A 55,504-nucleotide genomic window follows, 5' to 3' on the forward strand; every position below is an offset into this window, starting at 1 on the left:
CCAAGCCAAAGCCGCACCCCGGGACTACAAGATCAACACCTGGTTCAACCCCTCACTGAACCGGACCTTTTCACATGAGGCAACGACTCACCGTTCCCGGACCTATTGACATGAGGCAACAGGGGGAAGTCAGCGCCTGCTGCCCCAGCGAAGGGGGCTCCACACACGCAACGCGGATACTGGGAAACCGTCCGTAAGCCGGCCCTTCACCGGCTAAAGTGCCACTCTAAATTTCCAGATCACGATCTCCGCGTTTCCGCGGTCGGTCGCGGCGGTGACGGGAAGACGATGGCTCCGGCGGGCTAACGGCCGCAATCCTCGATCGATCGAAAGAATAATCAGCAGTCATGATGTAAGCGGCCCTGGCCACCATGAAGTGGTGAACGCGAAAACCCAACGGAAGGACGAACCAGGATGAACTTCCAGCGGAGTCCCCACAGGGCGGGACGCGGTCCGCCGTAGTCAGCCATTCCTCGCAACCGAATAGGTCTATCAGGGACCCCAGACACCCGGACCATGCCCGAGGTAGGGCTCGAACTGCATTCCCGCAAATACTGGGCACCCCAGTAAAAATCCGGAATCCGGCCCGATCCGAACGACCGCCGCACTCCCCACAGAGGCAAACTCTTGGTGCGGTTTGTTGACGGCAGCGAGCCACATGATTGCGGAGCCTGCTGCAACCAAATGCCATCCTGGTCCGATAGGAGTAGGTAGGGTCAGCGAGAAGGTCATCACCGGAGGCGTCACTAGTGGTCGCGCCACGATACTTCCGGGACGAGATCCGACATCAGCAGCATGCGTCGCTCCCCGAGTTCATCTTCGCGGATCCACACGACACCGATCTCCGGTGCTGCCTGCTCCACTTCCCCGCGAACCGGAGACCCGCCTTCTTTTGTACTAGCGACAAAGTCGCCTTTTTGGACCTTGTAGGCCCATCCTTTGGCTGTCATGCGTCTCCTACATCTCCGATGAGATGCTGGGCCGTGGTGAATGATGGGCGGTGATCTGGTCGAACGTTCAATCCTTGGGACGGCGGTCACCTGGGCCGGAGGCTTCCCTTGCAGTGGTTCAATGAAAGCCTCCGTCCGGCAGGACTAGAATTCCACGACGCTCACGGACTTTCCGGTGGCGGCAGACTCGGCCGCCGCGTTCGCCAGGACCAGGGCGGACACTCCGTCGGCGAAGCTGGGCGAACACGGCGTTCCCGTGCGGATGGAGTCGGCGAAGGCCCCCAGTTCCGCGTAGTAGGCCTGGGGGTAGCGCTGGAGGAAGAACGGGAGGTAGGGCTCTGACTCTTCCGTCCCGGAGGCACCGGACATCCGCACGGTTGTCGGTGCTACGTTGCCGGCAGAAAGCATGCCCTTAGCGCCGAAGGCTTCCAATCGCTGGTCGTAACCGAAGGCGCAGTGACGGGAGTTGGTGATGGTGACAAGTTCCCCACCGCTGCCGCGTAGTGTCACCACGGCGGAATCGAAGTCGTTCAGCTCAGCAATATCTTCGCTGAACACGTTCGATGCCACGGCGGTGACCTCGACGATGTTCGGGATGAAGGAACGTGCCATATCCAAATCGTGGATTGTCATGTCCCTGAAGATGCCGCCGGAGCCGGCGATGTAGTCGCGTGGGGCGGGTTCCGGGTCGCGGCTTGTGATGGTGAGCTGTTCGAGTTTGCCGATTTCGCCTGCCTCGACCCGGTTCCGTACGGCGGCGAAGGAAGGATCGAAGCGTCTGTTGAATCCGAGCATGATTGGAACATTGGAGTCTTTGATCTGTTCGCGGCATGCCAGGACGGTCTCGATATCAAGGTCGATGGGCTTTTCGCAGAGGACGGCGAGGCCGTGGGCGACCGAGCGTGAAATGAGGTCGACGTGAGTGCTGGTGGGCGAGCCGATGATGACACCGTCGAGTCCGGTTTCGGCGAAGACTTCCTCGGGGTCCTGCACGGCCCGCGCGCCGGTGTCCTCTGCCAGCCGGCGGGCCCCGTCGATGAAGGGATCGGCGATGAGGACGAGGTCGATGTCCGGGTGGGCCGCGATGTTGCGGGCGTGTACCTGCCCAATGCGCCCGGAGCCGAACAGGGCCAGGCGCAAGCGTCGGTCTTTAGACATGGTGTGTGAACCTTTCAATATGTGGTGAGGCGTGCCGGGTTGTCAGCGCTGGTGCTGCGCGCCGGGAAAGCAGCCGATTGCGGTTTCGTAGGCCCGCTTGAGGCCTTCAGTGAGAGGGAGGCTGCGGTGTTCTGCCGAGATGATCTCAACGCCCCAGGGCCCCTTGTATCCTGCGTCGAGGGTGCGCTGGATGAACGTGCGGGTGTCGAAGTCACCTTCGCCGCAGTAGGCGCGGTTGTTGATTGTGTCCTCGAAGAGGGTGCCGACGACGTCCTTGTAGCCGTCGTCGATCTCAACAGCGGCAACCCGTTCCATGGGTACGACGTCCCACAGGTCGTTGTGCGACAGCCCGCCCCTGTAGGTGTGCCAGATGTCGATCATGAGTCCAGCAGCGGGGCTGTCGGACTGGGTAACTACTTTGACCGCTTCCTGTGTGGTGCGCAGGTGGGAGAAAGGCGTCGCCTCCAGTGCCAGGCGGATGCCGGATTCGGCGGCCTCATCTGCGAGATCGGAGAAGGCGCTGGCAATGGTCGAGAGCGGAAGCGGGTCATCCGCCATGCCGGCGCCCACCTTGATGTGCCGGGCGCCCAGGGCGCTGGCGGCCTCGAAAAGCTCAGCACGGTGGATGTCGGATTCGGCGCGTTCAGCTCCATTGGCCCACCAGCCGTTGAGGAACTCGACCTCCACGATGTCGATGCCTGCCTCCCGGATCAACCGCGAGAGTTCGGCGTACCCGATGGTGTCGCGGGCCTGGACCAGGTCTGCATGAACGAGTCCGATGCCGGACCATCCGGTCTGCGCGATCGAAGCGATGCGCTCGGCGATCGGTAGGGGGCTGCGTTCGTCGGGGCGCCCGGGCGCAGCATCGCCGGCGCTGATCCAGCAGGATGCAATCAGCTGCGGTGTCATCGTGTTCTCCTTGGTCATGCTGATTCCACCTCGATGGAGGCTCCCAGCTCTTTTTCCGAGCGGTAGCAGGCGTCGACAATCTGGGCGACGGCCAGTGCATCCGCGACAGGTGCCACAACCGGAGAACCGGTGCGGATACTGTCGACCCACCCGCGCATTTCGGGGTGGAAGTTGCTGATGTTCTCCAGCTCGGGCAGCTCGGAGAACTTATTCGACTCGGTCCGGGCAAACGGGGGCGTGAAGTAGCTTTCGGTCCATTCAGTCCAGCCGGCCTTCCATCCTGCCCGGTCCTGGTCGACATAGACGCGAAGTTTCTGGGGGAGGATGCCGATCTCGATCATGCCGGCGGTGCCGTACACGGAAATACGTGAGCTCTCGAACCACTCAAGACGATCGTGACCGTCGAAACTGAACGCCACGGACATGTCCGGGTAGTTCAGCAGGACAGCTGCGGAGTCCTCGCGGCTGGTTTCGTCAGAGAGGCGGGCTGACTTGTGCACGCGGGCGTTGACGGAGTCAGGGACGCCGAACATGTGCACTAGGGAGTCGAGCATGTGGCAACCGATGATCCAGAGCGCCCCGCCCATGTCTGCCGGCTGGTTGAGGTGGGCGGTGAGATGTTCGCCTACGAGCGCGGCGCCTCGGGCAGAAACACTGACCACATCCCCGATCACGCCAGCCTCGATCAGCTCCTTCGCTTGGCCGATGGACCGGGCCAGCCGGACGTTGTAGCCCACTTGTACGACCAGACCGGGCCCTGCCTGCGCTTCGGCCTGGGCCAGCTGCAGAAGGTCTTCGACGGTACCGCCACCGGGCTTTTCCACGACTACTGATTTCCCGGCCGCCAGCGCCCGGAGTGCATGCGGGACCATGTCTTTGCTTTTGGAGTGAACCATGACCGCGTCGATGCGGTCGTCCTGGAGCACTTCGTCGATGGTCCGGGCCTCCACGCCGTATTTCTCGGTGAAGTATGTCAGGCGCGGGTCGTCGTCGGCAGCGGCGACTACTTCGACTCCTTCAATCTCTCGCAGGGCGCGAACCCTAGCGGAGGCGTGCGGGTGAGTTATTCCCAGAAGTCCTACGACAATCGGTTTCAAGGCATTGTCTCCTGTCGATTGAGCCTGCGGCTCGGTCGGGATGTTGTGTGGTTGTGCTTGTTGGCCAGCGCTGTCTCTGCTCCGGTGGAAGGGAAATACAGGGCGCCAAGTTGGTGTCATCTAATGGACAAGCTGTCCAGATCATGTCATGCCGGGGATGCGTGGTCAACTATGGCGCGAAACACATCGGCGTCATTCGCGGCCGGGAAGGGCGGGGCGCCCAGATAGTCTGACAGCGCCCGCGCTCCCCGGACAACGAGTTCAGCTATAGGATCCCCGTCGGGGGGCGCGAGGAGCCCTTCGCGCATTCCGCTAACCGACAGCGAGGCGGCCACTTCACCGCGGTGGTTGAAGATCGGCGCGCCGACGGCGGCTATGCCCGGGGTCACCTGGTTATCGCTGAGCACGAAGCCCTGCTCCTTGATCTCTTCGAGCTCCGCGTAGAACTCAGACCGGGACCGCCCCCGCAGCCATGGTTCGCCGGTATTGGCTGCGATCGCGGCGTATTCCTCCCATGACTCACGCCCCTCAAATGCAAGGAGCGCCCGGGGCGCAGCACCGACGTGCAGCGGAAGTGACTCCCCTAGCTGCAGGACACGGCTGTTAACCCGAATCCCATCGAGACGGTCGATGCAAACGGCCCGCGTGCCGCGCCGGATGCACAAGAAGGTTGTCTCGCCGGTTGCTTCATGGATTGCCCGGAGAATCGGGGCTGCAGCCCGCCGGATATCTGCCCTGCGGGAGAACTCGCCCGAGAGCGCGACCAGCTTGCTGCCAACGCGGTAGGCCCCACGGTGACCGATCTGTTCCACCCAGCCCGCTTCCGCCAAAGTGGCCAGCATTCGGTAGACCGAACTTACAGGCTCTTCGAGGAGTTCGGTCAACCGGGCCGAGGTGGCGATCCGCTCTTCAGCCAGCGCCGCCATCAGAGCACTGGCCTTGGCGATGACGGCGGGAGTCCGGGGAACTTCCCGCTCGGACCCCTGTGGCTCTTCCGATCCGGCGGTATCCCTGGCGTCATTGGCGCCATCCTCGGCCGTAAACGCTGTGATGGCCTGCGCGGCGGCATCCAGCGTTTGCCTGGCGATCGCCTCGTGGCCCAGAACACTTCCCCGAAGTCCGGCAACGGCTATGGCGCCCAGCAGGCTGCCGTCGCGTCGGAAGACCGGGACACCAACCGAGGCGACACCTTCTGTTACTTCGCTGTCCTCGACGCTCCACCCGCGCACGGCCGCCTGCTCGATCTTTTTTCTCAGCGCCTCGGCAGTGAGGGGCGTCTGTGATGCGATGCGCCCGTAGGGGCCACTCTGCAACACGGCTGCCTGAAATTCCGCGGAGGCCGAAGCAAGAAGGGCCTGGGACGCTGCCCCCGCATGAAGCGGAATGGTGCGCCCCGGGGCCAGGTCAAGCAAGGTGACGTCGGAACCTTCAACTTGGTCGAGGCACACCGCTCCGTTCTCGCGCAGGACACAGAAGTACGCACTCATGCCCAACTGCCCGCGGACCCAGCGCAGCTGGGAATGCAGCTCGGCCCGATCAACGAGGGCGTCGGCCGCCGCGTCGCCAAGCTTGAGGATGGCTGTACCGAGTTCAAGCCTGCCGTCGCCCGCCGAACGGACCAGTTTGGCCTGCTCCAACGCAGCAACGATGCGGTAGACGGTTGGCCGCGGCTCCGAGATGACCTTCGCCAATTCCGCCGGCGTCGATTGCCCGATGCGGGCAAGTTCGTCCACCATCTGGCTGGCCTTCTTCAACAACTGAATGGTGCTCATTGACCGACTCTTCCATTGCCCTGAAGGGCGCTAGCGCTTGTACTTCCCGGCCACGCGGCCGCGCCGGTCCGTGGTCCAAATCCCTGTTCCATACGGTCGCACCACTTTGCATCACCCTGGCCGCGGCTGACGCTGCCCGAATGTAATGCAGAACACCACTAGCTTTCTTAGGTGGTACTGTGCGAACATGTTGTCCATTGTACGGCACTAAGTGCTGGCCATCACAGACAAAACTTAAGCGCGGCAACTACGACGTGCGGAAGTGGCCCCAAGGGCCACTCGGGCTCCAAAGGAGGAGAACGGTGCAAAAGAAAATTTTCCTGATCGCTGCAACTACTGCGGCTTCACTGGTACTGGCGGGGTGTGCCGGCGGCGGCGCGGGCGGCGGCAACGGATCCAACGGATCTCCCGCAGCGCCCAAAGACACCCGGATCGGCGTTTCCCTGCCGAGCCAGGACGAGGAACGGTGGATCACCGATGGTTCTGCCATCAAGGAGGGCCTCGAAAAGATCGGCTACCAGGTGGATCTGCAGTACGCCAACAACGACATCCCCACCCAGCAGCAACAGGTTGACCAGATGATCACCCAGGGCGCGGACCTTCTGCTCCTGGCGCCTTTGGACGGGACGGCGCTCACCCCTCAGCTCCAGGCAGCTGCCGGCGCAAACATCCCGATCGTCTCCTACGACAGGTTCGTGCGGAACAGCGCTGACGTCGACGTTTACGTCACCTTCGACAACTTCAAAGTCGGCGCCCAGCAGGCAACATCGCTCCTCATTGGCCTGGGCGTACTCAACAAGGATGGTTCGGAGGGCAGCGCGAAGGGCCCGTTCAACATCGAACTGTTCGGCGGCTCGCTGGACGACAACAACGCGACGTTCGTCTTCAACGGAGGCATGTCCGTCCTGCAGAAGTACATCGATAACGGCACGCTCGTCATCACGTCAGGGCAGAACAAGCTCGCCCAGGTCGCCACGGAAAACTGGTCCCAGCAGAAGGCCCAGGAGCGCATGGATAACCTGCTGACCGCCAGCTACACAGGCGGGCCCGCGCTCCACGGAGTCCTTACGCCTAACGACAGCGTCGCCCGCGGCGTCATCACCTCGTTGCGCAACGCCGGCTACGGCCCCACCCTTGGCTCCGGGCAGAAGCCCATGCCGGTAACCACCGGCCAGGACGCCGAGGTCGCCTCGGTGAAGCTGATCAACGACGACGTCCAGTTCTCCACGGTCTTCAAGGACACCCGCACCCTTGCCGCGCAGGCGGTAAGCGCTGCTGAGGATCTCTTGGCGGGCAAGGACCCGGAGGTCAACGACACCAAGTCCTACGACAACGGATCCAAGATCGTCCCCTCGTTCCTCGTGCCCATTCAGCCGATCTACAAGGACAACATCAAGACCACCCTGATCGACAGCGGCTACTACACCGCTGCGGAGGTCGAGGCCGGCCGCCTCCAGTAGCACCCCGGGAGGGGTGTCGAGCCTTCGCCGGCGCCCCTCCCCCAAACCCTTTCCCTTCAAGACCCCTGAACAGGACGGCGTGCCATGGTCGAACACATCCTGGAAATGCAATCCATTACCAAGTCCTTCCCCGGCGTCAAGGCGCTGTCCGGCGTGTCCCTCGCCGTGGAGCGCGCCGAGGTCCATGCGATCTGCGGCGAGAACGGCGCCGGCAAGTCCACTCTGATGAAGGTGCTCTCCGGCGTCTACCCGGCCGGGAGCTACGGCGGCGAAATCCTCTTCAAGGGGCAAACCTGTTCCTTCTCCGGTATCCGGGATTCCGAACACGCCGGCATCGTGATCATCCACCAGGAACTGGCCCTCGTGCCCCACCTGTCCATCGCCGAAAACATCTTCCTGGGCAACGAGCGCCGCGGCAAGTCCGGACTCATCGATTGGCACAGGACGAACGCCGAGGCCGGCGTGCTGCTGGACTCGGTGGGCCTCCGCGAGGAACCCACTACGCCGGTCGGGCAACTTGGTGTCGGTAAACAGCAGCTTGTCGAGATCGCCAAAGCCCTGTCCAAAGAGGTGCAGCTGCTCATCCTCGACGAACCCACCGCAGCTCTGAATGACAACGACTCCGCCCACTTGCTCGGCCTTGTCCGCGATCTGCGAACCCGCGGCATCACGTCGATCATCATCTCCCACAAGCTCAACGAGATCGAAGCGATCGCGGACCACACCACCGTCATCCGCGACGGAAAGACCGTGGAAACACTCGACATGGCCGACCCCGACGTCAACGTCGACCGGATCATCCGAGGAATGGTTGGCCGCGACCTCGAAGCGTTCTACCCCTCCCGAGACTCGAAGCCCGGAGAAGTTGTGCTCCGGGTAGAGGACTGGACAGTGAAACACCCCACGCAGGACCGCCTGGTCGTAGACCATGCGACCTTCGAGGTCAGGGCCGGAGAGGTTATCGGGATCGCCGGGCTCATGGGGGCAGGGCGCACCGAACTGATGATGAGCATCTTTGGCCGGTCCTATGGCCGCTACATCTCGGGCCGGGTGTTCATGCACGGCAAGGAAACCAGGACCCGCACCGTGGCGGAAGCCATCGAAGCGCGGATTGCCTACGCGACCGAAGACCGCAAGGCCTTCGGCCTCAACCTCATCGACGACATCGCACGCAACATCTCCGGCGCCGCGCTGGGCAAGCTGTCGAGCTGGGGCTTCGTCAATCATCACGAGGAGGCCGCCGCGGCCGAGTTCGCGATGAAATCGATGAACATCAAAGCCCCGAACGTAAGATCCATCGTCGGGAAACTCTCGGGCGGCAACCAGCAGAAGGTCGTGCTGTCCAAGTGGCTGCTCACCGACCCCGAGGTACTCATACTCGACGAACCGACCCGCGGCATCGATGTCGGCGCCAAGTTCGAGATCTACACGCTGATCAACAGTTTCGTGGACGCCGGGAAAGCAGTGGTGGTCATCTCCTCCGACCTGCTCGAACTCCTCGGCACCTGCGACCGCATCTACGCCCTTTCGACAGGCCGGATCACCGGGGACCTGCCGGCGGCCGATGCCTCCGAGGAACGCCTCATGACACTCATGACCAAAGACAAGGAACTCATCGCATGACCATGACAGCCCCCAAGGGATCCCAAAAGGGGAAAGCCTCGCCTCCCGCATCAGTCGTCACCGCAGGCACCAGCGAAATCCGCGAACTGTTCACACGCAACATGCGCACCAGCGGCATCTACGTCGCACTCGTAGCGCTCGTCGCGCTGTTCGGCGTCCTCACCGGCGGAGCCTCGCTCGGACCGGGAAACATCACCAACATCGTCCTCCAGTACTCGTACATCCTGATCCTGGCGATCGGCATGGTCATCGTGATCATCGCCGGCCACATCGACCTCTCGGTCGGTTCCGTGGTCGCCCTCACCGGTGCTGTCTCGGCGGTGGTCGTCATCCAATACGGCCAGCCATGGTGGGTGGGCGTCATCGCCGCCCTCGTAACAGGTCTGCTCATCGGGGCCTGGCACGGCTACTGGGTGGCCTACGTCGGGATCCCGGCCTTCATCGTCACCCTCGCAGGCATGCTCCTGTTCCGCGGCCTGACCCTGGTGGTGCTGGACAACGTCTCGCTCTCCCCGTTCCCTGCCGAGTACGGCCAGATCGCCTCGGGCTTCCTCAACGGGCTCCTGGGCGGCGCCGGCTACGACGTCTTCACCCTGGTTATCTTCGCCATCGCGGTGGCCGGTTACGCATTCAGCCAGTACCGCACCCGCAAGGCGCTCATCAGCTACAACCAGCTGGTCCCCTCCTTCCCGCTGTTCATCGCGAAAATCGTCGTCGTCGCCATCGCGGTCATGACCTTCGCCTGGCAGCTGGCCACGGCCCGCGGCATGCCGATCGTCCTGATCATGCTGGCCATCCTGATCCTGGCCTACAGCGTCGTGATGCAGCGAAGCGTCTTCGGTCGCCAGGTGTACGCCATCGGCGGCAACGTGGTCGCGGCCGCCCTCTCAGGCGTCAAGGTCCGCACCGTCAACTTCTGGATTTTCGTGAACATGGGACTCCTCTCGGCCCTGGCCGGCATCGTGTTCTCCTCGCGCTCCAACGGTGCCCAGCCCGGTGCCGGCAACATGTTCGAACTTGATGCGATCGCCGCAGCCTTCATCGGCGGCGCCGCCGTCACCGGCGGCGTCGGCAAAGTGGCCGGGGCCATGGCGGGCGGCCTCATCATGGCCGTCATGAGCAACGGCATGCAGCTGATGGGCATCGACCAGTCCGTGCAGTCCGTGATCAAGGGCCTGGTGCTGCTGCTGGCCGTCGCATTCGACATCTACAACAAGCGCCGCGCCGGCTCACGCTGACCGCCCGCCCCCCTTTCAGGGACACCCCGCCTGCGCACAATGTTCACCGAAATGAATTTACAAAGGAGCTCACCCCTATGACTCGCCAGTTTGTTTACGAAGCCCTTCCCATGCGGGTACGGTTCGGCGCCAACTCACTCTCGACCCTCCCCGAGGAACTTGACCAGATCGGGCTCAAGCGGGTCCTGGTCCTCTGCTCCCCCGAACAGGAGGAGACCGGCCAGCGGGTGGCCGAGGCACTGGGTGACCGCTGCGTGGGTGTGCTGCCCGAAGCCGTCATGCATGTCCCCAACGAGGTCGCCCAACGCGCCAGCGACGAGGCTGCAAGGGTCGGCGCCGACGGCTGCGTCGCTGTCGGCGGTGGATCAGCCATCGGACTCGGCAAGGCAATCGCGCTCAAGCACGGCCTTCCGATCGTCGCCGTGCCCACCACCTACGCCGGCTCCGAAATGACCCCCGTGTGGGGCCTCACCACCGACGGGCGCAAGGAAACCGGCCGCGACCCCCGGGTACTGCCCCGCAGTGTCGTCTACGACCCCGAACTGACGGCAACACTGCCAGCCTCCATGTCGGTGACCAGCGGCATCAACGCAATCGCACACGCCGTCGAGGCCCTTTATGCCCCGGACGCCACGCCGATCATCTCGCTGATGGCCGAGGAAGGCGTCAAAGCCCTCGCCGCCGCTCTCCCCGCGATAGTCGCCGATCCCTCCGACCCAGAGGCCAGAAGCAACGCCCTCTACGGATCCTGGCTGTGCGGCGCGTGCCTGGGCGCCACCACGATGTCACTGCACCACAAGCTGTGCCACGCGCTGGGCGGAACCCTCAACCTTCCGCACGCCCAAACCCACACCGTTGTGCTCCCCCACGCCCTCAGCTTCAACCAGCCCGCAGCACCAGAGGCCACCGCAGCCCTTTCACGGGCGCTGGGCGGCGCAGCCGATCCGGCCGAACGGCTGTGGGAGATCGCCGGCGAACTTAACGCGCCACGGTCCCTCGCTGAACTTGGCATGCGGGAAGAGGACATCCCCCGAATCGCCGAAGAGGTAACCAGCCGCTCCTACGGCAACCCGCGCCCAATCACGTACGACGACGTCGTGGGAATCCTGAACGCCGCTTGGGCCGGAAAGCCGCCAAGCTCCAACCCCTCCGCCTGAACATCGAACATCCGGAATTTCGTTCCGCAGAACTACCTAGGAGATCGACCTTGCCCACCATGCGGACCATCGCCCCAGGAATCGAAGTATCTCCTCTGGCGCTTGGCACCAACGTTTTCGGCTGGACCGCCGACACCGCGACCTCGCACTCGATCCTCGACGCCTATCTCGATGGTGGCGGGAATTTCCTGGACACCGCCGATTCCTATTCCTTCTGGGGAGAGGGAAATTCCGGCGGCGAGTCCGAAGCCATCATCGGCAAGTGGCTGGCCGGCCGTTCGGACCGGGATGACCTCGTGCTGGCAACAAAGGTCAGTCACCACCCCGACCTCCAGGGGATGGCCCCCCACACAATCCGTGCCGCCGTTGATGCCTCTCTCACCCGCCTCGGTGTCGACACCATCGACATCTACTACGCGCACTTCGATGACCCGGGGACACCCCTGGCCGACAGCATCGCTGCGATGTCCTCGCTCGTGGACGAAGGAAAGGTGCGGTCCATCGGGATCTCCAACTACTCAGCAGAGCGGATCGAGGAATGGCTGAGGATCTCCGAGCGGGAAGGATTCCATACGCCTGTCGCGCTGGAGCCCCAATACAGCCTCATGGAGCGGGGCATCGAAGCAGACATCCTGCCGCTGGCGAGCAAGCACCGCCTGGCGGTCATGCCCTACTACTCCCTGGCACACGGCTTCCTGACGGGAAAATATGCCGGCACGGCAACGATCGAGGGTCCTCGAGCCGCCGACGCCTCGAAGTACCTCACGCCTCAAGGACTCAGGGTTCTGGACGTTCTGCGTTCCGTGGCATCGACCCATAATGTCCAGCCCGCCTCCATCGCCCTCGCCTGGTTGGCTGCACAACCCGGGGTCGTCGCCCCCATCGCCAGTGCGCGGACTACCGGGCAGGTACCCCCGCTGCTGGAGGCCATGCACATCAGACTCACAGACGCCGAACTTCAGGACCTCGACGACGCATCCCAGTCCCTTGTCCGCGCGTAGAGAACCGACCCATCGCCACCCCTCCCAACAGGCACCACCACCGACGCCCACCACCTACAGCTAGGAAACCATCGTGACCAACCAGACCCGAGTCATTGAAACCGGCTCTCATTCAGGCCTGCACGCCGTCTCCGAGGCCCAACAAAGGGTCGAGGAAAAATTGGTCCAGAATGTTTTGGACTCCTTCGAGAGCTGCCAGGACCCGAGACTCAAGCAACTCATGCAGTCATTGACCCGGCATATCCACTCCTTTATCCGTGAAGTGCGCCTGACAGAAGCCGAATGGAACGCCGCAATCAGCTTCCTAACGGCGGCCGGCCACATCACTGACGACAAACGGCAGGAATTCATCCTGCTCTCCGACGTGTTCGGAGCATCGATGCAGACGATCGCCGTCAACAACGAAACCATCGACAACGCGACCGAGGCCACAGTTTTTGGCCCCTTCTTCGTCGAGGACGCACCGGAAATCGAGAACGGTGGGGACATCGCCGGCGCCGCTCCCGGCCAGCCATGCTGGGTCGAAGGCAGTGTCAAGGATACCGCCGGCAACCCCATCCCAAATGCGAGAATCGAAGTATGGGAAGCCGACGAGGACGGCTTCTACGACGTGCAGTACTCTGACCAGCGAGTGAGCGGCCGCGCCCATCTCTTCAGCGACGCAGATGGTAACTACCGGTTCTGGGGGCTGACCCCCACCCCATACCCGATCCCCCATGACGGACCGGTGGGGGAAATGCTGGCGGCCGTCGGACGGTCACCCATGCGAGCCTCGCACCTTCACTTCATGGTCACCGCACCGGGACTGCGGACATTGGTAACGCATATCTTCGTCCGCGGCGACGAACTATTGAAGCATGACAGCGTATTTGGGGTCAAGGAATCCCTCATGAGGAACTTCGAAGAACAGGCACCCGGTACGGCTGCGCCCGACGGACGCGACCTCGGGGGCCGGTCCTGGGCCAGAACCCGGTTCGACATCGTCCTCGCCCCGACCGGGAGCTAGACCCGCTGCTCCTGCCACGGGTAAGACCGTGGGTGCGGTGCACCCACGGTCCGGGCAGCCCCCAACTGCCCGTGGTTCACGAGCTGACCGTATTCATCAAGGGAATGACAGTACTTCCTGACTCCCCTTCTCACATACCCGCCGGGCATTACCTCATGCCCGACCCTGGATAAGGAAAGCCACATGAGCTCCGATGACAATGGCAGCCCGAGGGTTTCGCTCTTCTGCGCCGCCGCACTGAAGTCGGCCGTAGAAAGCCTCGGTCTGGAATCCCTCAGCACCGAAATCGGTGCCACCGTGGACATCACCTATGCCTCAACCAACGTGTTGGTGCAGAGGATCGACGGCGGCGCACGACCGGACGTGATGATCGGCATGTCGGGCTCCCTCCAAGCTCTGGCAACCTTGGGCGTTCTGGTGCCCGGCACAATCGTCCCTTTAGCGAAATCCGGAATAGGCATCGCGGCATCCCCCGACAGGGAACAGCCGGACATCTCCACTGTCAGGACGCTGGCGGGAACCCTGACCGCCGCCGGCTCCGTAGCCTATTCACGCAACAGCCCCAGCGGGCTGTACTTCCAGACCCTGATCACGAAGCTGGGCATTGCCGACGAGGTAAATTCGCGAGCCACGCTCATCGACCACGGACCCACCGCGGCAGCGGTCATCGACGGACGCGCAGACCTCGCCGTCCAGCAGATAAGCGAACTCCTGCACGTACCCGGCGCACGGGTCATTGGCCCGCTGCCGGACTCCGTCCAGCACTACACAGACTTTTCAGTTGCTCTCACTACGCCGGCGGCGGGGAAATCGGCAGCTGAAGCACTAACCCGCTTCCTCACCGGGCCGCAGGCCAAGACCGCCTATGCCGATGCCGGCCTGGACGTTTCGTAGCTTCCACCAACAAACCCCTGGGCGCTCCAATGTGGCGTTAAGGGATCGCGGCAAGATGGGCGTAGCGCGGTCGCCCTCGACTGCAAGTCGCATATACTGGACAGGTTGTTCATGAAAGGCGACATCCTGCCCGGTCCCTCGATTCATGTCGCTTGAGGCGCGAGGCAGTTCGATTCGAGGGGTGCAACCATGCCGCAGACAGCCAAGCTCATTCAGCTGGTGCTCAAGGCTACACAAGTGGTTGATGAAGCGTCCGCCCTCGGCCCCTCGACTCCGGCGGACCTGGCGAAAGCTGTCGACGAACCGCGGCCGTCCGTCTACCGGATCATTAGCGCGCTGGAACACTCAGGGATTCTCCGCCGCTCCCCGGGCGGCCTCGTTGAATTGGGCATTGGGATCTTGCGGTTGGCGGAGGCGGCAACCGACGCCCTCCTCGACCATGAGGCCCTCAATACCGTGCTCGAGGGCATCCAGTCCGAGCTTGGTCTAACAGCGGCATTCTGGATACCGCGCAACGGCACCGCCGTCTGCTTGGAACAGGTCGACTCCACGGAAGTCGATCTCCACGAGCTTTCATCCGGGCGGATCCTTCCACTCCACGCCGGCGCCGCATCCCATGTGCTGCTGGCATGGCAATCCCCCGAAGTACTCGACGAACTCCTTGCCCAAGCCCCCTATACGCAATGGGCGTCAAGGACACCGGTTGACGCCGAGACACTCCGCCAACTTGTCGCCGACACCAAACGCGAGGGCTGGAGAATGGAATCCAACGAGGTTGTCGACGGGATCGCGGCCCTGGGATTTCCCGTATTCAACGCGGACGGCAGCATCTTCGGTGCGCTGACAGCAGCGGGTCTGGTCGACCAAGTCGTCAACCAGCAGGAAGAAGCAAAAACCGTTCTCGCGGCTGCCGCGCAGACCCTGACCGATCTCATGGCGGAATTCAAGCCGGCCCCGACCGCCCATGAGTTCAATGCCCCCGCATCGAACGATTCGGTATTGGCCAAGGCCAGCTCCCTCATGGAAGCGCTGGCTGTCGAACGCGTCTCAACCTCCGCGAGACTCGCCGACCTCATAGGCGAACCCATCAGCTCCGTCTACCGCATGTTGGGAACCCTTGTTGAGACCGGTTGGGTAGAACAGCTTGGCCACCGCGGTTCCTATCGAATCGGCAGTAAGATGATCTCCCTCGCGGGGAATCTGTTGAACCAGCTGGATTTGCGGCGGGCTGCGCTCCCCGTGCTTCGCGAAATCCACGATGCAACCGGGGAAACGGTATTTCTTTGCATCAGGAGCGGTACCCGTGCTGTATGCATCGAGCGGATAGACGGCAAGCGAGTGAACAGTCGCCGCCTGGCCCTCGGAAGCTCGTTGCCCCTGCATCTCGGCGCCGCACCCCGCGCTCTATTGGCTTTCGACACCCCCAAGTCCTGGGAGGACTACGCTGCCGTCGTGGGCCAGAGCTCGGACTTTAGTCTCGGCGCGCGGTCCCGAGCAGAATTCTATGGAAAGCTCAAAGAAATCCGCGATGCCGGCTTCGCCGTGAGCGACGACGAAGTAACCATGGGAATGGCCGCCGTCGCTGCCCCAATTTTTGATCACCGCGGCCATGTGATGGCGTCCCTATCGGTCAGCGGCCTACGAGACGGCATCCTCCACCAGCCGGATTCCTCACCTAGCATCATCGACTTGGCCTGCGATGGGGCACGACGGCTTTCAACCTATTTCGGCGCCCCAGAATCATGCATTTAGCGGTCCGCCTCGCCCTACGCCCTGGAAAAAGCGAAACTGCCCCGGCATTTGAGTGATATTCGCCGAGGTCCTAAGCTGACCACCGCGATAGTCCAGGAGGAGCTTTTCAAACAAGTTCGCACCAAAGTCGACTTCATCATGTCGTACCCGTAACCCCGAACCATGAATAAGTGCTGGCCGTCCACGACCAACCAGGCAGAACCGGAACGGGGAACCAGACAGCCCCAGATCCCAGCAGGCGGAGGGCCACTCGTCAGACCCGCGTCCCACACGCCCGAACAGGCCACCGCGGCGCTAGGCACGGACCGCTGCCAGTGTCAGAGGGACCCGCGGAGGGTCAATGTCCACACATTAAAGCAAAAACCCCTCTTACGAGGGTTTATGCGTGCCCGAGGTGGGGACTCGAACTGTTCCAGCCCGTGCAAACAGTGGGAACTCCCGAAAACGTTGGGAATCCGGGCCAGTCCGGCCCATATCCAACCCGATACGGAGAAATCACGCCCTGCACGCCGTGCGGCCTCGTGTTGTCTGCAGTTCCAGCACGTGGTCCGACACGGCCGGCGCGACGGCGGCAGCTACTAACAGCACTTCGAAAACGAGACACGAGATGATCAAACGACCAGTCGATGCCTCCAGAACTCCTGCGACTGCAAGCACGCCAATGACCGCCCCTGAACCCATCGCCACAAACATGGAACTGGCGACCTGGGCATCACCGTTGAAGGCATCACGCGCGAGGAGGGGGACGGGGTCGCCTACGCCACCCGGCTCATGGGCCGGTACGCGGGTGCGGCTTTGCCAGGTTCCGCTCATATAATCTGAGCATGCCAATCACGCGCCTCACCCAGGACCTTCACGCCCAGCAGCCTGCCCTCGACCAGCGTGGGAGCGAGCTGTGAGCGGCGGTCTTGTCGCCCTGCTGGACGACATCGCAGCCCTGGCCCGCATAGCTGCCGCCTCGGTGGACGACGTCGCTGCCGGTGCCGCCAAAGCCGGGGCAAAGGCCGCAGGAGTGGTGATCGACGACGCCGCCGTCACCCCGCAGTACGTGTCCGGTGCAGACCCCTCACGCGAACTGCCGATGATCAAGCGTATCTTCTGGGGCTCGCTCAAAAACAAGCTACTAATCATCCTGCCGGCGCTGCTGCTCATCAGCGCCTTCATCCCGGGGGCCATTCCCTTCATCCTCATGGCAGGCGGCACCTACCTCTGCTACGAGGGCGCCGAGAAGGTCTGGCACAAGCTCCGCGGGCATCACTCCGCGGACGAAGATACACCGGCGGTCGAACGGGGACCCGAGGCGGAGGCCAAGGTCGTCAAGGGCGCCATCACCACCGACTTCATCCTGTCCTGCGAGATCATGGTCATCTCGATGAACGAGGTGGCCGCTGAATCCCTGTGGGTCCGGGCCCTCATCCTGGTCGTCGTGGCTCTCGTGATAACAGTGCTCGTGTACGGCGCCGTCGCACTCATCGTCAAAATGGACGACGTCGGACTGCACCTGGCCGCTAAGGAGTCCAAGGGCTCCCAGCGCGTCGGCGAGATGCTCGTCAAGGGGATGCCCTCCGTGCTGGCCGCTATTACCCTCGTCGGGACGATCGCCATGCTCTGGGTTGGCGGGCACATCATGCTGCAGGGAGCCTACGACCTCGGCTGGCACGCCCCATACGACCTCGTCCATGTCCTTGAGGAGCCTGCCGCCGGGATCGCGGTGGTTGGCGGCTTCCTGGGCTGGCTCGTAAACACGCTGTGCTCGGCCGTCCTCGGACTCGCCTGGGGCCTCATTGTCATGGCCATTGTGGGCCCGCTGCTGAAAGTGCTGCCGTTCGGCAAAAAGAAAAACGGGCATGATGAGAGCGACGCAGCCGCCGTGCATGAGCCGGCGAACCGTAACTCCGATTCGGCTTCGTAGCTTGCGGCCGACGGGGTAGCGCCACGAGCTCCGGGGTCATGAACTCCAGGACGTTGCCGGACACCGCGAATGCCTCCGAGACCGAGCGCCAGCCACCCTTCGCGAAATGGGCGAACGTCTCATATTCATCCGGCAGCAGACTCTCCTCCAGCGACCCGGCGGGGAGCTGGTCTGGGCTCGGTGCCACCTCGGCCCGCTCAATCTCGAACCCGGGATTGAGCTGCCTACTTAGGGGATTCCTCACTTAACGGTCAGGGAAGGTTGACGGTTGATGCCGCATCGGGCCAGAACTCGTTGATGGCCGGAAGTGCCCTGTTGTTGTAATCGAAGACTGCCTGGTCTTCCCAGGCGTTGCCGAAGGACGGGTCCTCGGGGTCCCAGCCTTTGCCCGGGACTGAGGTCCAGGCTGGCTCCCAGTAAACAGCGCCGAGTCGCGGCCGCCTGGGGCGGAAGCCACGACGTCGTGAACGGCGCGGAAGTTGGCTGCCTACCCGGCCGGGGTGGCCGGGTAGTTCTTCACCAACTGTGTGGTGCTGGTGATGACGTTCACCCAGGGGGCGTTGGGGTTGTCGGCGAGGGTGAACGGGTAGGACGTTTCGACGACAATGACGTCTTTGTTGAAGCGGGAGGACAGCGTCGTCACGGTGCCTTGGAGGTTGGCCAGTGTCCCGTGCCAGTAGCCGTAGTAGGACAATCCGATGATGTCGAAGGGCACCGCGCGGGCCGGTACTTCGTCGAACCACCAGCTCAGGCTGCTGACGCCTTTATCGAGGTTGGTCAGGTGGAGGACTTTTTTGGTGGTGGGGCTGATCTCGGTGACTGCGCGTGCTCCGGCTTTGAGGAAGGAGGCGAGGTTGTCCCCCTGCCGTCCCACCACGTTGTCGACTATTCCCACGCCGCGATTGAATACGCCTTCGCTCTCAAAGCCGAGCACTTCTAGGAGTCCACCGTGGCCCCGGTGAAGTGGACAGATGCGTCGTCCGACTGGAAATTCACCTTGAAGGGCAAACCCGGTAAAGAGCTCCACCTTTCCTGTGGCGGGATCGGCCGGCCCGATCTCCCCTCACGAGCAATGGGCGCCGGGGATGACGGCGGCGCTGGAAGAACTTCAGCGGGATCTGGCCAAGGACGGCTGGGGACAGACGACCCGGGGCCGGGACCCGTGGTCACTAACCTATGAGCGGGTGGCAACCGGCCTGCCATGATTGGGCAGTCGCGGACCGGCGCCACCCCGTCAGTTGCCAGTGGGACCTTTCCATACCCCGTGTCGGGACTTATGGCACGTTCCAGCTGCCGCGCGTTCCATCAGAATGGAAAGTGGAAGTAGGAGGCTCCGCCATGGCTGTTCTGGTTGTCTATGCAAGTGCGCTGGGATCCACCCGGGAGATAGCTCAACATGTAGCCTCCCGGATGGCGGTTGCACTGGGCAAGGTTGAGTGCCGGCCCGTGGAGGAAGTTCAGTCTGTCGCAGGCTTCGAAGCTGTCGTGGTCGGCAGCGCCATCCACAATCAGGCGTGGCTGGCCCCGGCCGCGCTGTTCTTCACCCAGCATGCGCCCGAGCTGGCCAAACGACCTGTCTGGGCCTTCAGCGTGGGGATGTCCGATGCCCTGCCAAAGCCGTTTCGCAAACGCGGTGCAGCACTGCAAGAAAAACGTCTGCGACGAGTTCAGTTCAGGGACTTTCCGCTTCGCGGACACAACGTCTTCTCTGGTGTCTACGAGGCCGGCCAGATGCCCATGCTCCTCAGGGTTTTGTTCCGGCTCACCGGCGGCCGCTTCGGAGATCTGCGGAACTGGGCAGCTATAGACGCCTGGACGGACCAAATCACGGCCGAACTCGCTACACAGGGTTCGTCCACGCCCTCAGACAGCGTCACGGCAAATTTTCAACAGGATTGAGTTCCTGCTTTCCGCGGTGAAGCAGGACTTAGCCCCCTTGCCCAGCCGGGCCGGGCCTGGACACCGACCAGGGCGGCACGTTTTAGGCATGTGTCGGGGTCGCCCTAGCGGCATCAAACCATGAAGGCAGTGCGAAAGGACGGTCTGGAGGGCGGACAAACGAGAAACGACCGGGTCTCATCACCGACTACCGGCGATGGCAGGACGAACAAGCGCCGGCAATTGCCGGGCTCAGTTGCCCACGATCGCCTGCAAAAATCCATAGAAAACCGCGGGCCGGTCCAAATGGTCTGAGCCCGCTTAGCGAGTGGATTGTTGACATCCGCTGATCTTTGAGGGTCCCGCGGATCAGCCAAACGAGCACGTGGACAGGGATCCGGATGAGCCGGCCGTACCGCATCGACACTCACCAGCACATCGTTCCGCCGAGCTATGCGGGCTGGATGCACGAAAAGGGCATCCGCCCCGGCGGCGTGAGCCTACCGTCGTGGTCCGAGCGCTCCGCGTTGAAGTTCATGGACAGGCACGACGTGCAGACCGGCATCCTGTCCCTGTCCACGCCCGGAGTGTACTTCGGCGACGCGGTGGAGGCGCGGCGGCGGGCGCGGGAGGTCAACGAGTACAGTGCGGAGGTGGTGGCCGCTCGGCCAGAGCGGTTCGGGTTCTTCGCCACACTCCCGCTGCCGGACGTGGAGGATGCCCTGGCTGAGGCCGACTACGCCCTGGACACCCTGATCGCGGACGGGATCGTGCTGCTGGCTAACTACGACGGCCGCTACCTGGGCGACCCGGGCTTTGAGCCTCTGTTGGAGTTCCTAAACCGCCGCCGGGCCGTCGTCTTCGTCCACCCCGGTGAGCTGCCCGCGCCAGCAGTGCCGGGCGTACCCGCCTTCGCCGCAGATTTCTTGCTCGACACCACCCGCGCTGCTCTCAGTCTGGTCCTGTCCGGTGCGATGGAGAAGTACTCGGGAATCAAGTTCATCCTGGCCCACGGAGGCGGCTTCGTGCCGTACATCGCGTTCAGGATCCTGCTGACGATGCTCAACGAAAGGGACCTGGCCCTCAGCGCGCTGGCGGCGCTGACAGATAAGAAGCAATCCGTCCTGCGGCGGTTTTACTACGACGTCGCCCTGTCCGCCAGCCCGGCGGCGCTCCCCAGCCTGCTTGAGGTAGCCGACCCCGGCCGCATTACATACGGCACTGACTTCCCGTTCGCCCCATCGGCGGCGATCGATTTCCTGAACATGCAGTACGAGAATTACCCTCTGGACCCCGTCCTTCGCGCGGCGATAGACCGCGGCAATTCCGAGGCGCTGTTTCCCCGCCTGAGGCTTGATCAGGGCTAGGGCGTGTCGCCTAAAGCTGTCAGCCAGGTGGTGATTGCTCGAAGAACTGCTCCTCCGCGATAGGTGGGTGCGAGTTTGTCGTGGCGGGTTGCCAGGGCCCGCCACTGCTTGAAGATGTTGAAGTTCCGTTCGACGACGTTCCGGCCTTTGTAGTCCTCTTTGTCAAAGGCCGGAGGTCTACCGCCGGTGGATGCACGCCGTTTACGATGACCGATTTGATCAGATGGTTGCGGAATGACAGCCACGATGCCGCGGTCTCTTACGAGGGTCGGGATCGCCCGAGACGAATAGGCTTTGTCACCGCGAATCCGGTCCGGGCGGGTTCGTAGCCTGCCCGGACCGGCACGGTTGATCTTCATATGGTCCATCAGCTGGGTGAACATTGCGGCATCTCCGCCCTGCCCGGGGGCGACCAGGAGCACTAATGGCCTGCCTTTGCCATCGACCAGGGCATGGATTTTCAGTGCGGTCGGGCCGTGAACAGCGTGGCCTAATGTGACGGGCGAGGGCCTCCGGTATCGAATTGGGTTACCGCACTCATCGAGACGCCGATGGGCCGACGTGTCCTGCGTGGCGCCTCTCTGGAATGCGGCTGCGCTCATCCGCGGCCACTTAACTGGAAACCACCAATCTGATTTGGCCCCACTTGACCTTGAAATTGCAGTTTCATAGGGATCCACTACCCGGCAGCCGAGGAATTGGCAGTCCTTCGCGGTGGGAATCACAGATCCAAGGAAGTGGACATCACTGACCACCCGGCCTTGTATTTACGTGAATGCGTAATTAGGCTGACGTGCAAATGGACGAACTGAGCACTATTTTCCTTGCGCTGGCGGATCCGACTCGTCGTACTTTGCTGGCGCAACTTCAGCAGGGTGACGCGACCGTTACCGAACTGGCCGCCCCGCACTCAATTAGCGTGCCCTCCGTATCACGCCACCTGAAAGTGCTCGAGCAGGCCGGGCTTATCACTAAATCCAGATCTGCCCAGTGGAGGAACTGCCGTCTCCAACCTGCGCCCCTTCAGCAGGTTGAGGAATGGATGCGCCCGTACCGCAATTTCCTGGGCACGCGGTTGGATCGCCTTGGCGCTCAGCTCGCCATGACACCCGATCGACCCGATGAGCTCACAGAACCGGAGGATAGATAATGACCGACTACCTGACACAGGATCGAAGCTTCACACTTACCCGAATTTTGGCTGCATCGCGGCGTGCCGTGTTTACCGCGTGGACTGACCCTGAGCACCTTGCCTGGTTCTACAATCCCGATATGCCCACGCCCGCCACTGCCATTGAGGTGGACCTTCGCGTTGGGGGAACGTGGAAGCAGCAGATGATCGTCGATGAAGACCTCAGCTACCCCACCGGGGGAATTTACCTGGAGATCGTTCCCGACGAACGACTCGTCTTCCGCTGGGGAGCAGTCGGAGGCTGGCCCGAACTCGACGGCGAGAATGAACTGACCGCTCCTGTTGTCACGGTGCAGCTGAACGACTCGGGCACGGAAACGGAGCTCGTCCTCACAGTTCAGTTCTCTGAGCATCTCGACGTCAACGAGGTTCAAAAGCTCATGCTGGGAGGCACTCAGGAGGGCTGGGGCGCTACCATCGACCGGATCAAGGACAGCACCGCCATGACCACAGGGGCCATTGGGCGCATGGCCGGGCCCCAGATCTATGTCTTCTTTCCGGGAACTGCGCGGGAGGCCTTGAACTTTTATGCGGATGTTTTCGGCGGTGAGCTTTCCCTGCACACGTACGAGGACTTCGGCAGGAGCGACGGCCCACCAGAAGCCGTAGCTCATGGAGTGCTTAACGGCGTCGTCGCTCTGGCAGGGTCGGACGCAGCCGAAGGCCAAACAACGGTCCGGCTCGAAGGCATTATGCTCTCGCTGCTGGGAACCGCCGAACCGACAGTCCTCCATGAGTGGTTCGATAAACTTTCCGTTGACGGGTCGGTGCTCGATCCACTCTCACCCAAGCCTTGGGGCGCCTCCGATGGCCAAGTCATTGATCGCCATGGACTTCACTGGCTTGTCGGATACGAGCCCGCGACATAAGCGACGCCCAATTGCTTGCTCAGCTGGCGAATGAGCGAAGACATGTTCTTCGAACAGTCGATGGCCTCGAGAACGATGCGATGCGTCGAACTCTAATCCCGTCCGGCTGGGCAATGACGCAGCTGCTCAACCACCTGGCCTTAGACGACGAGATGTTCTGGATATCGGCCGTTCTCGGTGGTGATGACAGGGCAATTGCCGAACTTCACAACGGTTGGACGTCCGAACCGATGACCGGTTCCGAGGCCATCAACATCTACAAGCGTGAAATCACTCGAAGTGATGAAGTCCTTGCGAAGATCGATTTGGATGCCCCTCCCCGCTGGTGGTCTCCACCCAGCGTGTTCGACGCACCACCGATGTCCAATGGGCGTGAGGTCCTGTTTCGCGTGCTCGCCGAGACTTCCGTCCACGCGGGCCACCTCGACATCATTCGAGAGCTAATCGATGGCCATCAGGATCTTGTATTGGAATAGTCCCAACCCTTGGATGCTTCAGACCGCAGCCCGATTGAAACGTATCGTCGCGTTCTTAGCGATTTAACTCGCCGCTTACTTGGTCATCGTATGGGCGAGCCGGTAGCAGTCAGCGCCGGTTTCGATGAGGGTTCCTTTGAAGGTCAGCCGGTCCACAATCGCAGCTCACAGTTGTGGGTCGGCGAAGGTGGTCCAGCCGGAGAAGGACTCGTAGGTGGCGATGGCCACTGACGCCTTTTCTTCGCGTTCAGTAAGGACATGAGAGAGAAGTTCGGCGCCTCGTTTGTCTAGATCTATGTAGCCGACTTCAACCAGGACTCGGCCAACATATTCTTCCGGCTGGCCTCGTGGGGCGAGGTCTTCAGCGACGCGACAGTGGCCTCGGCGATGATCGACTGGATCGTTCACCACGCAGGTATGCCCGGGACCCGCCATCGCCACGGCGCGGTGGGCGAGATCGCGGAATTCCCGGCCCGGGTCGGAGCGCCCCCAAAAGGGCCGCTGTTGGTGCCCGCGAAGCGTGACTGCATGTCGATCTTGGAGAAGCCAAAAAGCCGGCCCCGTTGAAGAACTACGGGCCGGAGGGGCCTGGCCATACCGGTGGGACACCAATCATGTCACCCTCCCCGGCCCGTCGGTGAGGCGCCCGCCTCCAAGACGCGCGGCAGCCGCCTACCGCAAGTCTCCGCGGGACACCTTCCATAGCGACATAGCGGGAACGGCCCTGATCCTATGCATGCATGGGAGGAAAACGATAGACGCGCGGCCAACCATGGACAGGTCTTGTCGATCAACCAAACCAGGACAAATCCGGGAGAAAGCCCGGATCCCACACACCTCGGCTCTGTGATGGATCGGACGCACTAGCCCCAAAGACGTTCCCGCTGAACCCGGAACGTCCTTGGAAACCTAAGATCCGGCCCACAAAGTCATGTCGCCAGAAACAGAGAACTTCATGAAGTACTGAAGGCAGAACCAGAAGGAAGGGACCACAATCCAGGTCGAAAAGCCGCCCCGGCACAAAGCTGTGCACAATGTGCACAGCCCCTTTGGCCGGACAAACAAGCGATGAGCGCACTCTGCCTGGCTCTCAGGAGCGGCTATCCCAGGAAGGCCCTCGAAGAAAATTCGCCTTGGTCAGGTCGTCACCACAACTCCTGACCATGAATGAGTGACGGCCAATTACTGGCCCACGGAACAGCCACAAAGGACGGCATATAACCCTAGACTCCAGCAGGCGGAGGGCCCACAAGCCAGGACCCTGATCCCGCCACCCACATAACCGAATAGGCGACCGCGGCGCCAGGCACAGACCGCAGCCACCGTCAGACGGACCCTGGCGAGGGACAACGTCCACACATTAAAGCAAAAACCCCTCTGACGAGGGGTTATGCGTGCCCGAGGTGGGACTCGAACCGGGTTCCGGGCCCTGAATTTCCGCCACTCCCCCGAATATCTCCGCAATCCGGCAGAGTCCGCCACCAGTCCGACCCGATCCGAAGCCCAGGGTGTGCACATTGTGAACACCTCTTTTTGCCCATTTCGGCTACCCCAACAGGGCTCTTGGACGGCCATCCGGGCGTGGCGCGATTTCGCTCGAATGTGATGAGTGGGGCCTTGAAACAGAACCGCCCCGCACTGGCGGTCCATGGCTTCGTGTTAAGCGCGTGACCTGCCGCGAACGAAGTGGATGACCAAGACGACCACGGCGATGACCAAAAGTATGTGAATTAACCCGCCGCCTATGTTGCCCAACAGACCGAGAAGCCAGAGAACTGCGATTACGATAGCTATCCAAAGCAGCATGAGAGTCTCCTTTCATTCCACGCGTCTATCGTGTGGTGCGTAACACCATATGCCAGGAGCGCGTGGTTGCAAATGGCAAACGAACGCATTCTCCTCGACCACAAAGTGCATAGCCGGCTGGCGGATTGCCTCGTGTGCCTCGACTACCCCCGCCGCGGCCACGTAGGCTTTGCACCGTCGACGGTCAGACGCCGTCGGTTGTCTACGGACGCACGCGCCGGCCACAATAATTGCCTGACGAGAAACTGAAGGAGGCTTGACGACCATGTTCACGAAGAAGGGTGACGCGGCTGTTCTCACCAAACTCAGTGAGGCCCCCGCACCGTACCGGGCGATTGGAGAACGCCTGCATAGCATCATCCGGGAGAGCGCGCCCTCGTTAGAGCCGATCGTACGCTGGGGCCTCCCGTTCTACGTCAAGGACGGCAAGGACATCTGCTACATCAAACCGGATAAGGACTTCATCGCGTTCGGCTTTGGCGAAGTTGTGAACCCCGCTCGTGAAGAGGGCGCCCGCATGCACCCGGTCGCGTGGACCATCACCTCGCTGGATGCTGCGACGGAAGCCAAAATCCGCGCGCTCGTCGAGAAAGCGGCTGCCTGACACGGACCCCTGCCACAAAGTCGGTGCCGGCCCTGTTCAGGACGAGCAGGTGCCGGCGTGTGTCGGTGGAAAGCTCTGGCTGTTTCCCCCTGGCTTTGGCGATCCGCCACCGGGCACCGTAACGGCTCCCGCCGAAGGTTGCGCTTACCTGATGCCCTCTTCTGGCGAGATAGTGCCCATAGCGGCCTGAAACTTCCGAATGATCGACCCATGCACGCCGGACGCGAGAAGTCCGGAACTGAGCGGACCGTAGGAGTTCTCGCCGAGCGGTGGCAACTGCTGAAGCGCCGCCCTGACTTGGGAATTCATGTGGCTGCAGAGTCTCTGCAGGAGCATCCCGGGCTCAGATTCTCCCTCGACGTTTTGGCTCGCCGGCAGAGATGCGCTCGGCGGTGCGCCGGTCGGCCTCGGCGATGTAGTCTTCGAGGACGCTGGCCCGATGCGCCAAACGCCCCTTCCACCGACCCGGATCCGGCGAAGCTCCCCTGTCTTGATGAGCTGTGTTTGGGTTGGGCGTCCCGTGGCCTCAGCTGTAGAAGCAACGAGCGAAAGGGAGTTGATACGGGTGAGGCCAGCCCCACCCCGGCCGGGAATCGAGGTACTACAGTGGATGTATGGCTGCCAGCCGCAATCCGCTCGACGACCTGCGCGAAACCATCGGCCATCTGGCCGATCAGCTCAAGCTGCCACATTCGGAGCGCGTCGATGACCTGGTCGGCGATCTCATCGGTGCGAGGCCCGGGCCGGCCCGGCCGCTGTCCGAGGTGCAGGCCGAGCTCGACGCGCTGGTCGGACTGGAGACCGTGAAGGAACAGGTGAGGGCCCTCGTCGCACTGCTCCAGGTCCAGGCCCGCCGTAAGGCGCACGGCCTGCCGGAGGTGGCCACATCACAGCATCTGGTGTTCCTCGGAAACCCGGGCACGGGCAAGACCACCGTGGCGCGGCTCCTGGCCGAGATGTACCGCGCGGTCGGTCTGCTGCAGAAAGGCCACCTGGTCGAGGTCGACCGTTCGGGCCTGGTGGGGCAGTTCGTCGGCGCGACCGCCATCAAGACGGACCGGGTGATCCGGCGGGCGCTGGACGGTGTCCTGTTCATCGACGAGGCGTACGCGCTGGCCCCTGAGGACGGCCGGATGGACTTCGGCCCCGAGGCGATCGAGATCCTGCTCAAGCGGATGGAGGACCACCGCCACCGCCTGGTCGTGATCGTGGCCGGGTACCCGCGGCTGATGGAGTCCTTCTTGCTCTCGAACCCCGGGCTGCGCTCCCGGTTCGCCCGTGAGATCACGTTCCCCGACTACTCCGTCGACGCACTCCAGACGATCTTCCACCAGATGCTGGCCCAGCACGAGTACACTCTGGAGCCGGGTGCGGACCAGATGCTGCGCCGAATCCTCACCGGGCTCCACGCGGGCGAGGACTCCGGAAACGCACGATTCGCCCGCACGCTGTTCGAGCAGGCGCTCAACCGCCAGGCGCTGCGGCTCTCGCTCGACGAGGAACAAAGTCTCGACGCGCTCGATCGTGAGGCAGTCATGACGCTCACCGCGGACGACATCGTCCAGGCCGCGCTGGCCTTGGGCGAGGAGCCGGAACCGGAACCGACGCCGGAACCGGAGCAGTCACGCTGGTGGCGCTGGCTGGTCTGACCGGTTTTGCGGCGGCTGGCAGGCGAATGCGCGCCCCGCCCCTGAGCGGGAAAGGCACAACCATTCCACGGGGAGTGCAACCGGAGGACAGCTTTCCTGCCCACCCCCAAGCTTGCTCGCTACGGCCGTGGACCCCCCAAGGGTCGCAAACAGCACCATCGCGGCTACGCGCTGCTCCTCAGACAACGAACTGCCCTTAGACCTGAAGCTGCTCCGCGTCAGTTAGAACCTGAATTTTCAGTCCAAATTTCGGGGAGCAGTTCAATTCAGGGTGAGACGCAATAGCGAGACATCGGTGGGCCCTACATTCTCAGCCACTCGGCCGGCCCATCCGGCCGTGGGTCAGTGTCTTGGAAAGCTGTAGGTTTCTAAGGCACTAAAAGGTGATGAGTTCGGCTCAGCTGAGGTAGGAGTCGATGGGACTGTTGTCGACGTAGATGCGTTGTTCGGTGAACTTTCCGCCTTCGACGGTGAAGATGGAGCAGGCCCGGATCGTCGCCTCCACGCCGTCACGGAAGCGCCAGACACTGTCGACCTCGAAGACAACAACACCGTTCTCTTCCTGCCAGATGTTGATCAGCGGGTGGGACAAGGAGTGGACCTTATTGCCGATCTCTGCCATCTGCGCCAGCACGACTTCCTTCCCGGTGACGATCGGGGCGTTGGCGAACAACAGGGTGATGTTGTCGGCGTAGTAGTCGCCTAGACGCTCGTAATCTTTCTTTTCCATGACGGCGAAGTACTCGGTCAGGAAGTCGACGGTGCTCTGGTCGGCACGGGACATGGCTGGTTCCTTTGTTTGTTTTCGCTATGAACGGCCAAACGAATGAGGGGCTCAGACCCTCGCATCCAGGCGGTCGGTTTGAGTGGCCCTCGTCGGCACGGTGGTGGAAGGCTGGAGGCTCGATTGCCAGTGCCGTCAGGACTTCAAGCTGGTCAGCTGCCAGCTGGACCTCGGCAGCGCTGGCGTTCTCCCGCGGCTCGGTTACAGTCTCAGGGCCGATAATTACCGAGGCAACAGCCGGTCTTGACAGCAGCCAAGCCAGTGCGACCTGATAGACATTCAACCCCCATTCGCGGCTCAGCCGGCCCGCCCCCCCCCCAGACAAGCGAGACCTCAGCGTCCCTGAACCCGTGCGCGGCGACGGGGGCCTGCAGACGGCGGTCATCGGCGATCCACAATGCCCGGACGACGCGCCAGGCGGGATGATTCGACAGCCCAACGTAGCGGATCTTGCCCTGCCGAATCAGGTCGTCGTAGACGGCAAGCCGTTTGACTTGGTCGCGATCACCATCTCGTCGCGACGTCCACGGAGGGCACGCCCAAGGATCTGCTCAGCCGGTCCCCGATCGACAGCTGGCAGCGCTCCTGGTCGATCGAATACCGGCATGTTGCCGTATACGTCGGCGACACCGAAGGCGGCGGTACCAAGCGCGATCTGCGACACCCTGACACCGGCCTGCCCAAGGATGGAGTACTTCATCAGCGTTCCTCGTTTCCTGGTCAGGACTTGGTTTCGGCACCCAGCATCGAGACCGCGCCCAGCTGCTCCTGGGTGAGCTCAACATCAGCGGCCGAGGCGTTGGCCCGGAGCTCGTCCACGGATTCAGCTCCGACAATGACCGACGACACGGCCGGGCGGGAGAGCAGCCAGGCCAGCGAAACCTGCTGCATTCCGAGTCCCCAGTCCCGCGCCAAGCGGTCAAGGCTGCGGGCGGCGTCGATCTCAGTCTTCGAGTAGCCGGGACCGCCGTAGCGCTGGTCACCGGCGATTGGGCGGTCGAGCACCGACAAGTCCGCCAACAGGCCTCCGTGCAGGGGGGCATACGGGATGATGGACACCCCAAACCGCAAGCACGCGGGAGCCAGTTCCTTCTCCGCACTCCGGTCCAGCAGGTTATACATCACCTGGGCGGCCACGGGGGCGGCGACCAAACGGCGGTCATGGGCGATCCAAAGCGCTTCGGTCATTTGCCAGGCGGGGTGATTGGACAAAGCGACGTACCGGAGCTTGCCCTGCCGAATCAGGTCGTCGTAGACCGCAAGGGTCTGCTCCAATGGGGTGTTCGGGTCGGGGAAGTGCGCGTAATAGAGGTCGATGCGATCAGTGCGCAGGCGACGAAGGCTCTGCTCGACCTGCTGAATGATGTACCGGCGCGACAAGCCTGCATCCACGTCAAACCGGCGCTCCCCCGACTTGCTGGCCAGCACAACCTCATCCCGACGACCGGCGAGAGCACGGCCAAGGATCTCCTCAGCGGACTCACGCTCCGAAGCCGGAGGAGCACCAGGCCGGTCAAAAGTAGATGTCGAACCGTAGACATCCGCAGTATCGAAAAAATTGATGCCCAGATCGAGTGCTGCACCCAAGAAACCATCGGCTTCCTCAGAGTTCGGCGCCACCCCGAAAGTCGCCGATCCAAGACAGATGCGGGAAACACGCACTCCAGTTGGACCAAGGATCGAGTACTTCATCCGTGTAATTCCTTTCTGCAAGTTTCAAGCGCTGGGGTTGAAAAGGAACTGCCGTTGGACGAATCAACCAGCGGTAGCAGAGGCGCATTGGCCTTAAACACTAACCGAACGGTTATGTTTCAGCAATGATCATGAGAGAGTAAACCCATGCCAGACAGCGCCCAGTCCAAAAAACGCGGCCCCTACCGCACCGGGATCCGGCGACGCGAGCAACTCATCGGCATCGCCATGGACGTCTTCGGTGAACACGGCTATGCAGGCGGGTCTCTTCGGACGATCGCCGAGCAGGCCGGCGTCAACCACGCCACACTGATCCAGCACTTCGGGAGCAAGGAAGGCCTCCTCACGGCCGTACTGGAGGAATGGGACCGCCGGACCGTTGAGAACAGCCTCGCCCACGTCAGCGGCTTGGAGTACTTTCGACGGCTACCCGAAGTCATGGCCTCCCACCAAGACCAACGTGGTCTGCTTGAGCTGTTCACCACCATGGCAGCCGAAGCTTCCAGCCCCACCCACCCGGCGCATGGCTTCATCCAACGCCGCTACACGCGCAACCTGGTCACTCTTGCCGGCCACCTGCAGCAAGCCGTCGACGCCAATGACGTCGCGCCGCTAACCCAACCCCAGATCGACATTGAAGTCCGGATTGTCACTGCCGTCCTCGATGGAATCGGCCTGCAGTGGCTCCTCGATCCCGAAACCGACTTACGCGCAGCGGTCTCAAGCTACATAGAGCGAGCCATCATCGCCTGGCAAGGCCGCTGACACCCAGCACAGGACTGCGAAGATGTCCCCATCCGAGATGTTCCTTGTTCCGGTAGTTTGATCCCGTTGCCGGAGACATTAACAGAAGAGCAGATCAGCAGTGAAGGCGCTGCAGTGGAGGACATCAGCACTGCGTTGATCGGGCTCCTACGAGAGGGGCGGATCCAAATTTGGCGCGGACACTGGTCTCAGGAGCCGGAGGTGGTTGATCCCGCCACAGCGGAGGAGCTCCTCCGTGTCGATGAGCAGTACACCTTCAACAGTCCGGCAGATCAGCGACTGCGGGTCTACTACGTGAACGTCGACAATATACGCGCCTGACTGGGCTGGCAGTGAGGGCCTGACGGGGGTAGTGACGCAGTAGCGCGCCTTCCATGAACGTATCCGGTCGGCCCGAGCTGAGCCAGCCCGCCCTCGATGTCCACGTCGATGGCGCCTGTACAAGGTGGTTCGCGTCAGGCCGGTCTTGCTGACTATCTCGCGCATTGGAGCACCTTTATCTCGCAGCTTGACAGCGTGTTCGAGCTTGTCAGGATCCACAACTGAAGGCCGGCCTGTGCTCCGGCCGGTCGCCGTCGCCAGGGCGCGGGCATGGGAGGCCCGTTCGGCCGCGCAGGTTCGCTCCATCTCCGCTAAGGGCGCAAGCGTGACCCTGCCGCCTCGGGGATCCCGGGCCTAAACGAACGCAGCGAAAGCAGATCAGCTCGAACATATCTTCGAATCCGCGCAGCCCGCGACCGACCGGACAAAACCTAAATCAGGGGTGGACGGACGGGAGCGCAGGGAGCAGGATTGAGCCATGAGCTCCCATGACGCATTCCTGAAGCACGTAGCCATCGCCGCCAAGGACTCCACCTTGGTGGCGACTTTTGATATAGACGGCAACATTCCCGGGTCGGGCGCCTACGTGGTGGGCCTCGTCGCCGCCACACCGGATCATTCCCATCAACGAAGAATGGGGATCGAGTTCATGAACGGCGAAGCCGTGTCCTTCTATTGCTTCAGCCACGACGGCACGGAAGAAAATTTCGACCTCAGCGGCGTGACGCATTCCGGCAACACCATTACCGGCAACTTTCCCCTGAGCACCGTCATGGGCCTGGAAAAGGGTCACCTGATGACTGCTTTCAGTGACGCCGACGGCAGGGAATACCAGGCCAACGTTCCCGTCGAGGAATCCCTCTGAGAACTGGTTTCCGCCGCTAGTTGCTGGCGTTGTGCACTTTCATCTCAAGCTCGATGAAAGCCGTGATCATGGCACGGTAGGTCTTCTCCACGATGTCCGGGTCAATGTCTTTTTTCTCGGCCGCGGCACGGACGTGTTCAATGACCTTCTCCACCCGGCCGGGAGCCCGGACCTCCGCGTCATCACCCTTTAGGGTTCCGGAAATCCGGATCAGGCGTTCGCGCCGGGCAATCAGGGTGACAATCTGCTCATCAACTTCATCGACGGCCACGCGGACAGCAGCGAGCTGCTCCCTGTCGGCCTGGGCGTCTTTGTCGTGTCCGTGATTTGTGGGCATGTGCATGACAGTATCTAAGAATGCAGCCTCGAGTCGACTTCATTTCACTGGGCGTCCGCAGTGTTGACGCCTCCCGCGCCTTTTACGTCAACGGCCTCGGCTGGCCGGTGAACCGGGAAGCCCCCGGAGAAGTGGTGTTCATCCAGGCCAATCACGGCCTCATCCTCTCCCTCTGGGATGCCGGCCAGATGCAGGCGGAGGCGTCCGTGGACAGACCTGCCGGCGTCCCCTGCATCACGCTGAGCCACAACGTGGGCAGCGCAGCTGACGTCGACCGGGTCATGGCCGATGCCGAGGCCGCCGGCGCCACCGTGGTGTCTTCGCCGAAGACCCAGCCATGGGGCGGCTATACCGGGTACTTCGCGGATCCGGACGGTTTCCGCTGGGAAATCGCCTTCAATCCCACGTGGACGGTGGACGCCGCCGGCAAGGTCACGGTCTGAAAGCCTGCTAGAACAGGCTTCCCACCGGCTCAATAAGTTCCGGCGAGTCATTCTTCACGTTTCCGACGGCGGTACCAACAGCATCGATGGTCCAGCCTTCTGCGACGTCGTGCGCACCTGCCCTGACCAGGTCCACCAGGCCGGCGGCATCATCCGCCTGGGGGTCCAGCCACGCCTGCATGGTCTGCCTGTCCATGGGCAGGGGCACCCTGTCGTGCAGGGCGGTGAGTTCAGCAAGCACTCCCCCGGCATAACCCTCCGGCGGCGAGTCCGTGGTCATGATGGACGTGGACAGCATCCAGCGGTGCGGGTCCCCTTCGGGCTTGGACGGGTCCTTCCACCACTCATACAGACCGGCGAAAACCAAGGGCCGGCCATCCTTCGGGTGAACGTAGTAGGGCTGCTTCCTCCGCCCCTCGCCCTTCCATTCGTAATAGCCGTCCGCCGGGACGGCGCAACGCCTGGACTTGGTTGCCTTGCGGAAGGCAGGCTTCTCCAGGACGCTCTCGCTCCGGGCATTGATCATCTTGGAGCCGATGGAAAGGTCCTTGGCCCAGGACGGCACGAGTCCCCAGCGGGCCACGTGCAGCTGCCGGACCGGGCTGCCGTCCACCAGGCGCTCCAGCAGGATGGGCACGTCAGCGGTCGGGGCAACATTCCACGACGGCGGAACCACCAGCTCCTCTTCCAGTTCCGCGTCAAACTCTGCCAGCAGGTCTCCGACTGCCCTGGCCATCACGTAGCGTCCGCACATGGCACCAGCATGCCACCGCCCGCAGGCGGTGTCACCCGGCGTCACCCGGGCATGGCAACGGCCTCCCGGATCCGGGGAATACCCGCCACCGGGTTACCGTTGAGGGAAAAGACATCTGCTTTGATAACGATGAGCAATAACGAGCTTGAGGAGAACTCCGTGGATTTCACTCCCGAATCCGGCACCATCACCATGTTTTCGACCACCTGGTGCGGCTACTGCAACAGGCTGAAGAAGCAGCTGGACGCCCAGGGCATCGGCTACACCGAGATCAACATCGAAGAAGTCGAAGGCACGGCCGACCTCGTAGAGCAGCTCAACGGAGGCAACCGCACAGTCCCGACCGTGCTCTTCCCGGACGGCACCGCCGCCACCAACCCGTCAGCAGCTGAAGTAAAGAGCCGGCTCGCGGCCTAAGGCTCCCCTTGACGGCAAGAAGGCCGGGCACCTGAGGTGCCCGGCCTTCCGCTTGTCCGCCCTGACTTCGCGGCACCCGAACAGCTAGGCCCTGAGGCTGGCGAAGTCCGCGTAGTCCAGCGGCGCATACCCGGCGTAGGTATTGATGACCGCCGCTTCGATGGCGGCAACGTTCAGTCCGGGCACGAGGTCGTCGACGGCTCCAGCGGTGGCCGGATCCCAGTCAAGCCCGAGGGCCGTGTAGCTGGCTTCCAGGACTTTGCGGATCGGCGCCGAGTTCTCCACCACGATGACCGAGCTGAACAGCCAGCCACCGGACACCACCCGCTGTGCAGTTCCGATCAGTTTGACCCTGTGCTGGGGATTTGCCGGGTCCAGCCCGTGCACGCTGAACTCCCCCGGGCAGTACTCGCCCGGTATTTCGCCGACGGCGGCGTGGACGCCGGCGTTTCGAAGCGCACCCGCCAGCATTTCGCCGAAAAAGGCGAAGCGCCCCTTGGCGCCTGCAATGGCATCGGCATGCGGCTCCACGTGGTCAACTATCAGCGTTCCCTCGTGGTAAGCGGCGGCCCGGCCGCCGGCCTTCCGGACCAACGGTTCAAAACCGAGTTCCCGGCAGGCCTGGGCAGCGGCCTCAAAGCCGGGCAGGTGCGCGTCGCGCTGGCCAAAGGCGACCGTGGGGGCCGGGCGGTACAACCGGAGCGTCGGGCCCACCCGGCCAGTCTTGGCCATGCCCAGCAGCTCGATCCCGAATTCCAAATCCCGTGCCGCACCCAGCGACTCCTCCTGCCGGACTATGGTCAGCGTGGCTGGTGCGCCGGCCGTGTGCTGCATCTTGCTAAGCTCCCTTATGGTCATTCTGCAATTCCTGGTCGTCGCCGCGGCGTTCGCTGTCATCGATGCCATCTGGCTCAAGACGATGAACCCCTTTTACCGCGGACAAATTGGTGAACTGCTGGCCGACAAGCCCAATCTAGGGTACGCGGTGGTTTTCTACGTGATCTACATTGCCGGCATTGTGTTCTTCGCGCTGCGCCCTGCGCTCGACGGCGGCAGCTGGCTCAGCGCAGTGGGCTACGGTGCCGCCCTCGGCGCCTTCGCCTACGCCACCTATGACCTCACCAACGCCGCGACGCTGAAAACGTGGCCGCTGCAGCTGATCGTCGTGGACATCCTGTGGGGCGCAGCTTTGACGGCCCTTGCCACACTGGCAGGCTGGCTGGTGTTCCACAGAAACTGAAAGGGAACCGACGCCCAGCTCAACTCCAACTACGTCCTGCGGAGGGTGAGGATCTGCTCCGCGCGGCCGAAGGGCCCGGCGACGTCGTGGAGGACGGTTGACGTCAGCCCGATGCCGTCCGCGCCGAAGGAGACGGCGTTATCCAGGCCCAGCCAGTCGCCGGCCGGTTTCCGGTACATGTGGATCTGCAGGTCCAGGTTGGGGAAGGCGTAGCTGCCCCTGCCCGGGGGCACACGGGCGGCGATGCCGTTGGCAGTGTCCACCAGTCCCATCAGCCGCGCGACATCGCCGCTGTCGTCCTTGTCCGTCAACGGGTGTGCGGTACGGATCCATACCGTCCCGGAGCCCGCGCGGTGTCCGTCCGCAACACGCATTTCCAAGGACCGGATGTACCCTCCGGGCCACACGCTGGCACCGTCGTACGGTGCGCACTCCTCCGGTCCGGGAATCCGGGCGTCTTCCACTGCGGCGACGGCGGATGTGTCGGACATGATCATCCGCCACGCGGTGGCACGGATGGCCGCCCGTCCCCCGGCCACGAGTTCGGCCTGCAGCAGTTCGATGGTGCGTCCGGGACGCAGCGTGGTGGTGACCACCTCGAATTCGCCGCCCGGAATCAGCCCCAGGATCTCGTAGCTCAGGCGCGCCATCCGGACATCACTCCGCGGTTCGTGCCGCTCCAGGCAATCAGCCATGAGTCCGGAGGCGGGCGCCATGTGCTGCTCATGATCGTTCCAGGCACCCTGGGCATGAATGGTCGAACGGAACCGTCCGCCGCCGAGTGATTCGTAGTAGAACCCGCCCTCGGCAAGTTCCGGAAGTGCAGCAGTCAACGTCGACCCTTTCGCATGGCTGGTGATAATCCCAGAACACCCTATCGCCTGCCGCCCGCCGTTATCCTCACAGCTTCCTCATATCAAGGCCTCATGGCCGGCATAAGTCCGGCGCCTAGAAATGAGGGCATGACTCCTCTCCAGAACAAACACCGCAAGGGCGGCCGGGTACGCCGTGCCGTCGTCGCCGGGGCTGTTGCCCTTACCCTGTCAGCCGGCGGAGCCACCGCCTGGGCGCTGGACCGCTTTGTGGTCCAGCACGTGGAAATCTCGGATGTCTCGGCCTACCAGGCAAGCCAGGCCGGGACAACAACAGGCACGACGGCGGAAACCGCCACCGAATCCACCGCCGCCGTCACTACTGACACTTCCTACGCCTCCGACAGTTCGAGCATTAATATCTCCACAGTGACCACCGGCAGCGGCGACAGCACCGTCACGTACTACGTTGCCGACGTCGTACTGGATGATGCCACTACGCTCCAGTCCGCCTTCGCCAACGACAGTTTCGGCGAAAACATCACCGAAACGACCTCCGCCATCGCCGGGGCAAACAACGCCATTTTCGCCATCAACGGCGACTACTATGGCTTCCGCGACACCGGCATCGTGATCCGCAACGGCGTGGTGTTCCGTGACGAAGGTGCCCGGCAGGGACTGGCCTTTTACCGCGACGGCACTGTCAAGGTCTACGACGAAACCGCCACCACCGCCGACCAGCTCCTGGCCGACGGCGTCTGGAACACCCTCTCCTTCGGCCCTTCGCTGCTGGACAACGGCGAGATCGCCGAGGGCATCGAGGAGGTGGAGGTGGACACCAACTTCGGCAACCATTCCATCCAGGGCGAGCAGCCCCGCACCGCCGTTGGCATCATCGACGACAACCACCTGGTGTTCGTGGTGGTGGACGGCCGCAGCCCCGGCTACAGCTCCGGCGTGACCATGACCGGGCTGGCGCAGATCATGAAGGACCTCGGCGCCACCACCGCGTACAACATCGACGGCGGCGGGTCCTCCACGATGTACTTCAACGGGGAACTGGTCAACAACCCCTTGGGCGAGAACAAGGAACGCGGCACCTCCGACATCCTCTACATCGCTCAGTAGGGACGGGCCATGATCATCCTGATCCCGGCGTACGAGCCGGACCAGCACCTTCCCGCCCTGATCCGCTCCATTCGGGAAGCCGAGCCGTGGGCCACCGTCGTGGTGGTTGACGACGGCAGCGGCCCCGCATACCGGGAGGTGTTCGACGGCGTCAAGGCACTCGGGTGCCACGTCATCGGTTACGCCCAAAACCGCGGCAAAGGCTTTGCGCTCAAGACCGGCTTCGGCTTCATTGCCGATCACTTTCCCGGCAGGAACGTGGTCTGCGCCGACAGCGACGGGCAGCACACCATAGTGGACATCCTCCGCGTAGCGGCAGCCGTGCAAAGCATAGGACACGCCGGTCCGGCAGCCATGGTCCTCGGCACGCGGAGCTTCACCGGCAACGTCCCCGCCCGCAGCAGGTTCGGCAACAACGCCACCAGGGTCCTGTTCACCCTGGCTACCGGGCAGAGGATTTCGGACACGCAGACCGGCCTTCGCGGCTACCCCGCCTCCATTCTCCCCTGGCTGCGGACTGTCCACGGCGAGCGCTACGAGTACGAGCTGAATCTGCTGCTGGAGGCCAGGCAGGCGGGCTTTGCCATCAACAGCGTGGACATCGCCACGGTATACCTGGACCACAACTCGGGTTCGCATTTCCGTCCGCTGGCGGATTCCGCCCGCATCTATGCCCCGTTGCTGAAATTCCTGTCGTCCTCCTTCACCGCGTTCCTCGTGGACACAGTTTTGTTCCTGATCCTCACCGCCGTCTCCGACTCGCTGCTGCTTGCGGTGGTTGGCGCACGGGCCGTGAGTTCGGCGGTGAACTTCGCCGTCAACCGGCGGGTGGTGTTCCGGCACGGCCGGGAAAAGCCCGTGGCGCGGACAGGCCTCCGCTACTTCAGCCTGGTGATTGTCCTGCTCGCGGCCAACTTCGGGCTCATCGCCGCCCTGGAAGCGGTGTCCCTGCCTGCGCTGCCCGCCAAGATCATGGCGGAAATCGCCCTGCTGGCCGTCAGCTACGTGGTGCAGCAGCGCTATCTCTTCACCCGGAGCACGGACCGGGAAAAGCTTGCCGACGCCGCCGGGGAAACACCAGATGAACGCCCGGCCAACACTCATATTCGCGCCTAGGTTCCGTCACAGCACCTGCACAGTTTGGCCGTGGATCGTGAAAACCAGTCCACCAATCAGATTCCGGAGAATCCCATGACACCGCTCATCCTTATCGCGGCCGACCTGGCCGCCATCAGCATCCTGACGTTCGCCCTGTACCTCCGCCGGCACCGGCGCCGCGACCTGGTGGTGTCCTACCTCGGCATGAACGTCGGCGTCATGGCCGTGGCCGCCGCGCTCTCCGGATCGGCGGCCGGCGTCGGCCTCGGCCTCGGACTCTTCGGAGTCCTGTCCATCATCCGGCTGCGTTCCACCGAACTGGCTCAGCACGAGGTGGCCTACTACTTCTCAGCCCTGGCCCTCGGCCTGATCGCAGGCCTCGGAATCGACCCCGTGTGGCTGCCGCTGGCGCTGATGGCCATGATCCTGCTGGTGATGTTCGTGGGCGACCACGCACTGGTCCTGCCGGCCTACCGCCACCAGACGGTGATCCTGGACCGCGCCATCGCCGTCGACGAGGAACTCTACGCCCGCCTCGAAGAAGTGGTGCACGGCAAGGTCCATTCCGCCACCGTGCAGGAGCTGGACCTCGTCAACGACAAAACAATCGTCGATGTGCGCTACGCCTATGTTCCGGCTTCGTTCCCCGCAGCAAGCTACCTGGCCGCATTTCCCATCCCTGCATCCGCTCCGGCAACCGCTCCGGCTTCCCACCCCGTCCACGCCTCGGCCGGTGCGGCATGAGCGCCCCGGGACAGGCCGGCGTCCTGGGCCCCCTGCGGCTGCTGCCGCCGGTCGGACTGGAAGAACTGAACGCCGAAGCCGCGCTCCAGACCCGGGTGGACCGCAAGTACGTGGTCCCCGAGGCGCTGGCGCAGGAACTTCTGTCCACCTTCGATGCCGATGTGCGGGTCCTGGAAATGGACGGCTGCCGCTGCTTCGCGTACGACTCCGTGTACTTCGACACCGCCGGGCTGGACAGCTATCTGCTCGCCGCCCACGGCCGCCGGCGCCGCTACAAGGTCCGCACCAGGACCTACGTGGACAGCGCCATCAGCTTCCTGGAAGTCAAGACAGAAGGCGCCCGTGAGGCCACCGTCAAGGAGCGCATCCCCTACGAACTCTCGGACCGCGCCCGGCTGACGGCGGATGGCCTGGACTACGTGCACGAAACCCTCACCGCGGCGGTGGGCGGAGTACCGGGCGGTCCCCTCGGCCCCGTATTGGAAACGCGATACCACCGCACCACGCTGTACCTGCCCGCATCCGGCAGCCGCGCCACTATCGACACGGACGTCACCTGGCAGCGTCCCGGCGAGCAGGCCTGGGTCCTGGACGGCGCCGTGATCCTGGAGACCAAATCCGGATCGGCGGCCGGACCCCTGGACCGGCATCTCTGGGCCCACGGCGTCCGGCCCTCCAGGATCTCCAAGTTCGCCACCGGGATGGCTGCCCTCTGTCCCGAACTGCCGGCCAACCGCTGGAACCGGACACTGCGCCGGACGCTGGCGCTCCGGCCGGCCGCCTGAACCTCTCCCCCTCCGCATCCTGCGAATACTTCACCGAAGGAACACACCATGAACCGCTTCCGCACCTACCTTTCCGTCACCGCCCTGGCCCTCGCCGTGGGACTGGCCGGCTGCTCCGCCGCCGGAACGGCGTCCACCGGCACGTCCATCACCGGCGCCACCAACTCAAACTCTGGAACGTCGGCGGCTGCCGGGACGGCAGAGGCCGTCTCGCTGGACACCCTCGCCGCGGACACCCACTACGACGCTGACGACCTCACCTGGGATACCGCGTCCGAAGTAGCCGTGACCCTGGCGGACGGTGCCAGCAGCGTTGCCACCGGAACGTCGTCGGACGCGGTAAAGGTCGACGGCGACACCGTCACCATCAGCGCCGCCGGAACCTACCGCCTGAGCGGATCCCTCTCGGACGGGCAGGTGGTGGTTGCCGCCGGCGAGGAGGACGTGGTCCGCATCATCCTTGACGGGGCCGACGTGACCAGTTCCACCGGATCCCCGTTCGTGGTGCAGAGCGCCAACGAAGCAATCGTCTTCCTGGCGGACGGCACCTCCAACTCCCTGAGCGACGCGTCCACCTACCCGGACACCGCCGAGGACGCTCCGAACGCGGCCTTGTACTCCCAGGCCGACCTCACCATCGCCGGCTCCGGCTCGCTGGCAGTGGACGGCAACTTCAACGACGGCATCTCCTCCAAGGACGGGCTGGTGCTGGCCGCCGGCAATGTCACCGTGGACGCCACGGACGACGGCATCGTGGGCAAGGACTACGCCGTCCTGCTCGACGGCGCCTACCAGGTGACTGCCGGCGACGACGGCTTCAAGTCCGACAACGAGGAGGACGAGGGCCGCGGCTGGGTGCTCATCAACGGCGGCACCCTCAACGTCAGCGCCGGCGACGACGGCATCAAGGCCTTCAACACGCTCACCATTGCCGCCGGCACAGCCACGGTGGAAGAGTCCGAGGAAGGCCTGGAAGCCCAGCACATCGTGATCTCCGGAGGGACCGCCAGCGTCACATCCAACGACGACGGCGTCAACGCCTCCGGGGGCAGTACCGGAACCAGCTCCCAGGGCGGAGGCATGGGCGGCGGTATGGGCGGCGGCGAGATGGCAGCGGGCGACTACACGGTGGAAATCAGCGGCGGCTCGCTCACCATCAATTCGCAAGGTGACGGGCTGGACTCCAACGGCGATGCCACGATCACCGGCGGAACGGTGGTGGTCAACGGCCCCACCAATGACGGCAACGGCGCCCTGGACGTCAACGGCGAACTCGTGGTCAACGGGGGAACCGTGGCAGCAGCGGGCAGCGCCGGCATGGCGGTGACGCCCGGCACGTCCTCATCCCAGTCCGGGGTCCAACTGACGTTCGGCTCAGCCCTGCCCGCCGGCACCACCATCCAGCTGGCGGATTCCAGCGGTGCCGTGGTGGCCACGTTCGTGACGGCCAAGCAGGCGGCGTCGCTGGTGTTCTCCTCGGCAGCCATCACCGCCGGCGAGGAATACACCGTGTACACCGGCGGCACCGCCCAGGTCACCGCCGGCATCGGCGAGGGAACGCTCGACGGCGCCCAGCAGCAGGGCACAGTCACGGCCGGCGAGTACACGGCGGCACGCGGTCCCGGCGGCCGCTGATCCGGCCCTCGGCAGGCACTGCCGGATCGCCCGGGCAACGGGAGGCGGGGCGGCCACACGGCTGCTCCGCCTTTCCGTGCCGTCTTTCTGTGCCGTCTTTCTGTGCCGTCTTATGTGCTGAGTAACTTTGACTGAGTAGACTCAGGAACTGGTTCTCCTTACTACGCTCGGAAGAGGTATTCCCCTGATACGAGTCATCAGCTACAACCTTCGCAAGCACGCGGCAAGCGGCGAACTGCTCGATCTGGCCAACGACTTCGGGATAGATGCCTTGTGCCTGCAGGAGTGCGACACCTCCGATCTACCAGACACACTCGGGCCCTTGCACCTGGCCGATTCGACCAAAGGCAACAGGCTGGGGCTTGCCATCTACTACCGGATGGACCGCTTCACGGCTTTCGAAACCAACACCTTCGCGTTGAAAAAGTCATTGCACGACAGGGTGCTGGCCCCGGCCCACGAGCGACTGATCGGCACGCGGGTGGTGGACAACGAAACAGACCACGAGCTGGTGATCGCCTCATTTCATGCGGCGCCCCTGACGGCCTCCAATTCGCTGCGCCGCAAACAGATCAAGGCCGCCCATGCAGAGCTCCTCGGGATGGGCAGCGGACTCATGACGCTTATGGTGGGTGACTTCAACTACCCGTTCTTCACCAAGAACCTCACTGAACACATGAAGAATTCGGGGTACGAACTCTCCCTCAGCGACCGGCGGACCTATACGAGGTACAAAATGTTCAAGGGGCATTTCGATTTTGCCACGTCCCTCGGATTGGACATCGAGAGCGTGGAAACCCTGCCACGCGGCGCCTCGGACCACCTCCCCATTCTGGTTTCCGCCGAATACGGCGAGGATTACGGTCCCATTCAGGGAACGCCGTAACCCCACGCCGACCACCAGCCCGGGAGGCCCAATGCGCAGGGATTGGATCCAGAAAGCCGTTCCAGGCATCCAGCTGGCCCGGACCTACCAGCGCTCCTGGCTCAAGTCCGATCTCGCGGCCGGAGCAGCCCTTAGTGCGGCCCTGATTCCCGCCGGGATGGCCTACGCCGAAGCCGCCGGGCTGCCGGCGGTCACCGGCCTGTACGCCACAGTGATCCCGATGCTGTTTTACGCCGTCTTCGGCCCTCCCAGGGTCCTCATTGTGGGCCCGGATTCATCACTGGCGCCCATGATCGCGGCCGCCGTACTCCCCCTGGCAGGACGGGATCCTGCCCACGCCGTGGCGCTCGCCGGAGTCCTGGCCATCCTGATCGGGGTCTTTCTCATCGCCGGACGGATCTTCAGGCTCGGCTTTGTCACGGGCCTGCTGTCCAAGCCGATCCGGGTGGGCTACCTCAACGGCATTGCGCTCGCCGTCATGGTCAGCCAGCTGCCCAGGCTGCTCGGGATCTCGGTGACGGGCGACTCCCTCACGGCCAGAGCCACGGAAACTGCCGACGCGATACTGCGCGGAACCGCCAATCCCGTGGCGCTGCTGTTCGGGGTGGCCACATTGGCGATCATTGTGGCCGGCCGCTACCTCCCGTGGAAGGTCCCCGGCGTGCTGCTGGCCGTGGCGGCGTCCATCGCGGCGGCCGCGGCCCTGGGCCTCAAAGACGCCATGCCCATGGTGGGAGCCCTCCCCGCAGGCCTTCCGGCCCCGGCGCTGGGGGGCCTCACCTTCGGCGACATCGCAGGGCTCATTGGTCCGGCGGCCGGCATTGCCCTGATCGCCTTCGCGGACACTTCCACCCTCTCCAAGAGCCTCGCGGGACGCCGCGGCGTACACACGAGCGGCAACCAGGAAATGGGGGCACTGGGCATTGCCAACGTGGCCACCGGAATGCTCGGCGGCTTCCCTGTGTGCGGCAGTTCATCCCGGACGCCGATAGCGCTTGACGCAGGAGCACGGACCCCGTTCAGCGGCATCGTGGCCGCCGCCCTGGTGGTGGTCTTCATGGTGGCCGTCCCCGAGGTGACGGCGTTCCTCCCCACCACCACACTGGCCGCCGTCGTCATTGTGGCTGCCGCGTCTCTGGTCGACGTCAAGACCCTGCTCCGGCTGGTCCGGATGAGCAAGATGGAAACGGCGCTCCTGCTCACCACCTTCCTCGGCGTAGCGTTTGTGGGCGTACTGCAGGGAATCATCATCGCCATCGCGCTCTCGCTCATAGCATTCGTCCGGCGGGCATGGGACCCCTACCGCACCGAACTGGCAAGCCTGGAAGACGTCCCGGGCTACCACGACCTCAGCCGCCACCCGGAAGGCCAACGCGTCCCGGGGCTGGTGATCGCCCGCTTCGACGCCCCGCTCTTCTTTGCCAACGGCGAGGTGTTCGCGGAGCATATCCGCGGCCTGGTGGCGAACGCCCCGGGCGCGGTGAAGTGTGTGATCGTGGCTGCCGAAGCCATCACGGACCTGGACACCACGGCGTTGGACGACCTCGTGGAGCTCGACGACGAACTGGCCGGCCAGGGCATCAGCCTGGTTTTTGCCGAGCTCAAGGGGCCCGTCAAGGACCGCCTGCTCAAGTTCGGGGTCAGCAGCAGGTTCGGCCCGGACCACTTCTTTCCCACGGTCAACAACGCGGTGCGGAGCTACAAGCGGACGTTCGGGATCTAGCTCAGTCCGCAGCCAGCGGAATCACCTCAAGGCGGGACCCCGGGCCCGCCACCACCAGGACACGGTCGGCCGCAACACCCTCCAGTGCGCGGGCAAGCTGCTCCGGCAAGTCGCGTGTGGTAGCCTCCGCGACACCGGTAGTCACATCACCCGCAGGCACAGCGCCGGCAGGCACAGTATTGGTAGGCAAGGTACCGGCAGGCACCGCATCGGAGGTCCCGACGTCGGCCCTCTTCCACACCGTGACGCTCGCACCGGTAACCTCCGCAGCCACCCGTACCAGCGGCTCCGGATCACCCGAAGCCACCAGGATCACCTTCCGGACCATTCGTTTCAGGGGCGCAACAGACGCCGTGAGGGACCGGTCGTGCCGCCAGACGGCGAAGTGGTACCCGGCGGCCAGGCCCGTGGCCACCAGCAGGCCCAGGGGCGCGCGGGTGCGGTCCACCAGGCTGGAGCCGGTGACGTCGTCAAGCAGGAATTCGAAGACGCGGTACCCGATCACCAGGAGCGTGATGACAGCGACGATCGCGCTCAGGCCGAAGACCGCGATGAGGTAGACGCGCCGGCCGCGGCGGCCAAGTTCGGTAGGCTCCGGCGGAACCCCGGGTTTCCAGGTGAACCACCACAGCGGTCCCCCGACCGCCAAAGAGCTGATGCCGCCCAGCAGCAGTGTGCGGGCTCCGCCGCCGGCCAGCGGTGTCGCCGCGATGCTGAGCACGGAGTTGACCACGACGCCGATCCCGGTGGCGGCGGCCACCAGGCCCACCCCTGAGGTCACCAGCTTTGCTGCCTGCAGCGTGGTTTCGGCACGGCCTGCAGTGACGGTCCGGTGGTATGCCCAGACGAGGGCGCCCACGGCGCCTGCCGCCAACGCCGCGCCCAGGGGACCCACGATTTCGCTCACGGGATCCGTGCGGTCGAAGGCCAGGCGGAGCAGGACGTACAGGACTGTTCCAGTGCCGCCCACCGTCAGGAGGACGGCCCCGAGGATTCCTACCACCACCAGGGCCACGTCGGCGAAATCGGTCTTTAGCCGGCGCCCTCCGTCGTGAACCCAGTGCCACCACCAAATGACGGCGCCGCCTGCTCCCCAGGCCAGCGCCTGCAGCGCGAGCCTCCACCACGGATCCCCGATGGACGCCGAGGACGTAAAGCCCTGGATCGCGGTGTCCAGGAGATTCGCGAGCGCCGTAATGGTGCCGCCCACTCCGACGATGAGCCCGTAAACCGCGCCCACGACGGTTGGGACGTCCGAAATCAATGACGGGCTCTTCCGGGGATGGCGCCACATCCAGCGGTGCCATGCCAGCACGCCTGCCCAGACCAGCCCGTTGGACAGTGAAAGCTGCCAGCCCAGCCGTTCGCCTCCGATGACGGCGGACAGGGTGCTGAGCAGCCCGGTGGCCGACGTGATGAGCGAGACGGCGTACATGCCGGTCAGGTACAGCCCCCATCCCACCGACGACCGTTCCACTGCGTCATCGAGCCGTCGCCACACGAACCACCAGAGCACGGCCGCCATGGGGCCGCCGATCAGCGTGAAAGCGAGCGAGCGCGCAAGGCCTGCCACGTCACCTGCGACGAGCACGGTGCCGGCGCCGAGAAGCCTACCCAGCAGGCCGCTCAGTCCGATGGCGGTCACCACGACCAGTGCGAAAAGCAGCGTATAGACGATCAGGCGGCGGACTGTGGACTGGGCGGACCCCGTCGCTGCGGCAGGCGCCGTCCGGGCGGCGCTCACGGCTTCACCGGCCGGTTGGTGCATATCCTGAGTTGCAGCGGCGCAGACTGGATCAGCCACTTGCCGTCAGTCTTGACGAGATCGAAGACATCTTCCATTTCGTACTCGGAGTTGCCGAAGGGCCCGCCCCCGTTCGACACCACTACCAGGACGTGCACGTCCGCGGATGTCTCCCGTTCCGTGGTGGAGATCAGTGTGATCCGCAGGTTATCGGTGGGAGCGCGTTCGAAGTCCAGGCACTGGGTCCGGGCGTTTTCGGTCAGGTACCCGGCGGCCGCGGCTTCGTCCCCGTCGAGGACAGCTGCCGAGTATCGTTGCACCACGCCCTGGGGTGTGGATTCGTCCAGCAGGGCAGGTTCACCCCGCGAGAACACTACGGCAAGGGCAGCAACTGCCAGGACGGCAATAATTGCCAGGATAATTACGAGGATCCTGTTCGGTCTTCCCGCCGCTGCGTCCATGTGGTCAGTATGGCGTACGGCCCACCCGCTAGCTACGGTACTTTCGGCCCTATCAGCGGGTGGACGGCACCGGGGAGGCTGGAGGAAATCGTTGCCTTGTGGAAAAAAGGGAATCATGCGCCGGGCCCTCGCTGCCGTGTTGCTTACGCTCCTCGGCCTGCTCTGCGGCTCGGTGGCAGGATCAGCCGCTGCCCGTGCGGAGCCGCCGGTGGAAATCGTGGTGGAAGACGGCGCCGGAATACTTGACCGCAACCGGCTGATCCCGGCGGTTGAAGCAGTTGACTTTTATGAGCCCACCCGGGTTGCCGTCTATACCTACCGGGGGTCCGTGGAGGCCAACCTCAATGAAGAAGTCCTTCGCTTCGCCCGGGCCAACCATCCGGAGTGGATCAGCGCCGACGGCCAGAAATGGGCGGACGGCCTCTTCATCTTCGCTGTGGACCCGGTGGGCCGCCATGTGGGCACCTACATGGGCGAGGACCGCAAAGTTTCCCTGGAACAGCGCGAGGACATCCAGAATGCTTCCAAGGATTTGCTCCGGGATGCCCAGTGGACCGACGGGACAATCGCCGGTATCCGCCGCGGAGCTGAGCTGATCAACCAGCCGTGGTACCGGTCCACGGCCTTCCTGGTCACGGTTTGGAGCACTGTGGCCGCTGCCGTCCTCGGCGCGGGGACCTGGTTGATCGTGCGCTGGCGGACGAGGGTGGACAGCCGCCGGGAGCTGGCCCGCGGAGACGCGAGCTACTCCAACGTCAGCATGGACCTGCAGGTCACCGAGCTCAACGCCGGCACCATTCCGGAGTCCTCGCGGTACGGAAGCACCGTCCTGGAAAAGCACCGCTCCTTCCTGGCCAAGTACAACGCCGCCACCGGCCTGTCGAACCAGGCGCACGCGCTGACTGCCCGGTCCATGGGCCGGCGGCCAAACCTCAAACTCATACGGAACTATGCCGACGCTTCCGCGGAACTGGACGCGCTGGATGACGTCATCGCCGACACCAACGCCCTGCTGAACCGGGGGTCGGCGTGGGCATCCGCCTGGGACCGGCAACTGGCACCGTTCCGCAGTGACCTGGCCGCGATCGAGCAGATGCTCACCAAGCGCCATGCCGAGGGCGACTCGGCGACGGCCGCGGCCCTACGGTCCTTCCGCGAGCAAAGCCACCGGGACATCGAACGGTGGTCGGCCGAACTTGCCGACGGCACCATCACCCCCGAAACAGCCCTGGACCGGCTGCGGGATGCGCGGACGCACCTGACGGAACTGCTGAAGAACCACGCGGACACCGTGATCGCCGGTTTTGCCAGGAACGAGCGGGAAGCCAAACTCATGCGCCAGGAAATGGAAAGCGCACAGGCCGGAACCAAGGCAAAATATGGCCGCACCTACGAGCCCAGCATCCTTGGCACGGTCTATCCGTCGTACTACTTCTTCTCGGTCCCCGCCTTCAACACCGGATTCAGCACAGGGGTGGGCAGCGTCAGCACGGCGCGCGGCGGCGGCAGCACAACCGGCTACGGAGCCAGCGGGGGTAGTTTTTCCGGGTCCGGAAGTTCATCCAACTTCTGAGCGCGGTCCTCCACTGGGAGAGGGCACGACGGCCCACTGGGACAGGGCACGTCGGTCCTTCCCCGGGTATCGACAAGGAAACCCGATCGGAGGATGCTGGGCACCGTAAGCGATTGTTGTCCCGGTGCGCTCCGGTGATTCAGGCCAGGCGAACCGACCCCGCTGTCCGGTTGCCCTGGCGGGCCCGTGCAGTCCCAGCCGCAATATTGAGTGATGGAGAGAGCCATGACCACGAACGTTGTCGCTCAGCTCGCTGTAAAATCCCACGATGCTCCCGACGAGAAGCGCCGTCCCGACAAGACGGAAGTGGACCTTGTGTCCGTCGACGCCTACACCATCGGACGATTCACCTTCGAGCCCGGCTGGCGGTGGTCCGAATGCATCAAGCCGGTGGTAAAGACCGATTCCTGCCAGCTCAGCCATGTCGGTTACTGCGTTTCCGGCAGGCTCACCGTCCAGACCGCCGACGGCAGCCAGATCAACATCACTTCAGGTGATTCGTACAGCATCCCGCCGGGGCATGACGCATGGGTCGAAGGAGGGGAACCTTTTACCGGGATTGAGTTCGTCAGCGCCGCCGTGTTCGCCAAGGCCCCCGAATAGCCGGATACGGCACAGCCGGGTGCGGCACTTACCGGCCGCCGTCGAAACAGCAAGCCGGGCCCAGTCCCGCCGGGGACAGGGCCTGGCTTGCTGTCTCTGCTACTTCACTGCGGCGGATGGATCCTGTCAATGACGAAATCGCCGCCCGGAATGACGGTGGTTTCATGGCCGTCGTCGAAACGCACCACGTACGGCGGCGCTCCGTCAGCACCGTGGACCTCAACGATCTGGCCGTGCCGCTCCGCGGATCCGACCGTCTTGCCCCGGATTGTGATCCGGTCTCCCTGGGCTGCCTTCATGGCAATCACCTCCAAGACACCAGAGTACGAGTCTCGGCCCGGGGACAACAGGGCCGTTCCGCACTAGTGGCTCGGGCCGGCGAAGGCCGCGGCCCCGATCGGCGCTCTAAGGGGCATCCCGTGGCATCTGGTGCTTGGGCGAGCTTGGCAGGAACATGGGAAGAGTACTGATGTCCCTGCCCCTGGGACTGAGGGGGAACTGCTATGGCGGACGAGAAACCCACCAGCTGGTGGGCTACGCTGCCCGGTCTGCTGACTGCCGCCGCAGCCGTGATTACCGCTGTCACGGGGCTGCTGCTTGGTCTGGGGCAACTCGGACTGTTCGACGCCGGCCGGCCCGCAGCTTCAACGGCGAGCGCTTCCTCCACTCCAGCCGGCGCAGCACAGCCGGGCAGCACCGTCCGGGCGACCGGCGTCCCATCCGCCACCGGCAACGTTGCAGGATGGACGGTAGCATTGCCGGCCGAGCGGAAGTTCAGGTCAGCCGACGTCGAGTATGAGATTCTCGGAGCCGGCGTGCGCCCCGACGTCTCCGGCCGGGTCGCGCTGACGGTAGCGCTCAGGTGCACCAACCACGGCAGATATGACATCAACTTCTGGGACTCTACGTTCAGGCTGAATGCGGACGGAATCAGCCATTCCCCCGATTCCGGCCTCAACGAGCTGGTGGCAGGCGATTCCAGCAAATCGGGCGACGTCCGCTTCATTCTTCCGGCGGATACGCGCGAAGCACTCCTTCGCATCAAATTCGTACAAGGCGAGAGCACGGCTCAGCTCGCCATATCCCCGCCGTGAGCCGGCGGCCACGCGGAGGCCGGCGACCGGCTGCCCCCAAGGCAGCTGATCACCGGCCGACCGGCAGGGCCTAAAGGCTAGGCTCCGGCGCGGACGAACGTCACGCCGCCGGTGGCCGTGAGCCATGACAGCGGGTGCGTGACCGTGGCGTTGACACCGTTCATTCCGCCGCTGATCACCTGGCCGTCGCCGATGTAGATGCCCACGTGGCCGGACTGCACCACCATGTCGCCGGGCTGCGGTTCGCCAACCACCGAGCCGTAGTTCATGAACTGCATCGGGGCCAGGTCGCCCACGGGAATGCCCGCGGAGCCGAGGGCCTTTTCCACCATGGCGGTGCAGTCCTGGGTGATTCCCAGCTGCGCGTACGCAGCGGAAACCATGGCGGCATTGACACCGCCGGCAGCAGGCGCCGGCGCAGGGGCAGGGGCCGCCGCCTGGACCTGGACGGAAACCGCGGGCGCAGCAGGGGCCGGAGCGGCCGGCGCGGGAACGGCCTCCGCCGGAATTGCTGCCTCCACCGGAGCGGCCTCTTCGACCGGCGCCTCCACCGGAGCGGGCGTGGTGCTGACATCCGGCCGCTCGAAGCTGATCCTGACATGCGAGTCAGCGCTGAGCGGGGCGCCCACCTGGGCCGTGGCATCCAGGGCGGAAGCCGGAGCGGTGTCCCGTTCCGCGGGGGCATCGGCCGCCTGGGCAGCCCCGGTGCCGGAAAGGACCAGGCCCGAAGCGGCCGCCAGGACCGCAGCCCGGCGTCCCGCACGGATCCTCCCTCCGGTGGGCGTGGACCCCGGGCGCCCCGCGGGCGCGGTGGACCGGTGATGGTCGGGCAGATTGCGTGAAGACATGAAGTGACCTCTCCCGATGCCTGCGAGGTTAGCTGTCGGATTCGGATGGGAGACACCCGGCCGCAGTGGCATTCCGCGTTGCGGAAAGCGTGCGGCTTCACCCCGAAGACCCGCACAAAGTCAGGTCAAAAGTGGTTTCCCCGTCCCTGCCGGATGATTTTCGGTTGGATCCCGGACCGCGGCAGGGTTAGGCAATCCGCCCGGGAGTGCCGGTATCTGGGACAACGGGCACCGTTCCACCGTACGCGGGCGGCGCACCGCATGTCACATTCAGGTAACAGCCCGGCCAGGCGCAGCGCCCGGTCGCCCCTGCAGGCAGCGACGATGTACTCGGGTGTTCCGTCCGTCAAAGTCGAGTGTTTTCCCCGGGTGCGGTGAGGCGTAGTCTACGTGCATGTTCTTGCGGGGGGACTCACACGCTTGGAGGCATCATGCGTTGGTCGAATCGCCCTGTCCGCAAGTATCCGCGCCATGTGGCTGACCCCCCGGAGGCCTCCCCCGGAGCCTGGCGCGGCCGGCGCTGGACGGCGGTCCTGGGCGCGCTGCTGCTCGCCGCGAGCACCGTGGTGGGTGTGGCCGGCACCTCACGGGCTGCGGAACCAACCATTGTCAGCCTGACATTCGACGACGGCCTGGGCAGCCAGTTGGCCGCCGAGCAGGTCCTGAAAGCCCACGGGCTGGTGGGAACGTTCTATATCACCACGTCCTTCATCGGTTCGTCCGGATTCCTCACCCAGGCGAACCTGCAGGCCTTCGCCGCCGACGGCAACGAGATCGCGGGCCACAGCGTGACCCACCCGGACATGACAACACTCAGCGCCGCAGCCGCGCGCGCGGAGGCCTGCAACAGCAAGTCGACCCTGGAAGGCTGGGGTTTCAACGTCACCAGCTTTGCGTATCCGTTTGCGGCGGAGAATGCGACCGCCCAGTCAGCCGTCCGCGACTGCGGATACACCAGTTCCAGGGGCCTGGGCGACCTGCGATCCCCTGACAGCTGCGCCTCCTGCCCTGTTGCGGAAACGCTGCCTCCGCAGAATCCCATGGTCACCAGGGCGCCGGACCAGGTGGCCAGCTCCTGGAGCCTGGCCGACCTGCAAAACACGGTCACCAACGCGGAGACCACGGGCGGCTGGCTGCAGCTGACCTTCCACGAAATTGCCAACGGCACGGACCCGTCCCTGTCCATCAGCCCGGCTGTGTTCGAATCCTTCGTCACATGGCTGGCTGCACGGACGGCAAACGGCACGACGTCGGTCCGGACAGTGGCGCAGGCCATGGGCCAGTCCCCCGTGACGTCGCCGCCGCCGCCGCCGTCACCGTCGCCGTCTCCATCCCCCTCACCGTCCCCATCCCCTTCCCCCTCACCCTCGCCGTCGCCAATCTCTTTCGTCGACGTCCCGCCCGGCTCGCAGCTCTACACAGAGGTCAGCTGGATGGCCAACCAGGGAATCAGCAACGGCTGGTACGAAAGTGACGGTACCCGCACGTTCCGTCCGGGAGTCGCCGCCAGCAGGGACATGATGGCGGCGTTCTTCTATCGGCTGGCCGGGAGCCCTGCCTATACGCCGGCAGGCTCCCCGTTTGCGGATGTCACGCCGGAGACCCCTTTCTACAAGGAGATCCTGTGGCTCGCCTCCCAGGGAATCACCAACGGCTGGGCGGAAGCCAACGGCACCAGGACCTTCCGGCCAACAGTGGCCGTCAACCGGGACCAGGTCGCGGCCTTTATCTACCGTTTCGCCGGAAACCCCGCCTACACACCAACGGCGCCTCCGTTTACGGATATCTCAACGCAAAACGCCTTCTACACCGAGGTCGCATGGATGTCATCCCAGGGAATCTCCTACGGCTGGGCGGAACCGGACGGCTCCAGAACCTTCCGGCCGGGATTGCCCGTGAACCGGGACCAGGTGGCCGCGTTCCTGTACCGCTACAAGACCGCTTTTCCAGGCTAGGTACACAGGATGAAGCGGACTCCGTAGATGCATAACTACTGTGTGGCGATCTGCCAGCTGAGCGAGCAGCCGCAGGAGGATTTCGACGTCAACACGGAGCTCCTGGTCCTCGAGGGCAAGGAGCTCCATGTGGCAACGTGGGACGCGGAGCCGCGGGACGGCGGCTTTGATGTCCTGGTCCTCAACGAGCATGTCAGCGCCCTCGGATTCATGGTGGTCACCGACTGGGAGTTCCTGGAAGGCAGGGCTTACGCCGTGGTGGAGCGGCGCGCCGGCGGCTGAGGGCCTGCCGGCCGCGAGAGTGCGGCAGCCCGCCTCAGCCACGGATCAGGATCCCGCGCCCAGCGGTCCAGCACAACGTCAGCCCGCGTGCCCGCCGGCCCTTCGAGCGCTGCGATGAGGGGACGGACGACGTCGGCGGCCAGCGGGTCCACCAGCTCACCCAACTGCGCCTCCCGCACAAAACCCTCGATCCGGGTGAGGTCGGAGTTGTTGAGAAGAGCCACCCGGGACTGCAGCAGCACCACCGCGGCCAGGCGGCGTTCGAACACGGGGACCGACCAGAGCTCGGTGCTGAGGGCAGTGATGTCATCATGTCCGAGGTCACGGTGGCGGCGCAGCATGTCGCGGATGGTTCCCCGTACCGCACCCACTGACGCGCCATAGTACTGATGCCGTTCGCCCAGCCGGGCTTGTGCCTCTTCCGCCCTGAGCCAGGAGCTCTCCCGCTGCAGCGCGGCATCCACGAAGTCACAGGCATCCGTCACCCGTCCATTCTGTCGCACGAATCAACGTGAGACACTCAGTCCCATGCGTGAACTGGTCGTCCTTGGCACCGCCTCCCAGGTTCCCACGCGGAGCCGCAATCACAACGGGTACTTTCTTCGTTGGGACGACGAGGGCGTGCTCTTCGACCCGGGCGAAGGCACTCAGCGCCAGATGATCCATGCGGGCGTCCCGGCCAGCCGGATCACGCGGATCTGCCTGACGCATGTTCACGGGGACCACTGCTTCGGGCTTCCGGGGGTGCTGTCGCGCATGGTCCTCGACGGGGTGCAGCACCCGGTGGACCTGCATTTTCCGGCCTCTGGTGCGGAGGTGGTCCGCGCCCTTGTGTCCCTCGCCTCCCCCGGCCTTGACCTGCGGCTGCTCCCGCACGGCGCCGCCGGTGCGATCGCTCCCGGCCTGGAGGTCAGGCCGCTGCGGCATCGCATCGAAACGTTCGGCTACCGGCTGGCCGAGCCGGAGGGCCGGACATTGCTGCCGGACCGCCTCGCAGCGGCCGGCATTGCCGGTGCGGAGGTTACACGGCTGCAGCAGGAGGGGTCTGTGCGCGGGGTCCGGCTGGCGGATGTGAGCATCCCCCGGCCGGGGCAGATTTTCGCTTTTGTCATGGATACCGCCGAATGTGACGGCGCCGGTGGACTGGCCGACGGCGTGGACCTCCTCGTGGCGGAGTCAACGTTCAGCGACGACGACGCCGGGCTGGCGGCCCGCTATCTTCACCTCACGGCGGGGCAGGCGGGTGCGCTGGCATCCGCGGCCGGGGCCGGAACGCTCGTGCTCACCCATTTCTCGTCCCGGTACCGCGACGTCAGTGCCCTGGCCGGCCAGGCGGTCGCCCGTTCCTGCGTGGCCGCCGTCGTCGCCGCGCAGGACCTGGACAGGATTCCGTTTCCCAGGCGGCAGCGGGACAACGGAGTGACAGCCGGGAACCGGCGCCCGGCCAGTCCGCTGTCAGTAGACGAAGATGTCGATCCAGGCGCGGTTGTGGGCATGGAGCAGGACCAGGAACAGCACAAAGTCGAACAGCAGGTGGACGGCCACGATGTAGGACAGTGACTTGGTCCGCGTGAAGATGTACGCCTGGAGCAGGGCGAAGGGAAAGATGAACACCGGCGCCCAGGCGTGGAACCCCAGTTCCCACAGGAACGACGTGAAGAGAACGGCCTGCAGCAGGTTCGCCTGACCCAGCGGCAGGTGCCGGCGCAGAAGTGCGAAGACCGTGCAGATGAAGAACAGCTCATCCCAGATGCCCAGGGCATTGGTGCCCAGGAAGAGACGGAAGATCCCCTCGGGGTCGGAGACTGCGGGCCAGTTGTTGTACACCCCGGTATTGACCATGTACGCCGGGAGCAGCGCGTAGCCCATGACCACCACAGCGGCCAGGTACCATTTCTCTGCCCGCGTCCACGGGTGCCCGGTCAGCACGGGAAACCTGACACCGTGGTCCTTGAACACAAACCGCGACATCGTGTAGGGCACTCCCACGGCAAGGATCATTGCCGTGCCCATGACGAGCATGTGTTCCGTACTGATGTCGGTGGTGATGGGAACGAGGCTGATGGCCACGAGCCCGGCGGCGATCAGGGCCAGGTCGCGCAGCAGTGCCCGGTCGATGAAACCTGCCAGTGCCAGCGCCACGGCCAGCAGGCCGTAGCCGGGGATCCGCTCTTCCAGGACGAAGAGCACAAAGCCGGAAAGCGACACGAGTGCCGCAGGAAGCAGCTTCAGGGACACGGCATTGCGGACGCTGACCCCTGCTCCGGAGCCCGCCCCGAGCGCACGATCAGACATACCTGCCGAACCAATCCAGTGTGTCGTTCCAGGCAGCGGTGGCCTGCGCCTCGTTATAGCGCTCGCCGGTGTCATTGTGGAACGCGTGGTCGACGCCGGGATACACCTTGAGCTCGTGGCGGACGTCGGTATCAGCCAGGGCATCGCGGAACGCCGGCAGCGCTCCTGTGATCCGGTCGTCGAGTTCGGCGTAGACGCCCAGGACAGCCGGTTTGATGGCGGCGACCTTCGCCAGGTCCGGGGCCGGTCCATAGAACGCCGACGTGGCTTTCAGCCCGGACACTTCCGTCGCGGCCTGCCAAGTGATGCCGCCGCCGAAGCAGTAGCCCGTCATGGCAATACGCCCGGAGTCGACGAAATCCTGCGAGTTCAGGTAGTCGAAGGCTGCGGCGAAATCGGAGACGTGGCGCTGCGCTCCGGCCTTGGTCAGCGCGCCGGGAACCGCGTCCC

The 55,504-nt window shown here is 64.1% G+C and carries 57 protein-coding genes, 4 pseudogenes and 1 riboswitch (1 of these 62 cut by a window edge); of the genes and pseudogenes, 35 read left to right on the forward strand and 26 right to left on the reverse strand.

All coding sequences use genetic code 11. The features are described 5' to 3' along the window. Positions 1-746 precede the first annotated feature (746 nt). The 5 genes from RW112_RS00005 to RW112_RS00025 all read right to left on the reverse strand — a co-directional run bounded on the left by RW112_RS00005 (position 747) and on the right by RW112_RS00025 (position 5,886). Entirely contained in the window at positions 747-950 is a 204-nt protein-coding gene (locus RW112_RS00005) for a hypothetical protein (RefSeq protein ID WP_317779889.1), read from the reverse strand. A gap of 144 nt (positions 951-1,094) precedes the next feature. Beyond that, a complete protein-coding gene (gene iolG, locus RW112_RS00010) occupies positions 1,095-2,108 on the reverse strand; it encodes an inositol 2-dehydrogenase (RefSeq protein WP_317779890.1) in 1,014 nt (337 codons plus the stop codon). Positions 2,109-2,150: 42 nt separating this feature from the next. Next, the gene (locus tag RW112_RS00015) at positions 2,151-3,035 is read right to left on the reverse strand and encodes a sugar phosphate isomerase/epimerase (RefSeq protein ID WP_317779891.1); all 885 of its coding nucleotides are present in this window, start codon (positions 3,033-3,035) and stop codon (positions 2,151-2,153) included. Continuing rightward, positions 3,032-4,114, reverse strand: a complete 1,083-nt coding sequence (locus RW112_RS00020; RefSeq protein WP_317779892.1) for a Gfo/Idh/MocA family oxidoreductase — start codon at positions 4,112-4,114, stop codon at positions 3,032-3,034. The genes RW112_RS00015 and RW112_RS00020 overlap by 4 nt, the downstream gene beginning before the upstream one ends. A gap of 146 nt (positions 4,115-4,260) precedes the next feature. Beyond that, positions 4,261-5,886, reverse strand: coding sequence for an IclR family transcriptional regulator (locus RW112_RS00025; protein WP_317779893.1), 1,626 nt, complete (start codon positions 5,884-5,886; stop codon positions 4,261-4,263). Positions 5,887-6,188: 302 nt separating this feature from the next. On the opposite strand from RW112_RS00025, the gene chvE reads away from it, so the two are divergent. The 9 genes from chvE (at position 6,189) to RW112_RS00070 (ending at position 17,929) form a co-directional block, all read left to right on the forward strand. Then, positions 6,189-7,346 carry a multiple monosaccharide ABC transporter substrate-binding protein gene (gene chvE, locus RW112_RS00030; protein ID WP_317779894.1) on the forward strand — a complete coding sequence of 386 codons (1,158 nt, stop codon included), beginning with the start codon at positions 6,189-6,191 and terminating at the stop codon, positions 7,344-7,346. 84 nt (positions 7,347-7,430) lie between these two features. Continuing rightward, the gene (mmsA, locus tag RW112_RS00035; protein ID WP_317779895.1) at positions 7,431-8,969 is read left to right on the forward strand and encodes a multiple monosaccharide ABC transporter ATP-binding protein; all 1,539 of its coding nucleotides are present in this window, start codon (positions 7,431-7,433) and stop codon (positions 8,967-8,969) included. Positions 8,970-9,070: 101 nt separating this feature from the next. Beyond that, positions 9,071-10,207 (forward strand): multiple monosaccharide ABC transporter permease, encoded by a 1,137-nt coding sequence (mmsB, locus tag RW112_RS00040; RefSeq protein ID WP_317780787.1) that lies wholly within the window; start codon positions 9,071-9,073, stop codon positions 10,205-10,207. Positions 10,208-10,284: 77 nt separating this feature from the next. Next, positions 10,285-11,364: a maleylacetate reductase gene (locus RW112_RS00045; protein ID WP_317779896.1), complete on the forward strand. Its 1,080-nt coding sequence runs from the start codon at positions 10,285-10,287 to the stop codon at positions 11,362-11,364. Positions 11,365-11,423: 59 nt separating this feature from the next. After that, the gene (locus tag RW112_RS00050) at positions 11,424-12,365 is read left to right on the forward strand and encodes an aldo/keto reductase (protein ID WP_317780788.1); all 942 of its coding nucleotides are present in this window, start codon (positions 11,424-11,426) and stop codon (positions 12,363-12,365) included. Positions 12,366-12,483: 118 nt separating this feature from the next. Next, positions 12,484-13,371, forward strand: coding sequence for an intradiol ring-cleavage dioxygenase (locus RW112_RS00055; RefSeq protein ID WP_317780789.1), 888 nt, complete (start codon positions 12,484-12,486; stop codon positions 13,369-13,371). Positions 13,372-13,554: 183 nt separating this feature from the next. Further along, the gene (locus RW112_RS00060) at positions 13,555-14,265 is read left to right on the forward strand and encodes a substrate-binding domain-containing protein (RefSeq protein ID WP_317779897.1); all 711 of its coding nucleotides are present in this window, start codon (positions 13,555-13,557) and stop codon (positions 14,263-14,265) included. Between the two features lie 189 nt (positions 14,266-14,454). Continuing rightward, positions 14,455-16,017 carry an IclR family transcriptional regulator gene (locus RW112_RS00065; RefSeq protein ID WP_317779898.1) on the forward strand — a complete coding sequence of 521 codons (1,563 nt, stop codon included), beginning with the start codon at positions 14,455-14,457 and terminating at the stop codon, positions 16,015-16,017. 895 nt (positions 16,018-16,912) lie between these two features. After that, positions 16,913-17,929 (forward strand): DUF808 domain-containing protein, encoded by a 1,017-nt coding sequence (locus tag RW112_RS00070; protein ID WP_317779899.1) that lies wholly within the window; start codon positions 16,913-16,915, stop codon positions 17,927-17,929. Between the two features lie 251 nt (positions 17,930-18,180). Here RW112_RS00070 and RW112_RS00075 read toward each other — a convergent pair whose 3' ends face one another. Together RW112_RS00075 and RW112_RS00080 are read right to left on the reverse strand one after the other, a co-directional pair. Then, positions 18,181-18,483, reverse strand: coding sequence for a glycosyl hydrolase 53 family protein (locus RW112_RS00075; protein ID WP_317780790.1), 303 nt, complete (start codon positions 18,481-18,483; stop codon positions 18,181-18,183). Beyond that, complete coding sequence (locus RW112_RS00080; RefSeq protein WP_317779900.1) at positions 18,417-18,824, reverse strand: glycosyl hydrolase 53 family protein; 408 nt, start codon at positions 18,822-18,824, stop codon at positions 18,417-18,419. The genes RW112_RS00075 and RW112_RS00080 overlap by 67 nt, the downstream gene beginning before the upstream one ends. Positions 18,825-19,267: 443 nt before the next feature. On the opposite strand from RW112_RS00080, the gene RW112_RS00085 reads away from it, so the two are divergent. Together RW112_RS00085 and RW112_RS00090 are read left to right on the forward strand one after the other, a co-directional pair. Then, a complete protein-coding gene (locus RW112_RS00085) occupies positions 19,268-19,828 on the forward strand; it encodes a flavodoxin domain-containing protein (protein WP_317779901.1) in 561 nt (186 codons plus the stop codon). A 380-nt stretch (positions 19,829-20,208) separates the two neighbouring features. After that, positions 20,209-21,174, forward strand: coding sequence for an amidohydrolase family protein (locus tag RW112_RS00090; RefSeq protein WP_317779902.1), 966 nt, complete (start codon positions 20,209-20,211; stop codon positions 21,172-21,174). Here RW112_RS00090 and RW112_RS00095 read toward each other — a convergent pair. Next, positions 21,171-21,776, reverse strand: coding sequence for a transposase (locus tag RW112_RS00095; protein ID WP_317779903.1), 606 nt, complete (start codon positions 21,774-21,776; stop codon positions 21,171-21,173). The genes RW112_RS00090 and RW112_RS00095 overlap by 4 nt on opposite strands. Before the next feature lie 197 nt (positions 21,777-21,973). Between RW112_RS00095 and RW112_RS00100 the strand changes: the two genes are divergently transcribed. The 4 genes and pseudogenes from RW112_RS00100 to RW112_RS00115 all read left to right on the forward strand — a co-directional run bounded on the left by RW112_RS00100 (position 21,974) and on the right by RW112_RS00115 (position 23,711). Then, positions 21,974-22,324, forward strand: a complete 351-nt coding sequence (locus tag RW112_RS00100) for a metalloregulator ArsR/SmtB family transcription factor (protein WP_317779904.1) — start codon at positions 21,974-21,976, stop codon at positions 22,322-22,324. Next, positions 22,324-22,788: pseudogene (locus RW112_RS00105) on the forward strand (SRPBCC family protein); the annotation flags it as partial. The gene RW112_RS00100 and the pseudogene RW112_RS00105, both read left to right, overlap by 1 nt. Positions 22,789-22,833: 45 nt before the next feature. Further along, entirely contained in the window at positions 22,834-23,235 is a 402-nt protein-coding gene (locus tag RW112_RS00110; protein WP_317780791.1) for a VOC family protein, read from the forward strand. A gap of 11 nt (positions 23,236-23,246) precedes the next feature. Further along, positions 23,247-23,711, forward strand: coding sequence for a DUF664 domain-containing protein (locus tag RW112_RS00115; RefSeq protein WP_317779905.1), 465 nt, complete (start codon positions 23,247-23,249; stop codon positions 23,709-23,711). A gap of 75 nt (positions 23,712-23,786) precedes the next feature. On the opposite strand, the pseudogene RW112_RS00120 reads toward RW112_RS00115, so the two are convergent. Both RW112_RS00120 and RW112_RS00125 read right to left on the reverse strand, forming a co-directional pair. Further along, positions 23,787-24,020, reverse strand: a pseudogene (locus RW112_RS00120) (ATP-binding protein); the annotation flags it as partial. Positions 24,021-25,370: 1,350 nt separating this feature from the next. Further along, complete coding sequence (locus RW112_RS00125) at positions 25,371-25,517, reverse strand: lmo0937 family membrane protein (RefSeq protein WP_317779906.1); 147 nt, start codon at positions 25,515-25,517, stop codon at positions 25,371-25,373. Between the two features lie 265 nt (positions 25,518-25,782). On the opposite strand from RW112_RS00125, the gene RW112_RS00130 reads away from it, so the two are divergent. Next, complete coding sequence (locus RW112_RS00130; protein ID WP_317779907.1) at positions 25,783-26,121, forward strand: DUF1801 domain-containing protein; 339 nt, start codon at positions 25,783-25,785, stop codon at positions 26,119-26,121. A gap of 614 nt (positions 26,122-26,735) precedes the next feature. Further along, positions 26,736-27,770, forward strand: a complete 1,035-nt coding sequence (locus RW112_RS00135) for an AAA family ATPase (RefSeq protein ID WP_317779908.1) — start codon at positions 26,736-26,738, stop codon at positions 27,768-27,770. Positions 27,771-28,167: 397 nt separating this feature from the next. Here RW112_RS00135 and RW112_RS00140 read toward each other — a convergent pair whose 3' ends face one another. The 4 genes and pseudogenes from RW112_RS00140 to RW112_RS00155 form a co-directional block, all read right to left on the reverse strand. Next, a complete protein-coding gene (locus RW112_RS00140; RefSeq protein WP_317779909.1) occupies positions 28,168-28,554 on the reverse strand; it encodes a nuclear transport factor 2 family protein in 387 nt (128 codons plus the stop codon). A gap of 139 nt (positions 28,555-28,693) precedes the next feature. Beyond that, positions 28,694-28,939: pseudogene (locus tag RW112_RS00145) on the reverse strand (aldo/keto reductase); the annotation flags it as partial. Between the two features lie 78 nt (positions 28,940-29,017). Then, positions 29,018-29,254 (reverse strand): hypothetical protein, encoded by a 237-nt coding sequence (locus tag RW112_RS00150; RefSeq protein ID WP_317779910.1) that lies wholly within the window; start codon positions 29,252-29,254, stop codon positions 29,018-29,020. Positions 29,255-29,274: 20 nt separating this feature from the next. Then, a complete protein-coding gene (locus RW112_RS00155; protein ID WP_317779911.1) occupies positions 29,275-30,246 on the reverse strand; it encodes an aldo/keto reductase in 972 nt (323 codons plus the stop codon). A 147-nt stretch (positions 30,247-30,393) separates the two neighbouring features. Between RW112_RS00155 and RW112_RS00160 the strand changes: the two genes are divergently transcribed. Continuing rightward, positions 30,394-31,011, forward strand: a complete 618-nt coding sequence (locus RW112_RS00160; protein WP_317779912.1) for a TetR/AcrR family transcriptional regulator — start codon at positions 30,394-30,396, stop codon at positions 31,009-31,011. A 444-nt stretch (positions 31,012-31,455) separates the two neighbouring features. Here RW112_RS00160 and RW112_RS00165 read toward each other — a convergent pair. After that, positions 31,456-31,638 (reverse strand): annotated as a pseudogene (locus RW112_RS00165) (helix-turn-helix domain-containing protein); the annotation flags it as partial. 172 nt (positions 31,639-31,810) lie between these two features. On the opposite strand from RW112_RS00165, the gene RW112_RS00170 reads away from it, so the two are divergent. Then, on the forward strand, positions 31,811-32,197 hold the full coding sequence (locus RW112_RS00170) for a hypothetical protein (protein ID WP_317779913.1): 387 nt from the start codon (positions 31,811-31,813) through the stop codon (positions 32,195-32,197). A gap of 16 nt (positions 32,198-32,213) precedes the next feature. Here RW112_RS00170 and RW112_RS00175 read toward each other — a convergent pair whose 3' ends face one another. After that, positions 32,214-32,540: a chorismate mutase gene (locus RW112_RS00175; protein ID WP_305941238.1), complete on the reverse strand. Its 327-nt coding sequence runs from the start codon at positions 32,538-32,540 to the stop codon at positions 32,214-32,216. Positions 32,541-32,554: 14 nt separating this feature from the next. Between RW112_RS00175 and RW112_RS00180 the strand changes: the two genes are divergently transcribed. After that, entirely contained in the window at positions 32,555-32,977 is a 423-nt protein-coding gene (locus tag RW112_RS00180) for a VOC family protein (RefSeq protein ID WP_317779914.1), read from the forward strand. Positions 32,978-32,984: 7 nt separating this feature from the next. On the opposite strand, the gene RW112_RS00185 is transcribed toward RW112_RS00180, so the two are convergent. Continuing rightward, on the reverse strand, positions 32,985-33,731 hold the full coding sequence (locus tag RW112_RS00185) for an SOS response-associated peptidase (protein WP_317779915.1): 747 nt from the start codon (positions 33,729-33,731) through the stop codon (positions 32,985-32,987). Between the two features lie 159 nt (positions 33,732-33,890). On the opposite strand from RW112_RS00185, the gene RW112_RS00190 reads away from it, so the two are divergent. After that, on the forward strand, positions 33,891-34,148 hold the full coding sequence (locus RW112_RS00190) for a mycoredoxin (protein WP_011692168.1): 258 nt from the start codon (positions 33,891-33,893) through the stop codon (positions 34,146-34,148). Between the two features lie 84 nt (positions 34,149-34,232). Here RW112_RS00190 and RW112_RS00195 read toward each other — a convergent pair whose 3' ends face one another. Continuing rightward, positions 34,233-35,006, reverse strand: coding sequence for a lipoyl protein ligase domain-containing protein (locus RW112_RS00195; protein WP_317779916.1), 774 nt, complete (start codon positions 35,004-35,006; stop codon positions 34,233-34,235). Here RW112_RS00195 and RW112_RS00200 point away from each other — a divergent pair. After that, positions 34,999-35,388 carry a DUF2177 family protein gene (locus RW112_RS00200; RefSeq protein ID WP_317779917.1) on the forward strand — a complete coding sequence of 130 codons (390 nt, stop codon included), beginning with the start codon at positions 34,999-35,001 and terminating at the stop codon, positions 35,386-35,388. The two genes, RW112_RS00195 and RW112_RS00200, sit on opposite strands and share 8 nt — an antisense overlap. A gap of 29 nt (positions 35,389-35,417) precedes the next feature. On the opposite strand, the gene RW112_RS00205 is transcribed toward RW112_RS00200, so the two are convergent. Next, positions 35,418-36,221 carry a thioesterase family protein gene (locus RW112_RS00205; protein WP_317779918.1) on the reverse strand — a complete coding sequence of 268 codons (804 nt, stop codon included), beginning with the start codon at positions 36,219-36,221 and terminating at the stop codon, positions 35,418-35,420. Positions 36,222-36,350: 129 nt separating this feature from the next. Here RW112_RS00205 and RW112_RS00210 point away from each other — a divergent pair, with 129 nt between their 5' ends. The 7 genes from RW112_RS00210 to RW112_RS00240 all read left to right on the forward strand — a co-directional run bounded on the left by RW112_RS00210 (position 36,351) and on the right by RW112_RS00240 (position 44,199). Further along, positions 36,351-37,328, forward strand: a complete 978-nt coding sequence (locus RW112_RS00210; RefSeq protein ID WP_317779919.1) for a phosphodiester glycosidase family protein — start codon at positions 36,351-36,353, stop codon at positions 37,326-37,328. Between the two features lie 9 nt (positions 37,329-37,337). Further along, positions 37,338-38,444, forward strand: a complete 1,107-nt coding sequence (locus tag RW112_RS00215) for a bifunctional glycosyltransferase family 2/GtrA family protein (RefSeq protein WP_317779920.1) — start codon at positions 37,338-37,340, stop codon at positions 38,442-38,444. Between the two features lie 75 nt (positions 38,445-38,519). After that, the gene (locus RW112_RS00220; protein ID WP_317780793.1) at positions 38,520-39,170 is read left to right on the forward strand and encodes a DUF4956 domain-containing protein; all 651 of its coding nucleotides are present in this window, start codon (positions 38,520-38,522) and stop codon (positions 39,168-39,170) included. Next, entirely contained in the window at positions 39,167-39,955 is a 789-nt protein-coding gene (locus tag RW112_RS00225) for a polyphosphate polymerase domain-containing protein (RefSeq protein WP_317779921.1), read from the forward strand. Before RW112_RS00220 ends, RW112_RS00225 begins: the two co-directional genes overlap by 4 nt. Positions 39,956-40,003: 48 nt before the next feature. Further along, complete coding sequence (locus tag RW112_RS00230) at positions 40,004-41,590, forward strand: carbohydrate-binding domain-containing protein (RefSeq protein ID WP_317779922.1); 1,587 nt, start codon at positions 40,004-40,006, stop codon at positions 41,588-41,590. 187 nt (positions 41,591-41,777) lie between these two features. Beyond that, positions 41,778-42,476: an endonuclease/exonuclease/phosphatase family protein gene (locus RW112_RS00235; RefSeq protein WP_305943640.1), complete on the forward strand. Its 699-nt coding sequence runs from the start codon at positions 41,778-41,780 to the stop codon at positions 42,474-42,476. A 31-nt stretch (positions 42,477-42,507) separates the two neighbouring features. Next, on the forward strand, positions 42,508-44,199 hold the full coding sequence (locus RW112_RS00240; protein ID WP_317779923.1) for a SulP family inorganic anion transporter: 1,692 nt from the start codon (positions 42,508-42,510) through the stop codon (positions 44,197-44,199). 1 nt (position 44,200) lies between these two features. Here RW112_RS00240 and RW112_RS00245 read toward each other — a convergent pair whose 3' ends face one another. Together RW112_RS00245 and RW112_RS00250 are read right to left on the reverse strand one after the other, a co-directional pair. Next, complete coding sequence (locus tag RW112_RS00245) at positions 44,201-45,967, reverse strand: DUF5671 domain-containing protein (RefSeq protein ID WP_317779924.1); 1,767 nt, start codon at positions 45,965-45,967, stop codon at positions 44,201-44,203. Further along, the gene (locus RW112_RS00250; protein WP_317779925.1) at positions 45,940-46,404 is read right to left on the reverse strand and encodes a hypothetical protein; all 465 of its coding nucleotides are present in this window, start codon (positions 46,402-46,404) and stop codon (positions 45,940-45,942) included. Before RW112_RS00250 ends, RW112_RS00245 begins: the two co-directional genes overlap by 28 nt. Positions 46,405-46,519: 115 nt before the next feature. Here RW112_RS00250 and RW112_RS00255 point away from each other — a divergent pair, with 115 nt between their 5' ends. Both RW112_RS00255 and RW112_RS00260 read left to right on the forward strand, forming a co-directional pair. Further along, positions 46,520-47,977, forward strand: a complete 1,458-nt coding sequence (locus RW112_RS00255; RefSeq protein ID WP_317779926.1) for a DUF5129 domain-containing protein — start codon at positions 46,520-46,522, stop codon at positions 47,975-47,977. A 225-nt stretch (positions 47,978-48,202) separates the two neighbouring features. Continuing rightward, the gene (locus tag RW112_RS00260) at positions 48,203-48,580 is read left to right on the forward strand and encodes a cupin domain-containing protein (protein ID WP_317779927.1); all 378 of its coding nucleotides are present in this window, start codon (positions 48,203-48,205) and stop codon (positions 48,578-48,580) included. Positions 48,581-48,684: 104 nt separating this feature from the next. Here RW112_RS00260 and RW112_RS00265 read toward each other — a convergent pair whose 3' ends face one another. Next, positions 48,685-48,879, reverse strand: a complete 195-nt coding sequence (locus RW112_RS00265) for a DUF1918 domain-containing protein (protein ID WP_317779928.1) — start codon at positions 48,877-48,879, stop codon at positions 48,685-48,687. Between the two features lie 204 nt (positions 48,880-49,083). Between RW112_RS00265 and RW112_RS00270 the strand changes: the two genes are divergently transcribed. Continuing rightward, the gene (locus RW112_RS00270) at positions 49,084-49,674 is read left to right on the forward strand and encodes a hypothetical protein (protein ID WP_317779929.1); all 591 of its coding nucleotides are present in this window, start codon (positions 49,084-49,086) and stop codon (positions 49,672-49,674) included. A 77-nt stretch (positions 49,675-49,751) separates the two neighbouring features. Here RW112_RS00270 and RW112_RS00275 read toward each other — a convergent pair whose 3' ends face one another. After that, on the reverse strand, positions 49,752-50,522 hold the full coding sequence (locus RW112_RS00275; RefSeq protein ID WP_317779930.1) for an NlpC/P60 family protein: 771 nt from the start codon (positions 50,520-50,522) through the stop codon (positions 49,752-49,754). Positions 50,523-50,525: 3 nt separating this feature from the next. Next, positions 50,526-50,716: riboswitch (cyclic di-AMP (ydaO/yuaA leader) on the reverse strand. A 237-nt stretch (positions 50,717-50,953) separates the two neighbouring features. On the opposite strand from RW112_RS00275, the gene RW112_RS00280 reads away from it, so the two are divergent. Beyond that, positions 50,954-52,477, forward strand: a complete 1,524-nt coding sequence (locus tag RW112_RS00280) for a polysaccharide deacetylase family protein (RefSeq protein ID WP_317779931.1) — start codon at positions 50,954-50,956, stop codon at positions 52,475-52,477. 27 nt (positions 52,478-52,504) lie between these two features. Continuing rightward, the gene (locus tag RW112_RS00285; RefSeq protein WP_317779932.1) at positions 52,505-52,759 is read left to right on the forward strand and encodes a hypothetical protein; all 255 of its coding nucleotides are present in this window, start codon (positions 52,505-52,507) and stop codon (positions 52,757-52,759) included. Here RW112_RS00285 and RW112_RS00290 read toward each other — a convergent pair. Then, entirely contained in the window at positions 52,726-53,244 is a 519-nt protein-coding gene (locus RW112_RS00290; protein WP_317779933.1) for a DNA alkylation repair protein, read from the reverse strand. The genes RW112_RS00285 and RW112_RS00290 overlap by 34 nt on opposite strands. A 43-nt stretch (positions 53,245-53,287) precedes the next feature. On the opposite strand from RW112_RS00290, the gene RW112_RS00295 reads away from it, so the two are divergent. Beyond that, positions 53,288-54,319: a ribonuclease Z gene (locus RW112_RS00295; RefSeq protein WP_317779934.1), complete on the forward strand. Its 1,032-nt coding sequence runs from the start codon at positions 53,288-53,290 to the stop codon at positions 54,317-54,319. On the opposite strand, the gene RW112_RS00300 is transcribed toward RW112_RS00295, so the two are convergent. Then, positions 54,215-55,054 carry a CPBP family intramembrane glutamic endopeptidase gene (locus RW112_RS00300; protein ID WP_317779935.1) on the reverse strand — a complete coding sequence of 280 codons (840 nt, stop codon included), beginning with the start codon at positions 55,052-55,054 and terminating at the stop codon, positions 54,215-54,217. The genes RW112_RS00295 and RW112_RS00300 overlap by 105 nt on opposite strands. Continuing rightward, positions 55,047-55,504, reverse strand: partial view of a dienelactone hydrolase family protein gene (locus tag RW112_RS00305; protein ID WP_317779936.1) — the end only. 526 nt of this gene lie beyond the right edge of the window; only the last 458 of its 984 coding nucleotides appear in the window; its start codon lies off the right edge, out of view; the stop codon is at positions 55,047-55,049. Before RW112_RS00305 ends, RW112_RS00300 begins: the two co-directional genes overlap by 8 nt.

Origin of the sequence: Arthrobacter sp. B10-11, assembly GCF_033142195.1 — a bacterium.
In the GTDB taxonomy this organism is placed as follows: domain Bacteria; phylum Actinomycetota; class Actinomycetes; order Actinomycetales; family Micrococcaceae; genus Arthrobacter; species Arthrobacter oryzae_C.

Bases quoted from the DNA above. Each gene is read 5' to 3' on its own strand.
- RW112_RS00005 (WP_317779889.1), bottom strand. From the start codon at position 950: ATGACAGCCAAAGGATGGGCCTACAAGGTCCAAAAAGGCGACTTTGTC.
- iolG (WP_317779890.1), bottom strand. From the start codon at position 2,108: ATGTCTAAAGACCGACGCTTGCGCCTGGCCCTGTTCGGCTCCGGGCGC.
- RW112_RS00015 (WP_317779891.1), bottom strand. From the start codon at position 3,035: ATGACCAAGGAGAACACGATGACACCGCAGCTGATTGCATCCTGCTGG.
- RW112_RS00025 (WP_317779893.1), bottom strand. From the start codon at position 5,886: ATGAGCACCATTCAGTTGTTGAAGAAGGCCAGCCAGATGGTGGACGAA.
- mmsA (WP_317779895.1), top strand. From the start codon at position 7,431: ATGGTCGAACACATCCTGGAAATGCAATCCATTACCAAGTCCTTCCCC.
- mmsB (WP_317780787.1), top strand. From the start codon at position 9,071: ATGCGCACCAGCGGCATCTACGTCGCACTCGTAGCGCTCGTCGCGCTG.
- RW112_RS00045 (WP_317779896.1), top strand. From the start codon at position 10,285: ATGACTCGCCAGTTTGTTTACGAAGCCCTTCCCATGCGGGTACGGTTC.
- RW112_RS00050 (WP_317780788.1), top strand. From the start codon at position 11,424: ATGCGGACCATCGCCCCAGGAATCGAAGTATCTCCTCTGGCGCTTGGC.
- RW112_RS00060 (WP_317779897.1), top strand. From the start codon at position 13,555: ATGAGCTCCGATGACAATGGCAGCCCGAGGGTTTCGCTCTTCTGCGCC.
- RW112_RS00065 (WP_317779898.1), top strand. From the start codon at position 14,455: ATGCCGCAGACAGCCAAGCTCATTCAGCTGGTGCTCAAGGCTACACAA.
- RW112_RS00085 (WP_317779901.1), top strand. From the start codon at position 19,268: ATGGCTGTTCTGGTTGTCTATGCAAGTGCGCTGGGATCCACCCGGGAG.
- RW112_RS00090 (WP_317779902.1), top strand. From the start codon at position 20,209: ATGAGCCGGCCGTACCGCATCGACACTCACCAGCACATCGTTCCGCCG.
- RW112_RS00095 (WP_317779903.1), bottom strand. From the start codon at position 21,776: ATGAGCGCAGCCGCATTCCAGAGAGGCGCCACGCAGGACACGTCGGCC.
- RW112_RS00100 (WP_317779904.1), top strand. From the start codon at position 21,974: ATGGACGAACTGAGCACTATTTTCCTTGCGCTGGCGGATCCGACTCGT.
- RW112_RS00110 (WP_317780791.1), top strand. From the start codon at position 22,834: ATGGCCGGGCCCCAGATCTATGTCTTCTTTCCGGGAACTGCGCGGGAG.
- RW112_RS00125 (WP_317779906.1), bottom strand. From the start codon at position 25,517: ATGCTGCTTTGGATAGCTATCGTAATCGCAGTTCTCTGGCTTCTCGGT.
- RW112_RS00130 (WP_317779907.1), top strand. From the start codon at position 25,783: ATGTTCACGAAGAAGGGTGACGCGGCTGTTCTCACCAAACTCAGTGAG.
- RW112_RS00135 (WP_317779908.1), top strand. From the start codon at position 26,736: ATGGCTGCCAGCCGCAATCCGCTCGACGACCTGCGCGAAACCATCGGC.
- RW112_RS00140 (WP_317779909.1), bottom strand. From the start codon at position 28,554: ATGTCCCGTGCCGACCAGAGCACCGTCGACTTCCTGACCGAGTACTTC.
- RW112_RS00150 (WP_317779910.1), bottom strand. From the start codon at position 29,254: ATGAAGTACTCCATCCTTGGGCAGGCCGGTGTCAGGGTGTCGCAGATC.
- RW112_RS00155 (WP_317779911.1), bottom strand. From the start codon at position 30,246: ATGAAGTACTCGATCCTTGGTCCAACTGGAGTGCGTGTTTCCCGCATC.
- RW112_RS00160 (WP_317779912.1), top strand. From the start codon at position 30,394: ATGCCAGACAGCGCCCAGTCCAAAAAACGCGGCCCCTACCGCACCGGG.
- RW112_RS00170 (WP_317779913.1), top strand. From the start codon at position 31,811: ATGAGCTCCCATGACGCATTCCTGAAGCACGTAGCCATCGCCGCCAAG.
- RW112_RS00175 (WP_305941238.1), bottom strand. From the start codon at position 32,540: ATGCACATGCCCACAAATCACGGACACGACAAAGACGCCCAGGCCGAC.
- RW112_RS00180 (WP_317779914.1), top strand. From the start codon at position 32,555: ATGCAGCCTCGAGTCGACTTCATTTCACTGGGCGTCCGCAGTGTTGAC.
- RW112_RS00185 (WP_317779915.1), bottom strand. From the start codon at position 33,731: ATGTGCGGACGCTACGTGATGGCCAGGGCAGTCGGAGACCTGCTGGCA.
- RW112_RS00200 (WP_317779917.1), top strand. From the start codon at position 34,999: ATGGTCATTCTGCAATTCCTGGTCGTCGCCGCGGCGTTCGCTGTCATC.
- RW112_RS00195 (WP_317779916.1), bottom strand. From the start codon at position 35,006: ATGACCATAAGGGAGCTTAGCAAGATGCAGCACACGGCCGGCGCACCA.
- RW112_RS00210 (WP_317779919.1), top strand. From the start codon at position 36,351: ATGACTCCTCTCCAGAACAAACACCGCAAGGGCGGCCGGGTACGCCGT.
- RW112_RS00215 (WP_317779920.1), top strand. From the start codon at position 37,338: ATGATCATCCTGATCCCGGCGTACGAGCCGGACCAGCACCTTCCCGCC.
- RW112_RS00220 (WP_317780793.1), top strand. From the start codon at position 38,520: ATGACACCGCTCATCCTTATCGCGGCCGACCTGGCCGCCATCAGCATC.
- RW112_RS00225 (WP_317779921.1), top strand. From the start codon at position 39,167: ATGAGCGCCCCGGGACAGGCCGGCGTCCTGGGCCCCCTGCGGCTGCTG.
- RW112_RS00230 (WP_317779922.1), top strand. From the start codon at position 40,004: ATGAACCGCTTCCGCACCTACCTTTCCGTCACCGCCCTGGCCCTCGCC.
- RW112_RS00240 (WP_317779923.1), top strand. From the start codon at position 42,508: ATGCGCAGGGATTGGATCCAGAAAGCCGTTCCAGGCATCCAGCTGGCC.
- RW112_RS00245 (WP_317779924.1), bottom strand. From the start codon at position 45,967: ATGCACCAACCGGCCGGTGAAGCCGTGAGCGCCGCCCGGACGGCGCCT.
- RW112_RS00250 (WP_317779925.1), bottom strand. From the start codon at position 46,404: ATGGACGCAGCGGCGGGAAGACCGAACAGGATCCTCGTAATTATCCTG.
- RW112_RS00255 (WP_317779926.1), top strand. From the start codon at position 46,520: ATGCGCCGGGCCCTCGCTGCCGTGTTGCTTACGCTCCTCGGCCTGCTC.
- RW112_RS00260 (WP_317779927.1), top strand. From the start codon at position 48,203: ATGACCACGAACGTTGTCGCTCAGCTCGCTGTAAAATCCCACGATGCT.
- RW112_RS00265 (WP_317779928.1), bottom strand. From the start codon at position 48,879: ATGAAGGCAGCCCAGGGAGACCGGATCACAATCCGGGGCAAGACGGTC.
- RW112_RS00270 (WP_317779929.1), top strand. From the start codon at position 49,084: ATGGCGGACGAGAAACCCACCAGCTGGTGGGCTACGCTGCCCGGTCTG.
- RW112_RS00275 (WP_317779930.1), bottom strand. From the start codon at position 50,522: ATGTCTTCACGCAATCTGCCCGACCATCACCGGTCCACCGCGCCCGCG.
- RW112_RS00280 (WP_317779931.1), top strand. From the start codon at position 50,954: ATGCGTTGGTCGAATCGCCCTGTCCGCAAGTATCCGCGCCATGTGGCT.
- RW112_RS00285 (WP_317779932.1), top strand. From the start codon at position 52,505: ATGCATAACTACTGTGTGGCGATCTGCCAGCTGAGCGAGCAGCCGCAG.
- RW112_RS00295 (WP_317779934.1), top strand. From the start codon at position 53,288: ATGCGTGAACTGGTCGTCCTTGGCACCGCCTCCCAGGTTCCCACGCGG.
- RW112_RS00300 (WP_317779935.1), bottom strand. From the start codon at position 55,054: ATGTCTGATCGTGCGCTCGGGGCGGGCTCCGGAGCAGGGGTCAGCGTC.